At 40.0% G+C, this 57,671-nt stretch carries 60 protein-coding genes, 2 tRNA genes and 1 pseudogene (1 of these 63 running past the window's edge); 34 read left to right on the forward strand and 29 right to left on the reverse strand.

Annotated features, from left to right (window positions below; genetic code table 11):
* The first annotated feature begins 98 nt into the window (after positions 1-98).
* The 10 genes from BP549_RS13310 to BP549_RS13355 all read left to right on the forward strand — a co-directional run bounded on the left by BP549_RS13310 (position 99) and on the right by BP549_RS13355 (position 9,632).
* Positions 99-305, forward strand: coding sequence for a hypothetical protein (locus tag BP549_RS13310; protein WP_292372988.1), 207 nt, complete (start codon positions 99-101; stop codon positions 303-305).
* Entirely contained in the window at positions 292-453 is a 162-nt protein-coding gene (locus tag BP549_RS13315; RefSeq protein WP_292372987.1) for a hypothetical protein, read from the forward strand. The genes BP549_RS13310 and BP549_RS13315 overlap by 14 nt, the downstream gene beginning before the upstream one ends.
* Positions 454-610: 157 nt before the next feature.
* The gene (locus tag BP549_RS13320) at positions 611-1,195 is read left to right on the forward strand and encodes a YbhB/YbcL family Raf kinase inhibitor-like protein (protein WP_292381381.1); all 585 of its coding nucleotides are present in this window, start codon (positions 611-613) and stop codon (positions 1,193-1,195) included.
* A 32-nt stretch (positions 1,196-1,227) separates the two neighbouring features.
* Complete coding sequence (gene msrA, locus BP549_RS13325) at positions 1,228-1,758, forward strand: peptide-methionine (S)-S-oxide reductase MsrA (RefSeq protein WP_292381382.1); 531 nt, start codon at positions 1,228-1,230, stop codon at positions 1,756-1,758.
* Positions 1,759-1,959: 201 nt separating this feature from the next.
* Positions 1,960-2,793: a hypothetical protein gene (locus BP549_RS13330; protein WP_292381384.1), complete on the forward strand. Its 834-nt coding sequence runs from the start codon at positions 1,960-1,962 to the stop codon at positions 2,791-2,793.
* Between the two features lie 115 nt (positions 2,794-2,908).
* Positions 2,909-4,006 carry an NADH:flavin oxidoreductase gene (locus BP549_RS13335; RefSeq protein WP_292381388.1) on the forward strand — a complete coding sequence of 366 codons (1,098 nt, stop codon included), beginning with the start codon at positions 2,909-2,911 and terminating at the stop codon, positions 4,004-4,006.
* A gap of 340 nt (positions 4,007-4,346) precedes the next feature.
* Positions 4,347-4,925 carry a helix-turn-helix domain-containing protein gene (locus BP549_RS13340; protein ID WP_292372977.1) on the forward strand — a complete coding sequence of 193 codons (579 nt, stop codon included), beginning with the start codon at positions 4,347-4,349 and terminating at the stop codon, positions 4,923-4,925.
* Positions 4,926-5,029: 104 nt separating this feature from the next.
* Complete coding sequence (locus BP549_RS13345) at positions 5,030-5,458, forward strand: acyl-CoA thioesterase (RefSeq protein ID WP_292373294.1); 429 nt, start codon at positions 5,030-5,032, stop codon at positions 5,456-5,458.
* Between the two features lie 127 nt (positions 5,459-5,585).
* Positions 5,586-7,238 carry an AMP-binding protein gene (locus BP549_RS13350; RefSeq protein WP_292381391.1) on the forward strand — a complete coding sequence of 551 codons (1,653 nt, stop codon included), beginning with the start codon at positions 5,586-5,588 and terminating at the stop codon, positions 7,236-7,238.
* Between the two features lie 1,608 nt (positions 7,239-8,846).
* Complete coding sequence (locus BP549_RS13355; RefSeq protein WP_292381393.1) at positions 8,847-9,632, forward strand: hypothetical protein; 786 nt, start codon at positions 8,847-8,849, stop codon at positions 9,630-9,632.
* 243 nt (positions 9,633-9,875) lie between these two features.
* On the opposite strand, the gene BP549_RS13360 is transcribed toward BP549_RS13355, so the two are convergent.
* The 8 genes from BP549_RS13360 to BP549_RS13395 all read right to left on the reverse strand — a co-directional run bounded on the left by BP549_RS13360 (position 9,876) and on the right by BP549_RS13395 (position 17,435).
* A tRNA-Glu gene (locus BP549_RS13360) sits at positions 9,876-9,953 on the reverse strand.
* 414 nt (positions 9,954-10,367) lie between these two features.
* A tRNA-Glu gene (locus BP549_RS13365) sits at positions 10,368-10,445 on the reverse strand.
* Between the two features lie 120 nt (positions 10,446-10,565).
* Positions 10,566-10,964 (reverse strand): helix-turn-helix transcriptional regulator, encoded by a 399-nt coding sequence (locus BP549_RS13370; protein WP_292381395.1) that lies wholly within the window; start codon positions 10,962-10,964, stop codon positions 10,566-10,568.
* A 31-nt stretch (positions 10,965-10,995) separates the two neighbouring features.
* Positions 10,996-11,220: an LSM domain-containing protein gene (locus tag BP549_RS13375; protein ID WP_048107204.1), complete on the reverse strand. Its 225-nt coding sequence runs from the start codon at positions 11,218-11,220 to the stop codon at positions 10,996-10,998.
* Between the two features lie 449 nt (positions 11,221-11,669).
* Positions 11,670-12,068, reverse strand: a complete 399-nt coding sequence (locus BP549_RS13380) for a DUF3467 domain-containing protein (RefSeq protein WP_292381397.1) — start codon at positions 12,066-12,068, stop codon at positions 11,670-11,672.
* A 199-nt stretch (positions 12,069-12,267) separates the two neighbouring features.
* On the reverse strand, positions 12,268-14,748 hold the full coding sequence (locus BP549_RS13385; RefSeq protein WP_292381536.1) for a DEAD/DEAH box helicase: 2,481 nt from the start codon (positions 14,746-14,748) through the stop codon (positions 12,268-12,270).
* A gap of 684 nt (positions 14,749-15,432) precedes the next feature.
* Entirely contained in the window at positions 15,433-16,209 is a 777-nt protein-coding gene (gene mtnP, locus BP549_RS13390) for an S-methyl-5'-thioadenosine phosphorylase (protein WP_292381399.1), read from the reverse strand.
* A gap of 89 nt (positions 16,210-16,298) precedes the next feature.
* Complete coding sequence (locus BP549_RS13395; RefSeq protein ID WP_292372960.1) at positions 16,299-17,435, reverse strand: DUF373 family protein; 1,137 nt, start codon at positions 17,433-17,435, stop codon at positions 16,299-16,301.
* 368 nt (positions 17,436-17,803) lie between these two features.
* Between BP549_RS13395 and BP549_RS13400 the strand changes: the two genes are divergently transcribed.
* From BP549_RS13400 to BP549_RS13410, 3 genes are all read left to right on the forward strand, one after another.
* Entirely contained in the window at positions 17,804-18,148 is a 345-nt protein-coding gene (locus tag BP549_RS13400; RefSeq protein WP_292381401.1) for a hypothetical protein, read from the forward strand.
* Positions 18,149-18,367: 219 nt separating this feature from the next.
* Positions 18,368-18,760 carry an RDD family protein gene (locus BP549_RS13405; RefSeq protein WP_292381403.1) on the forward strand — a complete coding sequence of 131 codons (393 nt, stop codon included), beginning with the start codon at positions 18,368-18,370 and terminating at the stop codon, positions 18,758-18,760.
* Between the two features lie 134 nt (positions 18,761-18,894).
* Positions 18,895-19,515, forward strand: coding sequence for a hypothetical protein (locus BP549_RS13410; RefSeq protein ID WP_292372955.1), 621 nt, complete (start codon positions 18,895-18,897; stop codon positions 19,513-19,515).
* Positions 19,516-19,561: 46 nt separating this feature from the next.
* Here BP549_RS13410 and BP549_RS13415 read toward each other — a convergent pair whose 3' ends face one another.
* A complete protein-coding gene (locus tag BP549_RS13415) occupies positions 19,562-20,386 on the reverse strand; it encodes an alkaline phosphatase family protein (RefSeq protein ID WP_292381406.1) in 825 nt (274 codons plus the stop codon).
* Between the two features lie 307 nt (positions 20,387-20,693).
* Between BP549_RS13415 and BP549_RS13420 the strand changes: the two genes are divergently transcribed.
* Complete coding sequence (locus tag BP549_RS13420; protein WP_292381408.1) at positions 20,694-21,545, forward strand: nicotianamine synthase family protein; 852 nt, start codon at positions 20,694-20,696, stop codon at positions 21,543-21,545.
* Between the two features lie 523 nt (positions 21,546-22,068).
* On the opposite strand, the gene BP549_RS13425 is transcribed toward BP549_RS13420, so the two are convergent.
* Positions 22,069-22,269 carry a hypothetical protein gene (locus tag BP549_RS13425; RefSeq protein ID WP_292372949.1) on the reverse strand — a complete coding sequence of 67 codons (201 nt, stop codon included), beginning with the start codon at positions 22,267-22,269 and terminating at the stop codon, positions 22,069-22,071.
* A 152-nt stretch (positions 22,270-22,421) separates the two neighbouring features.
* On the opposite strand from BP549_RS13425, the gene BP549_RS15905 reads away from it, so the two are divergent.
* On the forward strand, positions 22,422-22,643 hold the full coding sequence (locus BP549_RS15905; protein ID WP_394339083.1) for a DUF5652 family protein: 222 nt from the start codon (positions 22,422-22,424) through the stop codon (positions 22,641-22,643).
* Positions 22,644-23,178: 535 nt separating this feature from the next.
* Here the strand turns inward: BP549_RS15905 and BP549_RS13430 are convergent.
* Entirely contained in the window at positions 23,179-25,560 is a 2,382-nt protein-coding gene (locus BP549_RS13430) for a hypothetical protein (protein WP_292381411.1), read from the reverse strand.
* Positions 25,561-26,108: 548 nt separating this feature from the next.
* On the opposite strand from BP549_RS13430, the gene BP549_RS13435 reads away from it, so the two are divergent.
* From BP549_RS13435 to BP549_RS13450, 4 genes are all read left to right on the forward strand, one after another.
* On the forward strand, positions 26,109-26,804 hold the full coding sequence (locus BP549_RS13435) for a class I SAM-dependent methyltransferase (protein WP_292381412.1): 696 nt from the start codon (positions 26,109-26,111) through the stop codon (positions 26,802-26,804).
* Positions 26,805-27,801: 997 nt separating this feature from the next.
* A complete protein-coding gene (locus BP549_RS13440) occupies positions 27,802-28,041 on the forward strand; it encodes a ferredoxin (protein ID WP_292381415.1) in 240 nt (79 codons plus the stop codon).
* A gap of 10 nt (positions 28,042-28,051) precedes the next feature.
* Entirely contained in the window at positions 28,052-29,446 is a 1,395-nt protein-coding gene (locus tag BP549_RS13445; protein WP_292381539.1) for an NAD(P)/FAD-dependent oxidoreductase, read from the forward strand.
* A 13-nt stretch (positions 29,447-29,459) separates the two neighbouring features.
* Positions 29,460-30,773, forward strand: a complete 1,314-nt coding sequence (locus BP549_RS13450; protein ID WP_292381418.1) for a cytochrome P450 — start codon at positions 29,460-29,462, stop codon at positions 30,771-30,773.
* Between the two features lie 441 nt (positions 30,774-31,214).
* Here the strand turns inward: BP549_RS13450 and BP549_RS13455 are convergent, their stop codons facing one another.
* The 3 genes from BP549_RS13455 to BP549_RS13465 all read right to left on the reverse strand — a co-directional run bounded on the left by BP549_RS13455 (position 31,215) and on the right by BP549_RS13465 (position 33,313).
* Positions 31,215-31,679: a hypothetical protein gene (locus tag BP549_RS13455; RefSeq protein ID WP_292381420.1), complete on the reverse strand. Its 465-nt coding sequence runs from the start codon at positions 31,677-31,679 to the stop codon at positions 31,215-31,217.
* Between the two features lie 277 nt (positions 31,680-31,956).
* Positions 31,957-33,018 carry an NAD(P)-dependent alcohol dehydrogenase gene (locus tag BP549_RS13460; RefSeq protein WP_292381423.1) on the reverse strand — a complete coding sequence of 354 codons (1,062 nt, stop codon included), beginning with the start codon at positions 33,016-33,018 and terminating at the stop codon, positions 31,957-31,959.
* A gap of 124 nt (positions 33,019-33,142) precedes the next feature.
* Positions 33,143-33,313 (reverse strand): hypothetical protein, encoded by a 171-nt coding sequence (locus BP549_RS13465; RefSeq protein ID WP_292381425.1) that lies wholly within the window; start codon positions 33,311-33,313, stop codon positions 33,143-33,145.
* 280 nt (positions 33,314-33,593) lie between these two features.
* Between BP549_RS13465 and BP549_RS13470 the strand changes: the two genes are divergently transcribed.
* Positions 33,594-33,797, forward strand: a complete 204-nt coding sequence (locus BP549_RS13470; RefSeq protein WP_292381427.1) for a CxxC-x17-CxxC domain-containing protein — start codon at positions 33,594-33,596, stop codon at positions 33,795-33,797.
* Between the two features lie 356 nt (positions 33,798-34,153).
* Here the strand turns inward: BP549_RS13470 and BP549_RS13475 are convergent, their stop codons facing one another.
* Positions 34,154-35,086 carry a Fic family protein gene (locus BP549_RS13475; RefSeq protein ID WP_292372934.1) on the reverse strand — a complete coding sequence of 311 codons (933 nt, stop codon included), beginning with the start codon at positions 35,084-35,086 and terminating at the stop codon, positions 34,154-34,156.
* A gap of 549 nt (positions 35,087-35,635) precedes the next feature.
* On the opposite strand from BP549_RS13475, the gene BP549_RS13480 reads away from it, so the two are divergent.
* From BP549_RS13480 to BP549_RS13505, 6 genes are all read left to right on the forward strand, one after another.
* A complete protein-coding gene (locus BP549_RS13480; protein WP_292372932.1) occupies positions 35,636-35,818 on the forward strand; it encodes a CxxC-x17-CxxC domain-containing protein in 183 nt (60 codons plus the stop codon).
* 267 nt (positions 35,819-36,085) lie between these two features.
* Complete coding sequence (eif1A, locus tag BP549_RS13485) at positions 36,086-36,418, forward strand: translation initiation factor eIF-1A (RefSeq protein WP_292373288.1); 333 nt, start codon at positions 36,086-36,088, stop codon at positions 36,416-36,418.
* A 318-nt stretch (positions 36,419-36,736) separates the two neighbouring features.
* Entirely contained in the window at positions 36,737-36,928 is a 192-nt protein-coding gene (locus BP549_RS13490; RefSeq protein ID WP_095644336.1) for a CxxC-x17-CxxC domain-containing protein, read from the forward strand.
* Between the two features lie 413 nt (positions 36,929-37,341).
* Positions 37,342-37,671 carry a HesB/IscA family protein gene (locus BP549_RS13495; protein WP_292381430.1) on the forward strand — a complete coding sequence of 110 codons (330 nt, stop codon included), beginning with the start codon at positions 37,342-37,344 and terminating at the stop codon, positions 37,669-37,671.
* 311 nt (positions 37,672-37,982) lie between these two features.
* Positions 37,983-38,201 (forward strand): type II toxin-antitoxin system HicB family antitoxin, encoded by a 219-nt coding sequence (locus BP549_RS13500; RefSeq protein ID WP_292372927.1) that lies wholly within the window; start codon positions 37,983-37,985, stop codon positions 38,199-38,201.
* Complete coding sequence (locus BP549_RS13505; protein WP_048131891.1) at positions 38,201-38,425, forward strand: type II toxin-antitoxin system HicA family toxin; 225 nt, start codon at positions 38,201-38,203, stop codon at positions 38,423-38,425. The genes BP549_RS13500 and BP549_RS13505 overlap by 1 nt, the downstream gene beginning before the upstream one ends.
* 184 nt (positions 38,426-38,609) lie before the next feature.
* Here the strand turns inward: BP549_RS13505 and BP549_RS13510 are convergent, their stop codons facing one another.
* The 5 genes and pseudogenes from BP549_RS13510 to BP549_RS13530 all read right to left on the reverse strand — a co-directional run bounded on the left by BP549_RS13510 (position 38,610) and on the right by BP549_RS13530 (position 40,737).
* Positions 38,610-38,933: a hypothetical protein gene (locus tag BP549_RS13510; protein ID WP_292372924.1), complete on the reverse strand. Its 324-nt coding sequence runs from the start codon at positions 38,931-38,933 to the stop codon at positions 38,610-38,612.
* 157 nt (positions 38,934-39,090) lie between these two features.
* Positions 39,091-39,453, reverse strand: coding sequence for a DUF86 domain-containing protein (locus tag BP549_RS13515; RefSeq protein WP_292381437.1), 363 nt, complete (start codon positions 39,451-39,453; stop codon positions 39,091-39,093).
* Positions 39,440-39,745, reverse strand: coding sequence for a nucleotidyltransferase family protein (locus tag BP549_RS13520; protein ID WP_292381441.1), 306 nt, complete (start codon positions 39,743-39,745; stop codon positions 39,440-39,442). The genes BP549_RS13515 and BP549_RS13520 overlap by 14 nt, the downstream gene beginning before the upstream one ends.
* Before the next feature lie 284 nt (positions 39,746-40,029).
* Positions 40,030-40,332: pseudogene (locus BP549_RS13525) on the reverse strand (IS21 family transposase); the annotation flags it as partial.
* Positions 40,333-40,401: 69 nt separating this feature from the next.
* Positions 40,402-40,737, reverse strand: a complete 336-nt coding sequence (locus BP549_RS13530; RefSeq protein ID WP_292381444.1) for a ribbon-helix-helix domain-containing protein — start codon at positions 40,735-40,737, stop codon at positions 40,402-40,404.
* Positions 40,738-41,069: 332 nt separating this feature from the next.
* Between BP549_RS13530 and BP549_RS13535 the strand changes: the two genes are divergently transcribed.
* Positions 41,070-42,419, forward strand: a complete 1,350-nt coding sequence (locus tag BP549_RS13535) for a sensor histidine kinase (RefSeq protein ID WP_292381446.1) — start codon at positions 41,070-41,072, stop codon at positions 42,417-42,419.
* Between the two features lie 288 nt (positions 42,420-42,707).
* Here the strand turns inward: BP549_RS13535 and BP549_RS13540 are convergent, their stop codons facing one another.
* The 3 genes from BP549_RS13540 to BP549_RS13545 form a co-directional block, all read right to left on the reverse strand.
* Positions 42,708-42,863 carry a DUF86 domain-containing protein gene (locus BP549_RS13540; RefSeq protein ID WP_292381448.1) on the reverse strand — a complete coding sequence of 52 codons (156 nt, stop codon included), beginning with the start codon at positions 42,861-42,863 and terminating at the stop codon, positions 42,708-42,710.
* Complete coding sequence (locus BP549_RS15825; RefSeq protein ID WP_349682384.1) at positions 42,860-42,979, reverse strand: DUF86 domain-containing protein; 120 nt, start codon at positions 42,977-42,979, stop codon at positions 42,860-42,862. The genes BP549_RS13540 and BP549_RS15825 overlap by 4 nt, the downstream gene beginning before the upstream one ends.
* Before the next feature lie 72 nt (positions 42,980-43,051).
* Positions 43,052-43,357: a nucleotidyltransferase family protein gene (locus tag BP549_RS13545; RefSeq protein ID WP_292381450.1), complete on the reverse strand. Its 306-nt coding sequence runs from the start codon at positions 43,355-43,357 to the stop codon at positions 43,052-43,054.
* A 382-nt stretch (positions 43,358-43,739) separates the two neighbouring features.
* Here BP549_RS13545 and BP549_RS13550 point away from each other — a divergent pair, with 382 nt between their 5' ends.
* The 3 genes from BP549_RS13550 to BP549_RS13560 all read left to right on the forward strand — a co-directional run bounded on the left by BP549_RS13550 (position 43,740) and on the right by BP549_RS13560 (position 44,431).
* The gene (locus tag BP549_RS13550) at positions 43,740-43,922 is read left to right on the forward strand and encodes a type II toxin-antitoxin system HicB family antitoxin (protein ID WP_292372915.1); all 183 of its coding nucleotides are present in this window, start codon (positions 43,740-43,742) and stop codon (positions 43,920-43,922) included.
* 68 nt (positions 43,923-43,990) lie between these two features.
* Positions 43,991-44,185, forward strand: coding sequence for a type II toxin-antitoxin system HicA family toxin (locus tag BP549_RS13555; RefSeq protein ID WP_292372914.1), 195 nt, complete (start codon positions 43,991-43,993; stop codon positions 44,183-44,185).
* Positions 44,186-44,188: 3 nt separating this feature from the next.
* Positions 44,189-44,431 (forward strand): type II toxin-antitoxin system HicB family antitoxin, encoded by a 243-nt coding sequence (locus BP549_RS13560; protein WP_292372913.1) that lies wholly within the window; start codon positions 44,189-44,191, stop codon positions 44,429-44,431.
* Positions 44,432-44,497: 66 nt separating this feature from the next.
* On the opposite strand, the gene BP549_RS13565 is transcribed toward BP549_RS13560, so the two are convergent.
* From BP549_RS13565 to carA, 6 genes are all read right to left on the reverse strand, one after another.
* Entirely contained in the window at positions 44,498-44,731 is a 234-nt protein-coding gene (locus BP549_RS13565) for a hypothetical protein (protein ID WP_292381453.1), read from the reverse strand.
* A gap of 873 nt (positions 44,732-45,604) precedes the next feature.
* Positions 45,605-46,912 (reverse strand): hypothetical protein, encoded by a 1,308-nt coding sequence (locus BP549_RS13570; protein WP_292381455.1) that lies wholly within the window; start codon positions 46,910-46,912, stop codon positions 45,605-45,607.
* Between the two features lie 216 nt (positions 46,913-47,128).
* Positions 47,129-47,314, reverse strand: coding sequence for a hypothetical protein (locus BP549_RS13575; protein WP_292381456.1), 186 nt, complete (start codon positions 47,312-47,314; stop codon positions 47,129-47,131).
* 94 nt (positions 47,315-47,408) lie between these two features.
* Entirely contained in the window at positions 47,409-48,596 is a 1,188-nt protein-coding gene (locus tag BP549_RS13580) for an argininosuccinate synthase (RefSeq protein WP_292381458.1), read from the reverse strand.
* Positions 48,597-48,837: 241 nt separating this feature from the next.
* Complete coding sequence (gene carB, locus BP549_RS13585) at positions 48,838-52,059, reverse strand: carbamoyl-phosphate synthase large subunit (protein WP_292381461.1); 3,222 nt, start codon at positions 52,057-52,059, stop codon at positions 48,838-48,840.
* Positions 52,059-53,165 carry a glutamine-hydrolyzing carbamoyl-phosphate synthase small subunit gene (gene carA, locus BP549_RS13590; RefSeq protein WP_292381540.1) on the reverse strand — a complete coding sequence of 369 codons (1,107 nt, stop codon included), beginning with the start codon at positions 53,163-53,165 and terminating at the stop codon, positions 52,059-52,061. Before carA ends, carB begins: the two co-directional genes overlap by 1 nt.
* A gap of 660 nt (positions 53,166-53,825) precedes the next feature.
* On the opposite strand from carA, the gene BP549_RS13595 reads away from it, so the two are divergent.
* The 4 genes from BP549_RS13595 to BP549_RS13610 form a co-directional block, all read left to right on the forward strand.
* Positions 53,826-55,298, forward strand: a complete 1,473-nt coding sequence (locus BP549_RS13595) for a quaternary amine ABC transporter ATP-binding protein (RefSeq protein ID WP_292381464.1) — start codon at positions 53,826-53,828, stop codon at positions 55,296-55,298.
* Positions 55,292-56,122 carry an ABC transporter permease gene (locus BP549_RS13600; RefSeq protein WP_292381467.1) on the forward strand — a complete coding sequence of 277 codons (831 nt, stop codon included), beginning with the start codon at positions 55,292-55,294 and terminating at the stop codon, positions 56,120-56,122. The genes BP549_RS13595 and BP549_RS13600 overlap by 7 nt, the downstream gene beginning before the upstream one ends.
* Positions 56,123-56,325: 203 nt before the next feature.
* Positions 56,326-57,267 carry a glycine betaine ABC transporter substrate-binding protein gene (locus BP549_RS13605; protein ID WP_292381469.1) on the forward strand — a complete coding sequence of 314 codons (942 nt, stop codon included), beginning with the start codon at positions 56,326-56,328 and terminating at the stop codon, positions 57,265-57,267.
* A gap of 400 nt (positions 57,268-57,667) precedes the next feature.
* A protein-coding gene (locus BP549_RS13610) for a hypothetical protein (protein ID WP_292381471.1) crosses the window boundary here: on the forward strand, positions 57,668-57,671 show its 5' portion. 278 nt of this gene lie beyond the right edge of the window; only the first 4 of its 282 coding nucleotides appear in the window; it begins with the start codon at positions 57,668-57,670; its stop codon lies off the right edge, out of view.

Raw genomic sequence — 57,671 nt, forward strand, 5'->3', positions numbered from 1 at the left:
CTTTTTATATTCCCTTTTTCAATACTGTGAAAATATGCTCACATACCACCATAATTTATTTATTGTCGACTTTCCCATAGGATTATGAGGGGTTTTCAATGAAATGTGAAAGCTGTGGAGCAGAGAGTGAAGGAAGGTATTGCAAGACATGTGGCGACATAATGGACGAAGTTGTAAGACGGGTAGGAGAAGCACGCTGGGCTGCAATCGATGATTGTTCATTTATCTATCCGCTTGTTCAGCGCGTGGCTAAAGGAGAACTTACAGTCCACGATATTATCCAATCTTTTGATGTGGAAGACTGAACTTGCTTTTTTCTTTCAGGATTTCAGTCTGAGGCTTCTGAAAACGGCTGTAAGGGCCTTTTCTTCTAATGTTTCGGCAGGCAAACAGGTTAGCGAAGGAGTTTGTCTGTTGCCTGCCGGATATCCAGTTGGGGGTAAATGTATCTGAGTTAAACCTTAAGTCAAATCTCTAAGTGCGTTATAAGGCTCAGTCTTTTAGGATTAATTTTAGTACATACCATAACCAAGGCCTTAAGGTTATATCTCTTTAACTTTAATATTACATTGTTGGGCAGTTTTCCTGCTGTCACGAGGTGGTGCTGTACATGAACAGACAGGCCGGTGGAGTTGTTTTGATATTCTTACTTGCAGGAATACTTTTGATTTCGGGATGTTTTGAAAAAGAGAATACAGGGACACCTGTAAGTAACGAATCTCCCGAAGCCGGCAAAGGGGATGAAAACATGAATATTCAGAATATAAAGGTTTTTAGCAGCGCATTTGCAGCAAACGGCAGTATTCCAGTAAAGTATACATGTAACGGAACGAATGTAAACCCGCCTCTGGAATTCGAAGGGATTCCTGAAGAGGCCGAAAGTTTAGTGCTAATTGTAGACGACCCTGACGCTCCAATGAAAACTTTTACTCACTGGATTGTCTGGAACATAGAGCCTGTAGCGAAAATAGAAGAAGACAGTATACCCGGGGTCGAGGGAATGAACGATTTCAAAAAGATAGGATACGGTGGGCCATGTCCTCCCTCGGGCACACACAGATACTTCTTCCGGGTCTATGCTCTGGACAGGCAGCTCGATCTTAAAGCAGGGGCAGGACGAAAAGACCTTGAAAAGGGAATGATAGGACATATTATTGCCGAAGGGGAGTTGATGGGAAAATACAGTAAGAAATAATTTTTGAGATGTGGAGAGTGGAGGAAAATCGAATGTCTGAAATGAATCCAGATTTCTTCGAAAATCCTGGGGGCAACCTGGAAAAAGCAACCTTTGCTGCAGGTTGCTTCTGGGGCATTGAAGAAGCTTTCCGCCAAGTTAAAGGTGTGGTTGCAACTGCCGTTGGCTTCAGCGGCGGGCATTTTGAACGCCCTACATACGAGCAGGTCTGTACTCTTGATACCGGGCATGCCGAAGCAGTTCGGGTGATCTTCGACCCAAAAGTGGTGTCTTATGAAACCTTACTTGATGTCTTCTGGAAAATTCATGATCCCACTACAAAGGATAGACAGGGTTTTGATGTCGGAAAACAATACCGTTCAGTTATCTTTTACCATGACGAGAAGCAAAAAGCTGCTGCGTTATCTTCAAAAGAAAAACTTGAAAAATCAGGGGCTTTCAAAAACCCCATAGTGACCGAGATTGTGCCGGTTTCCGAGTTTTATATGGCTGAGGAGTATCACCAGCAGTATTTTGAAAAGAAGGGCTTTCTGCAGAATGTTCTCAGAAGCTTGAAGAAATAATTCCTAAAGACAAAAGCCTTATAAGAATTTAAATTGATAAAGTAATCTTTAAAAAGCCCTTTAGCGGAACAGCGCTTAACTGGTGCTCCTATTACTTTATAGCATATTTTCTGTTTTTCTAGCTCTTTTAATTTTGTTGGATAATTTGATAAACGTTCTACCTAATACAGATATTAACTTATTAATTTTTGAGGCAATGTTATGAATTTTAAAATTCTAGCCGCTGTAATACTAATTTTATTAGGGATTGCCGTTTTTTCTGTTTATTCTGGCTCCAGCAACGAAGACATTCCGGACGACAACGGTATAATTCAAAAAATAGAAGTTAACAACAGCAATTTCTTTGAGGTTTCGGAAGATTGGGATGGCTTTGAAGCAGTAGTCATAAACACTGATAAACTCAGGAAGGATGCAGATAAAGGAAATGTGACTCTTAAATTAATGGGGGAAAATTTTAAGATTAGAATACAGGATGTTTCAAGAAAAAGTGGTGAAAACGGGTACTACTATTATTATACAGGACATATTATCGGAAGTAAACAGGGAAAAGCTGACTTATATATAGACGGAGAATATTTATATGGGTCTGTTGAACCCGGGGAGCCGTGGAATGTTACATACAATATTGCCCATACTGATAAAAGATATAAAGGAAAAATAGTTCACGTTATATTTATGCAAGATTGGGAAAAAGAAAAGGAAAGACTGGAAAAAATGGGAATTGATCCTCTACAATTTTCCCTCAGAAATAGTGATTCCAAAAAGCATGTAATGTCTATTGAGATTTTTGATTTTAATAATAAGTCCGTATTCAAAGAAAAATATACAATTAACCCCGGAGATACGATCTCTTCGCCGAAAATAAATGCCGAGTTGGGGCAATATAAGTATGAAATTATTCTGGATAATAAATCTACATTTGGACAAAGAGTAACGGCAAGTTACGCTGCTAATTTAGGTGGTTCAGAAAAACTGCATATTAATATCATTGATGATCCAGATAACCCCATTGAGTTCGCAAGTGAAATTGCCTGATTAAATTCTTTTCTCCTTTCTTGTCGCAGTTGAAAAGAACTTTAAGCCTAACGCAAGATTTCCTTCATCCAGGAATCCTGGATAATTATTTACCTTCCTGATCCTATTTTTCCTCATGATTTTTGACCCTATAACTGTCTGCAACCTGGAACTCCAGAACCGCTTTGTAAGGTCCGCAACTCACGAATTTCTGGCTGAGGAAGACGGAACGCCCACTTCCCGGCTTGGAGACCTTTATGAAGAGCTTGCAAAAAACGATGTCGGGCTGATTATAACCGGCTATTCCTATGTTCTTCCGGGCGGGCAGAGTGATATCTACCAGCAGGGCATTTATGATGATCGTTTTATTGAACCCTACAGGAAGATAACTGAAAGGGTGCATAGATACAAAAGCAAAATCGTGCTCCAGATCGTGCACGGAGGGCGGCAGGCGAACATTTCGGACGAATATCCGGTTCCTATGGCTCCTTCGGAAGTAAAAGACAGTCATTCGGCAGTTGTACCGAGGGAAATGACCGAACAGGAAATTCAGGAAATAATTGAAGCTTTTACAAAGGCGGCTATTCGAGCACAAAAGGCAGGTTTTGACGGTGTGCAGCTTCACTGTGCCCATGGCTTCCTTTTAAGTAATTTCATTTCTCCCTATACTAACAGGCGGACGGATCGCTGGGGAGGCTCGATAGAAAACCGAGCAAGGATTATCACGGAAATTGTCAGGCGCATAAAAGAGGAGGCCGGAGATTCTTTTCCCGTTCTGGTCAAACTAAATTCAACCGATGGCTTCCAGCCTGGTTGTTCAAAAGCTGAAAAGGGACTTGATATTTCGCAGGCGGTAGAAATTGCAAAGTTTCTGGAAAAGGCAGGAGTATGTGCAATTGAAGTTAGCGGAGGAATAGGTGAGGCAGGTGGGGTAACTATAAGGACCGCAATCAACAGTCCTGCCAAAGAAGCGTATTTCAGAGATTGTTCTAAAGCAATAAAAAATGCAGTAAGTATTCCAGTAATTCTTGTAGGCGGTATCAGGTCGCTTTCAGTTATTAATGATCTGCTTGAAAACGGGTTTGCAGATATGATTTCTATGAGCAGGGTCTTTATTAGCGAACCTGACATTGTCTTGAAATTCAAATCCGGAGAGGTTAAAAAAGCAAGATGTGTCTCCTGTAATCTCTGTTTTGATCCTGAGGGCATAAATTGCAATTTCCAGTTTGAGTAAAGAATCGGATAAATTTTAGTTATCAGATAAATTTTAGTTTTGAGTAAAGGATTGGATTCAACTTTAGGTTTGAGTAAAATCCTGAATTTTCTTTTTCCTTTGCCATTTAAGCTCTACTATATCTCACCGGGCTGTATCTGCCTGTAGTACTGTATCTCCCCTACCTGTTTTACTGTCCTACTTTACATTTGGATTTCATGGAATATTTAAACTCAAACTTTAACGTATAATTTTTATAATAGATTGATGCAAAAGAGATAAGCCTTCAAGGCTATCAATCGGATTCCGGTTTATTTTTTACGGAGTCCGCTACCTTAAAACATTTGTGAGGAAAGTAATAATGTCAGAAGAGAACCGTGTCGGTAGTAAAATACGCCAGCTTAGAGAAGCTAGGGAAATGACTGTTGAAGAGCTGGCTGAAGCCAGTCAGAGCAGCGAGGAATTAATCCAGCAGCTAGAAAACGGAGCCCTGGTTCCGTCCTTAACACCTCTCTTAAAAATTGCCCGGGCTTTAGGCGTACGTCTCGGTACTTTTCTGGACGATATGCCTCAGAGCGGACCTGTTATTGTCAGGGCAGGACTGTCAGAGAACGTAGTCCGTTTTTCGGGGAAGACTGAGAGGCCCAAGAAGAGTGCTCTTGAGTTTTATTCCCTTGCCTCGGACAAAGCAGACCGCAACATGGAGCCTTTCATTATTGATATTCATCCTTCCCCCGAGGAAAGCCACCAGCTCTCTTCTCACGAAGGAGAGGAGTTCATTTATGTCTTGTCCGGGGAAATCGAAATCTTTTACGGAAAGGATACTCATCGGCTAAATGCTGGAGACAGCATTTACTACGACTCTATTATCCCGCATGACGTCCATGCAGCAGGAAAAGAGGACGCAAAAATTCTAGCTGTAGTCTATGCTCCTCTGTAAAGTCGCAGTCAGGTAGAGGAGAAAGTAAGAACTTAATTTTAACTGGCTGAAAACTCCAGATTTAAGAAATTAAATACAAGTACTTGAGAGTTAAGGAATCAAAAATGTTCAGTACAATCGTTAGTCCGCGCTTTGGGGACATAGATGGGCTTGGGCATGTGAATAATACTGTCCTCCCTGTCTGGTTCGAAATTGGAAGAAACTCTATATTCCGGCTTTTTTCACCGGACCTTGATCTTAGCCCTGATGTATGGCATCTGATTCTTGTCAGGACTGAGTTTGATTTTCTACGCCAGATGTATTTCAGGTCTGATGTGGAAATAAGAACTTTTATTGCAAAGATAGGAAACAGCTCCTTTACTGTCGGACACGAGGCGTGGCAGGAAGGCGAACTCAAGGTAAAGGGCCAGGCAGTGCTGGTTTATTACGATTTCAAGCTCCAGAAAGCAATGCCTCTTCCTGATTCAATCCGCAAAATTCTGACAGAGCATATGCTTCCTGTGATGGATAATGCTAAAACGGATACGGATTGATTCCCCTTGCTCTATTTGAATGTACTTGACTGACCGCCCGCAAACCGGGCTTTGGAGTATACGAGACATAGCTGCTCGCAAGCCAACAGTTTCTAAAAATATGTAATGAATGTGAGAGGCTGAAACCATGCATCTTATAGAAGACTCCCTGGGTAAATTCTTTGAAAAACAAGTGGCTATAGATCCTGACCATGAGTTTATAATTTATCCAGACCGTAACCTTCGTTTTACTTATGGGCAGTTCAATGAAAGAGTTAATAACCTTGCAAAAGGGCTGCTCGCTATCGGAATAAAAAAAGGAGACCATGTGGGGATCTGGGCAAAAAATGTCCCTGACTGGCTTACCTTCATGTTTGCAACTGCGAAAATCGGAGCAGTGCTTGTTACTGTAAATACCGCCTACAAAAGCCATGAGGTAGAATATGTATTAAAACAGTCCGATATGAGGGCCCTGGCTTTGATTGATAGCTTCAGAGACGTTGATTATCTTGAAATAATGAATGAGCTGGTTCCTGAGCTCAAGAACTCGGAAAGAGGGCGTCTGAAAAGCAAGAAGTTTCCATGTCTTAAGAGCATAATCTATGTAGGACAGGAAAAGCACAGGGGAATTTATAGCACCAACGAGCTTCTACTTCTTGGCAGCCATTACCCTGATGACGAGCTTAAAGAGATTATGGAAAGTGTCACTGGTGATGACGTGGTCAATATGCAGTATACGTCGGGAACCACTGGTTTTCCAAAAGGGGTTATGCTGACCAGCAAAAATATCCTCAACAATGGGCTCTCAATAGGCGACCGTCAGAAATTTACCTATAAGGACCGGATCTGTTTGCCTGTGCCTCTTTTCCACTGCTTTGGGACCGTGCTCGGAATTATGGCAATTTTGACTCACAGGGCAACGGTTGTTATGCTCGAAGTTTTCGATCCCCTGCTTGCGCTTGCAGCAGTCCAGAAAGAGAAATGTACGGCACTCTACGGCGTGCCTACAATGTTTATTGCAGAGTATACACACCCGATGTTTGATATGTTTGATCTTTCGTCCCTAAGGACAGGGATCATGGCTGGTTCAACCTGCCCTATCGAAGCCATGAAAAAGGTCGTAAAAGACATGCATTGTTCTCAGATTACGAGTGTTTACGGGCTTACGGAAGCATCTCCAGGCATGACCCAGACCACTGTGGATGATCCTGTAGAGCTGAGAGTTGAAACCGTAGGGAAGTCTTTCCCGGGCGTTGAAGTCAGGGTAGTTGATCCGGATACCAATGAACCCGTGCCTACGAACACCGTTGGGGAACTCTGCTGCCGCGGGTATAATGTGATGAAAGGCTACTATAAGATGTCCGAAGAAACGAAAAAGGTAATTGATGAAGATGGCTGGCTTCATAGTGGAGACCTGGGAACCTGCGATGAAAACGGCTATTACAGAATCACAGGCAGAATTAAGGACATGATTATTCGGGGAGGGGAAAACATCTATCCAAGGGAGATCGAGGAATTCCTGCTTACCATTCCCGGAGTTACAGACGTCCAGGTTGTGGGTATCCCTGACAAAAAGTATGGGGAAATCGTAGGTGCCTTTGTGATTCTTAATAAAGGTGCAGATCTTACAGAAGCCGATATCAGAGACTATGCCAAAAGAAAGATCGCCCGTTATAAGGCTCCAAAACATGTATTCATTGTAGATGAATTCCCGCTGACAGCAAGCGGTAAGATTCAAAAGTACAGGCTAAGGGAACTTGCTGTCGAACTTCTTAATAAGCAGGATGAAAACAACAATTGATTAAAACGACAGCTATTGAAAAATAGTTTATCAAATATTATTTTCCTAATTGGTAGTGCTATCGGCCATTCAGGTCGATTTTTATTTTTCATTCTGATTTAATTCCTTAATTCTTTTGCTTTAAAATTTAAAGCCATCAAAAAATTAGATGTCAGCAAATTTTAAGGATTGATCTTATTTTTGGAGCATATTGGAAATTGTTCTTCTATCCAAAAGTTTATGATACTACAAAAACGATAGGCAATTGAATATTTGACGTAATTTATTATATATACAATTTCAGCATTAGAAGGATGTAGTTGTAAGAGAAGCGCAATAGTGCACCTTTGTGCATAGCGTATGGGGAGTTTTTTGTAGGGGTTTCATCCGATTGAGAGCTCAGGGATCACATTAGGAGCTCTCAATCAATCACCACATCAATCACAACCAATTAACAACCAATTGAATGTCTGCACTGTTTCTCTTACAGCTATGAGAAGAATATTGGGGAGTATTCTTCAAGGGGGTTTCACCGATTGAGAGTTCTAGGGTCATCAAACAGAGCTCTCAATCAATTACCAACCTTTAACTTAATTTTAACTTAATTTTAACTTAATTTTAACTTAATTTTAACTTAATTTTTAACTTAATTTTTAACTTAATTTTTAACTTAATTTTTAACTTAATTTTTAACTTAATTATATTTTTAACATTTATATAAAATATACTTATGATCTTTTAGCGTCATTATAAAATAACATAGTTTATTATTCTGGAATAAATTGTATTAACAATCTAATTCTTCTAATTTTAGAAGTTCAGCTTTTGAATTATCCCCAACCCTTACCTTCAATAAATCTTTCAAACAATCTATAACTGCCCTATTCTATTTAAGTCCTTTGATGAGTCACTTTTATGAGGCACTTCTGTTTGTATGAATACTAACAAAAGTAATTTATTCTTTAATTGTATGGATTTTTGTTTCTAAAATTTTTTATACCAATCTCCGCGAAACAGACCAATTAAGGAGTTTTGGTCTCTTAATAATTTCTTTGTTAGTTAATGCTTTTATTAGTACAAAGATTACTACTATTGTTTCTTCTATAATCCGGATTTACTTCGGATAAGCTGATTAAGTTTTATACTGCTGCCTGCCAAAAATTAAATTTCTATTATTGAATCCGAAATATCAGATAGTTTATATTAGCCAGCTTATGATACATTAAGTGAGATTTTTACCTTTTTATCGCTATCCGGCGATAAAATAATCTTCTTATTTAGTAATACTGGCTTAACATCCGGATCATTAATTTTTTAGGAGCTAGATAATGAATTCCTAAGCTTTGGATAAATCAGGAATGGTTTGCTACCTAATAGGCATAAATGTGGCAGAATTCCGGATTAATATAAGAAATTTAAAGGGCAGGAGATTGATTTCTATAGGAAACCTAATCTGGAGTAAGGGGACATAGGATTAACAAGAATTATTGTGGGGTTGGTATTTCGCCATTTAATGAAAATGAGCTTGATGAAGTCAGGACTATTGAAGACGGATTCAAAAAAGCGTACAGTGGGGATCTGAGAGGAACAGTAGAAGCTCTTGAAAAACTCAAGGGTTTTGTATTCCAGTTGATTCATTTAAATGCTGATGCTGAAAACGAGTTGGATATAAAAACACTTATTGTCTCGATAGGGGATATAGCGAGGGTAACTGCTGAAATGAAAATGGAGCAGGCATGTTCAGTGTCAGGGCGTGTTCTTGGAGATATAGCACTTGAAGCTGCTGGTGAGAAAAGGGAACCACTTGCTATAAAGGCTTTGTCTATTGTCGGGAGTCTTGCCTTGGAGTTTACGGAAAAAGGCTTGGATGCAGCAGCCAGAGGTGTAGTTGAGTCGCTTGGAACTTGCGGGAAGACCTTTTCAAGACAGAATATGGAAACCCTGACAAGTCTTTCTGAGATTTACCTTATGCAGTTGTCCCTGAAATCCCTCAAAAAAAAATCTCATGGTGCTGGTATTGCTTCTATAGGCTTCCTTGGAGAGATTGGAGTTACTTCGGTAGAACAGGCAATAGAAACTAGTGCTCTGGAAGCTGCAGTTATTCTTGAAGATCTGGGCAATGCCGCTGTAAGGGGAAACAATGAACCTTATGCAAAGGCAGTGATTGAATCACTTGAAAACATGGGCACTGCGGTCTCTAAACACAGTCTGAAAAACATCCTTATCCAGATAGCATGGTCTTTGGAAACTATCCGGGTGCTCACTTTGGAACGGGGCTTGAAAGGAGCTTGCTTTGCCGCCAAGGCTGCGCTTGAATCCGTTAACACGGCAGGTCTGCTTGATGCAGAACAGAATCTGGAAAAAATCAGGGAAATTAAGGAATTTCATTCTTTTATTCTTAAAAAAGTTAAATAAGCAATTGGGGAAAGCTAGAGTTAATGAAGCAGATCTGGAGGGTTGAACACTTAAGATCTTTAACAAACCGGAAGTAGAGCCTGAAAAATATATCTTTTCTACATTTAAATAAAAATGACCAAAAGAAAGAAGTCAATATAAAAAACCATTGTAGAAAAAACATTACATAAAAGTCTCTTTAGAAAAAGTCATTATATAAAAGAAGTTTAATGTAAGAAGAAGTTTAATGTAAGAAATTGAATATGGTGCTCCGGCCGGGATTCGAACCCGAGTCTTCGGCTCGAAAGGCCGGAATGATTGGCCGGACTACACTACCGGAGCACATCGCATCTCACAGCGAAACCTTCAATAGACTTAGTATTATATAAATCTGTCCCTTACCTATCTCTTCTGGCGTAATCTATTATCCAGATAACTTTTTATGCAACGACTGTTGAAATAATTTTATGTCATATTTATATATAAAACGCAACTTACTGTAAATAATTTCTTAAGTTTCACAGGATTTTCTAAAAAAGATGGTCAATACTAAGGAATTTGGGCGGCCAGGCTATAGGTCATGAACTTTCGCGCTCAACCTCTGTATAGGCAATTGACAGCGTTAATTCTGCAAAGTTGCATGTTAAGAGAAAACCGTAATTATCTTAAGGAAGTCAAAAGAACAATTTAGCCAACGCAGTATAAAAATACGCAATGAAAAAGTACATCATGAAAAATTTATTACAAAAAAGAATATGGTGCTCCGGCCGGGATTCGAACCCGAGTCTTCGGCTCGAAAGGCCGGAATGATTGGCCGGACTACACTACCGGAGCTTTTGTTGTGTCTTATTTTCCCTTATTGAAGGGGTTCTTCAATAAGGGGTTCTTCTATATATATTTAGCGGCTGTCGGCACTTTCGAGAATGTTATTGGCTGTTGGATTCTAAATCTCTCTTAAATATCTTCATCTCCATCATCATCTTCGATATCAGCTTTAATTTCACCGGTCTCTTTCGATCTTTCAGCTTCTTCCATGAGATTGCCAATCCATTCACCGAGTCTTCCGCAATATTCGGGTTGACAATCGCCGGTGCAGCCTGTACAAGCCGAAAACAATGATCCTGCAAGCAAGAGGTCGTATTTTTCCTTAACCTCTTCCTTTGCTTTCAGTAGGTATGTTCTTGCCCCGTTTGAGACTCCAACCTCTCGTATAATTAGGTCTTTATCCAGAAGCTTTTTTATGATCCTGGAGCATTTTCTGCTATCGATATCCAGCTCTTTCCAGATAACGTTCTGGAAAACGCCTTCTTTATGTCTTCTTATTATATTATAGGCTTCTTCTTCAAGATCCATGATTCCACACTAATAAAGTTCCTTATGAAGTTTATTCTTCTACAGGAGTGATCAGTATGATGTTATTACCCCGAAGCACTACTGAACCAAGAGAACGAACTTTTTCTCCCTTTACAATCTCCATGGTATCTACAAGATGAAGGTTCATGTAGTCATCCACACTCTTAAGGGTACCTTCAAGCAGATTAAGGTCGCCTTTCATCTCTACCTGGATCCTTGATCCAACGATTTTCTGAACTTTTTTATTTGGGAACAAATTTAAACCCTCGCTGATTTATTCTCAATCTTCCCCGTACTCCCGGGTTTATGTTTTTACATCCCAAGCCGGTGCGGGACAAGCCGTATCAGAGCCACATTCACGCCTGCAGTCCGCTTGTTGCCTTTATCAGTCGCTTACTGCCAGTAACCGAAAAATTTTTCTATATCGTCACTCCACCGGCTTTTAAGAAAAACTAAAAATTACATACCCTTTACAGAGATATATAACCATCGATCTCCAGAGCTCTTAAAAGATCCCCAAGATCAACTAGATTCTTCCAGAAGCCACATCAAGCTTCCGAGTACCAGGATTTACAGGACACTTATCCTAATAACTGCTCCTAATAACTGGTTTTTGGTCAAGCTTTTTAAAAAAAGCTTGTGTGGCTTACAGGACATCTATCCGGATAAATGTAAAAGTCATATACATAAGGGCCAGAGAGAATATCAAATGTAACCCTGGAGGTCTGTACTTTCATCAACAAGCTTTGCAGATTCCTTTCTCTGCCTCGGGATTGCTCTTGCAATGGGTCCGAAAACGGATTCGTATTCATTTATATGCTGGGTCAGCCAGCGGGAAAGCTCAAGTGCAGCTACCGGAGAGAGTATTACTTCGGTTTCTATACGTCTCTGGATAACCCTTGACTCTGAGGCATCCCCGAACAGCTTTGGAGTGTCATTGTAAAAACCGATCCTAAAATCATAAGGGCTGTGCCCACCTGCAGCTCCTATAGCATATATCTGCCTGAAGTTTTCAGGTTTCACAAATTCGATTGTAATGCCTTTTTTAGCCTTTTTAGGAGCTACACTTTCGATATTTTCCCTGGATTCAATATCCTCGGTCATAGAATTACCTCTACTTTTGCTCTCAGAGCATCTGATCAGGTTAGATCTCATGTGCTGCCAGCTATTGAAAAGCCGGCGGTTCTATCATATAAACAATGCAGTCCTGCATAAGCAGGAACATCTTCAACTCATTATACAGTAAACTCATTATACAGTAAACTCATTATACAGTATTATCTGCAAAAACGTTTTTGATCTTTTAACCCTGGACTTTCTTTTTAAGTCTTTTTGCTTCTTCTGCAACTCCCTTTTTGGAGTGTACCTTTGCTATCAACTCTACGGCATCAAGGTTTCTGACTGCATTATCCAGGTATCCGAAAACGTCACCCTGGTATGCCGAGATCCCGTACTTATCTTCAAGTTTCTTTACAATCTCTGAAGGGTCAAGCGCTTCTGTACGCAGCTTAATTATTTTTTCCGAAAATTTCTGTTCTGCGCAGCCGCAGTAAGGCGAATCTTTGCATAAACATGTTAAAAAATCCGAAGCAAAGTTTAACAGGAGCTCCCGAATTTTTGCATCAAGCTGGGAAAGGGACTCCCCATCAAAGATTATATCAAGGGTAGCTCCCTGAAAAATCCTTGAAGGCATATTCACATGCAGGGAGCTTCCTATCTGGTTTGCGTACTTAAAATAAGCTGCATCGAAAAACTCCAGGTTCGTTGCAATTTTCAGGGGTTCATTCTCTCCAAGCACTGCATCCCTGATCAGAAAAGCTTTTGATACCGGAAGGAAATGAGCCGTAATAATTTTTCCAAAACGCGTAAGCGTTATTCGGTTTCCTTTTCTTTCCACAAAGCGATAACTCTGGAGGCGCAAAATTAGTTTGTCAAGGTCGTAACTTCCGAACATCAGGTTATGGATCATCCTAAGATCCTGCACCGAGGAGGTAACTGCAACTGATGCAAGTACTTCCTCAAGCTGTTCAGCTTCTCCGTAATGTACGCCTGCTGAGAGCATTTCTCCCTGGAGTAATTTAATTGCAATTTCTTCTTCTGTATCGGATTGGGAACCTGAATACGATTTTCCAGGTACGGGCATAAGCACGACAATTCCTCTGTCGTGGTAATCAGGTCTTCCTGCCCTCCCGCTCATCTGCAGAAAATCCTGGACTGAAATCCAATCTATTCCCATTGCTAGGGACTCAAAAATTACCTGGGAAGCCGGAAAATCCACACCTGCCGCGAGAGCAGCCGTGGTCACAATTACTGGGAGTTCTCCTTTTGCGAAACGAGTCTCAACCCTCTTTCTTTCATACTGGGAAAGCCCGGCATGATAGGGCGCCGCCTGAATCGAAAGAGCCCCTGCAAGCTTGTGACAGTTTCGGCGAGAGTTTGTAAAGACAATTGTCTGTCCTCTATGCTTTTTGGAAGAGAACATTGAGTATTCTTCTTTCGCAAGATGGGAAATCAACTTTGACTTTTCGTTTTCCTGGCAGAATAGGAGATGCCTGTCAATAGGGACAGGTCTGTGCTCATAACGGACAAGCCTGGCTCCGAGTTTCTTTGCATAGGCTGCAGGATTTGCAACAGTTGCCGAAAGATAGATGAATTGAGCTTCGGGAGCCACGTATCTCAGCCTTCCTATAAGCCCGTCAAGTCTGTGACCTCTTTCCTGGTCTTCTAGAGTATGGACTTCGTCTACTACCACAGTTCCTATCTTACCCAGAAAATCGGCATTTCCCGACCTCAGCATATGGTCTATGCCCTCGTAAGTCCCTACAATGATATCCGCACTCGGGCTGGTCTGCATTTTCACGCGCTGAGATGTTTTTATGAGAATTGCCCCTATCTTTATGGAAGTGGTAAGCCCGAGTTTTGAATATCGCTCTTTGAACTGATCATACTTCTGGTTTGCAAGTGCAACTAGGGGAACGAGGTAGAGCATTTTTCCTTTTTTTTCAAGAAGGTTCTGGATGCCTGCCATCTCCCCTATAAGGGTCTTTCCAGTTGCTGTTGCCGAGACTACAAACTGGTTTTTTCCTTCCAGAAGACCGGCTTCTACCGATAACGCCTGGACAGGTAGCAGGGTCTCGGATTTCTCGAGCAGCATTTCCTTAAATTTCTTTTGGAGAGGAAGGCTCTTTACTCTAACTGTGGCACTTGTAGGATTTGTTCTTATAGTATCGTAACGTGTGAACTCAGGATCTAGCCTTTCAGGGCTCAGCATCCTGATAGTCCGTCCCAGATCTCTGGTTTTCGAGAGCACCTGCTCCAAGAAATCTATGGACTTTTCCCCATACTTAACATCAGCTGTATGTACTGCACGCAAAAGTTCTTCTTTTGCACAGTCCAGGCAGATAAGTTCATCATGGTATTTGATAGATTTACTATTTATAAAGTTGAAACGTTTCTTTATCCAGCAGTGTTTGCAGATCTTAACTTTGTCCGCGTTGAGTTGGAAACCTTTTAGCATTTCCAGAAAAGCAGCCTCATTTGCAGCATCTCCTCCTTCTGCGAGCATTATCCGGTTTGCACTGCGTAGGAGCTCTATGAACTGCTGGGGAGGAATGAATTCTTCTTTTTTCTTGCCGGTGAGAAGCCTTATTTTATGAGGACGAGGTCCTTTGTAACTATCCTTTATAAGGAGCTCAGCCATATAAATCGGCTGTTTCATCCGGTCCTTTATAGCCATAACTCTTATCTTCGATTTTTCAGCGTAGCCTAGGACCCAAAGCATGATTTTTTATCCTGATATATGAATGGTGTAAGTAAGCTTTCTCTTAAAGCCTGTAATTACCAAAGTCTTAAACTTCGAAGTTTTAAAAGTTAATGTTATGCTGTCTTTTTTTGCTTCCGGCAGCATAATTTGCGTTTACAGGTGAAAGTCTATTCAAGTCTCTTAAATTCTATGCAATTTTATAATACACTTCGAGCGATTATTTACATTTAGGTCATTTTTCGGTATGCATTGCTCTATTTTCTCTTCCTAAGCAAACCTTATGTATCTTCCTTATTTATAATTTTATCACATTTGCTACCTCACCTTATAGGCAACTATTATATAAATATTTTATTACTTATTTTTTATATAAATACAATCGTCGCCTATTGGATCTAGTATCGATAGTATTGAATAAGCTATTATAAGAAATTGTTTTAAGAAATTATTTTAAGAAATTATTTGAGAAGAAATTATCTGGAAAATAACATCAAGAAAACATTTAATGAAAATGTTTAATGGCAGTATTTAATTAAAATATTTTATGAAAATCTTAATCGAAAATACCAGAGTAGAAATTCTTTATATAAAAGCAACTTCCCTGTTGCATATTTGAATATGGTTTTACAGAACGAAGGGTAAAATCCCTGAGTCTGTAGTCCAGGGAATATTTTTGTCCAGAATATATTTTGACTCAAAGTTAGCTCACAAGCAGGCTCCTTCTTTCGCAAACCTGCACCTGCAGTTTCGAGTTTCCGGAATATTTTCTATCGTGTCCGAAATAATCTCAAAGATAGCTTCCTGAGCTTTTCCCACAACCTCGGTGACTTCATCAGCGGTCAGTTTCTGTGTGGTCATTCCACAGGCCTGATTTGTGATGATGGCAAGAGAAGCATAACAGAGACTGAGTTCTTTTGCAAGACTTACTTCAGGTACACCGGTCATGCCCACAACATCTGCAAACTGGTTCATCATGCGGATTTCGGCTCTGGTCTCAAAACGTGGGCCTTCCGTACAGGCATAAATTCCCTCGGCATAGGGAAGCCCGTGCTTTTCCAGAGCATCCCTGAGAGCTGTCCTGAGTTCAGGGCAATAAGGTTCAGACACATCGACATGTACGGTCCTGTTATCATAAAAGGTAGAAGGTCTGTTCCGGGTAAAATCTATAAAATCATCAAGAACTACAAAGCTGCCCACTGGATGTCCTCGCATAGACCCCACGGAATTCGTAGAGATTACACGCTTTGCCCCAGTGGAATGTACAGCCCAGATATTTGCCCTGTAATTTATTTTGTGAGGAGGAATATGGTTTTCTCCTGCGTGCCTGGGGATTACTGCAACTTTCTTCCCTCTTATAGTAGTGAGATATGCTGTAACTTCCCCATATGGAGTCTGTATTGACTGGCTTTCAAACTCCTGGTATGAATTAAAACCAACGCCACCGAGCACTGCAACTTCAACATTTCCATCCGCTTTTTCCATTTTTTTATCTTCCTGATGGGGTTTTTACCCTGATTTTCGATCTCTTCTAGCCTTATCATGCCTTAAATCCTTTTGCAGGCCGCCTGCGATCAGGTAAGTTTTTTCTTTCTTCTATCTCTTCCTTTATTTCCGTTTTCGGAAGCCTGGTTTGATACGCTGTATTTTATGCCTGCAAGGGCGATAAGAATTGCAACTGCGACCGAATATACAAAGTACTGGAGGGCAAGGGATGGATTATTGGCAATGCCGTCCGAAAGGGAAGCTGTCGCTAAAATATATGTGCTTGCGCCCCAGAAGAGCAGCCCGGTTGCAATCACGAACAGGGAAATCGCGACATTTCTATAAATGGGTTTATCATCCATCCTTAAATCGAAGATTTTTCCGAGATTAGCAAGCAGCAGGGCTCCTGCGTACCACCAGACTGAAGCATTGATGAATACTGAGACAAGCGTAAGGATTCCTTGATACCATATTCCTTCTGCGGAATAAAGCTTCCATACTTCCATAGCTCCGTATGAAGTTGCTACAAGGATTGTAATCAGAGCAGCCGTATAGCTGATAAAAACCATTCTCTGTTCCAGAAAAGCGTCCCAAAGCCTTTCTTTTTCAAGAGCGACAAGGTCGTCCAGCCCAAAACCCCTATACAGCATGTAAAGCCCTACAGCTGCAAGAATTCCTATAATTGCACCTTCTGGATAGTGGGCAAGCAGGAATATTGCATAAATGAGAAAAGCAAGCCCTAAAGGTACAAAGAAAGTCTGTGAAATCTTTGGGTCGCTAAAGACATGTTTCAGGATATAATAGGTACTTTCCAGATTTTCACTCTGCATTACTACGATTCTTTTTACGGAGTCAATTTTCATGCGTGATTGGACAATAGGCACAAGCGTTTCGTCCTCTGCCCCATCCGAGACAAATATCGCTCTCTTCACATCATTCGTATTGAGAAATATTTCGAGCTGCTCGGCAATTTTCTGGTCTGAGATAACTCCAACGTTTTTGTCTCCTGCAAAAGAAACTATTTCAGCGTCGGCTCCTTTTGCCCGCAATTCATCAAGAATTTTGATCCCACCGAAAATCGTATTGGTATCAGAATCCTCCGGGTCTGCGATCCCAAGTGCGACAGCAGCGTGAACATTTGCCTCCCGTCCTATTATTGGGGTTTCGAGTTTTGCTTTTTCGCCTAGATCGTTATCTCTATCTATGCATATAACTAAGGTCTGCATATCTCCTCTATAACCTTCAATGGCTTACTCTATCGCAGAGAGCTGATTTTTCCTGAATACGATATCCTGATTCGGCTGCTACATCTTTCCTGCCGGAGTTTTACATAAACTCTTTTAATCAGTTAAGTTGCTTTACTTTTTACAAGCATACTATTTTAATTTATACTTTATAAGCTTGTAACGTAACAGTGTTTGTTTCAACAGTGGTTTTGACAGTGAGGAGTTTTACGGTATTTTAAAATAGAATTTACTCTTTACCTTTAAAGATAATTTTATAATTTGGAAATTCCATAAGTAAATATCTACAAAAATAGTCTCTCTTTTTGAGAGAAATTCATTATTTATATCAAAAATAAACAGGGGTTTATATGGCACAAACAATGGAAAATGAAAGTAAAGGAACCGAAGCTGAAAAAAAGAGTTCCAAAATACAGGAAAAAGTTGGAAAGCTTGGAAATGACATTGACACTCTTGCAAAGAAGACAGGGGATGAAGCCTCTAAACTTGCAAAGGGTATAAACACAGAAATAAAATCCCTATCAGAGGAAATAAAATCAATTGACGTAAAGAATGAGGTAAAGAGTATCACTGCTAGAGTTGACAAACTTGTTGATACAACAGGCGATAGTGCAAAAAAACTTGCCTCCGAGATCAAGGCTGATGTAAAGAAACTCGTAGATAAGATCGAAATCCCGATCTCAAAGAAAAAATGAAAGCTATAAATTGACAGATAAGAAGATAGGAATCTTCCAGATTAGAAGGTAAATCTCTTCTCTACCTTCTCTTTTATTATCGGTTTTGCTTCCCAATGTACATTCATTGAATCATTTATGACTCCATATTTTCAATGTTTTTCGTTTTTGTATTTTATTTAAAGAGTTAACTTTATTATTCAGCACTGCATCTGTATAAATTAAATTGGAGAGAACAGAATGCAATCATACTCCGGAATTTCCAGAAGGCTTATAGCCTCGATAATCGATATTTTTGTAATTATTTTCCTTTTTATGTTTCTAGAGCTAATTACAGAAACCATGAATAAGACCCTTTTTTGTGTCCTGTTCTTCCTCTCGACGTGGGTTTATTTTGTCTTTCAGGAGAGTTCAACCCTAAAGTCAACAGTGGGCAAGCAAGCTATGAACATTATTGTTACTGACCTCAACGGAAACAGGATTTCCTTCATTCAGGCAACAAAGCGCTTTATTATGAAAATTCTCGCTGCAATTCCTTTATTTACAGGATTTTTGCTGATTCTTTTTACTTCAAAAAAGCAGGCTTTTCACGATATCATGGCAAAGACCGTGGTATTTGTTCAGGAGGACTGATTTATTACTTTTTACTTTTTTCGTCTCACTTTCCTTTGTATCAGTTTTTTTACAACGAGTACGTTTTTTTATTATGATATCTTTATGATAAATGGGAAGTCATTTGCTGCCAGAGCAGTTAAGGGAAGTTTATTATGCCTATTTCTTTCAATCAGCACAATTTGATCCAGAACAATCCGGTAAGCTTTCAGAGATCTATCTCAAATCATTCGCTTGATATCTCTTTTTCTCCAAAACCCGTGGAAGAAATAAAACTCTTTCTTGATATGGATGGAGTCCTTACGGATTTCACTGCCGCCTGCGAAAAGCTCGGTGGCAATATGATGTTCTTGTACAGCAACGATAGAGAACTCTTCTGGAAAAAGATCACATCTGCAGGAATCGAGTTCTGGTCTGAGATGTCCTGGATGCCCGGAGGGCAGGAGCTACACAGTTTCCTTAGAAGCTCGGGACTTTGTCCAACAATTCTTTCTGCGCTTCCCGGGCCTGAGAGGAAAAAAGCCTTATTCAATGCGAGAGAGGGAAAAATCAAATGGCTCAGGAAAGAACTCGGGTCATCTTATGCAGAGGCCGCAATTCTCTGTTACCGCCCGGAAAAAGCTTTACAATCAGGGATTTCAAGGGTTCTTATTGATGATAACTCCGAAAACATTCGCGAGTGGAAAGAAGCAGGAGGTATCGGAATTCTGCATAAGAACACCAGCCGGACAATTCGGTGTTTCAGCAAAGTGCTTGAAGTCGAGCAAAAGTTCTGATCTGCTAATTATACAGGAAATAATTTTATAGGGAAAAACAGAAAAATTAGGTTTCCTTATTGCAGGCTACAATAAGAGCCACAAAATTTTGCCTATAGTTTTTGATATGTTCTCCTTCCGCACTCTTTAACCACTTTTTCCCACCGTGAATTGTGTGATCTCCACAGATGAAGAAAGTCGTTCCTTTTTCCGCATGCCTGTAAATCTCGCCAAGGTTTTCATCCACGAATTTTGCAGCCTTTTCCAGTTCTTTCCAGCTTTCTGCCCTGTGGGAAAAACGGTCAAGGGTTCTGAGGTGAACTGCCAGGATATCAGGATTTTCTTCAAGAGCACGTAGTGCATAATTCGTGATATGAAGGTCATAATCCAGGATATCTTCGGAATCCGGCACCCCATAAAAATCTTTTATTCTCCCCCTGAAACTTTCCGCACCTTCTGACTCTATGACTGCGGATGCTTTCATGCCTGATCTGTAAGCCCATTCCATGATGCTTTTCAGTTTCGGATTTTCCGAGTCTTTTGTCCTTTCGGTATAAATGTCCGCAGTTGAGTAAATATTATGCTCTTCTGGCAGATATCCTGTAAATATTGAAGCAATCGCAGGGGATGTTATAGTTGCCGGGGATTTGCATCTAAAGAGGAGTCCTTTTTCGGCAATTTTAGTCAAGTTTTTCATTATCGGAGAAAAATATTTATAAAGAGAATAACCCAGACTGTCTACGACAATAATTACTGCTCTTTTGCAGCCTCTTTCCTTAGCGTAGCTCTCTACTTCAGGAATTGGCCTGCCAGTGGGCGGAACCATAGGGATTTTCAGCAGTCTCGAGATCGTAGGGGCAATATCAATGGTGTTGCACTCTAAAATTTTCATATTCTCTCCAATATATATCTGGCAAGCCGGCTTATATGTGTTTCCTGTATTGCTTATACTCAGATATCTGTAAATAATTATACTAATCGAGTTTGAATATCCAAGGGCAGAATAAATGCCGGAAAATGAAGAGTTCTCTGAAGTACGATTTCCTGAAGAAGAAGGATTTTCAGAATTTCCATTCCTTGGATAATCAGTCTTGTTAACCAAATAGCCGGAGTCGACTTTTGCGGAGTTGAGAGTTTCTACATTGGGTTTTTCAACAGAAATATATTCGTGTGCACCATAATACTCTTCGGGGATTGGTGTGGTTAATGTGATTAATGAGAATCTGAAATTCTCGGAATCTATTCTTAAAGAAATTTTCAGTTTGTATCAAGAAATAAAGGCTCTTTCTGATGACGAGATCCTTTCCTGCTCTTCAGAAAGGCCCAAAAAATTATTTCTGAAACTGGATGCTTTAATTACACAAAATTTAGAAAGTGATGTAGTTTCTATTCTCCTGGACAAAAAGGGTCTGGAACCAATTTTCGCTCACATTAACCGATTCAGGAACTTATATACAGTGAGACTGGAAACCATGTACTCAAATGAAATCCTTGCAAGCCAATCACCCTGGAATGTGCTTGAAAATTATCCCTTTTACAAAAATTATCTCAGGCTAATCAGGACAGAATATGAAGGTTTCGGATTAAAATCCGGAGACAGGATTTTTTTCCTCGGGAGCGGGCCACTTCCCCTTACCCTTATTGTTTTCTTCAAATATCATGCGGTAAAAGGTACAGGGATAGAGCAAAACCCTGAAAGGACAAGGCTTTCAATAGAAACGCTTGACAAGCTCGGGCTTTCGAAAGACATCACTATTATTAACGGAAGCCATCTCTCCATGAATCCAATTGATTTCCTGGATCCTGATGCCGGGTCAAAGGCTCTCATAATAGCTGCCCAGGCTGAGCCTAAAAGAGAAATTCTCGATCATTTATTAAAAGTAATACCTCCAGGGTGCAGGATTTCTTATAGGATCTACGAGAAAGGCTTGATGAGGCTGGTAAACCGGGACTTTTTGCTTGATTTGCCCGAAGGTTACAGAGAATATAAGCGAATCAAACCCGAACCTCCTGCATACAATACAGTTGTATTTGTTGAGAAAAAAGAATAGTCACTCTGAAAATCTGGAGCATCACAGGAGCTTTTCCGTTACTCGTTATCGGTGCAGACATTTATTATAGGGCTTTGTAGAAATTCTATTCAAATCAACAGAAACGGATCAGATTCAATTATAAAAATCCAGTTCACGCCTTGTCAAAGGTATTTGAGATTCTTCCAGCTACAGGATTTCTACAGAGCCAAATATGCCCACAATTATAAGAACCAAAAGTATAGGAATGAACAGAGGATTTCTTTTTATCATATTTATTCCGCCTCGTATTTTTAAGTAGCTGGATGACATATGTTCTTCATGTAGTTCATACATAAGGATTTGTTTGCATTACTAAGCCTGTCGACAGTCTGTCTACTTACCGATATTCGATCTGTCAGTGTAACATGCAAATGTTTTATTCAGTATAGTCTCACCTCGCATATCAACACCATAAAATTAGGGATATATAGCTAAAATTAAACTATGTAGAATATATCCAATAAATATATAATAAACTTGTTTTATTTATAATTTTGAGGTATCAGATGATCGATTCAAAAAATGTTCCCCGATACGCACAATCTCTTATTTTCCGCAAAAGGGCATCATCTCTCAAAAAAGTAACCTCTTTCTCAATCGAGAACTGATACCCCAGACAGATCTTATACGGGCTGCAGGCATCTCTTCTCCTGCAGTTCACAAGATCAAAAAATAGCACGTCAACAAATCCGGCTGAGGCCACCGATTATCCAGCATCTTTTACGCTAGTGACCTCTAGCCATACTTCAGATATTTTACTTTCCTTTTATCTCAAGTTTCACATATCATACTTTATGGTAATGTTAATAAGTGCAAAGCTATTTAAATTTAAACAACGTGTATTCAAAGAGGAAAATGGTAGACACTTCTTTCTCATTGCTTCAAACAAATCCACAACTTTCAGTCCTGATTTTAATTCTGGTACTATGGGAGTTTTTCTGGAAGGGTATAGCTCTATGGAAGGCAGCACGAGAATCTCAGAGATACTGGTTTATCGCTATACTCATTTTAAATACAGCTGGTATTTTACCTATCCTTTATATTTTCTTATTTAAGAAAGGGAGAAAGGGAATATAAATCAAGAATATCAATCTACACATCTTTTAAATTTCTTTAATGTACTGCTATGCTTTACCCCCAACTTTTTTGCTTCTTCAAGGGGTTAATGCCAATATTTTCTGCTTAATCTCTTCTTTACTAAAGAAAACGTGTGGCTTAATAATGATAAACTTTCATTGTTCTATGTTAAAGACACTATACTCAAGATATTATCAGGAAGACTAGATAATATTTAGACTAATATAATAATAGGACAACAAGCGGGAGTAACCAAGCGGTCAACGGTTCGTGGGTTCGAATCCAACCTCTCGCACCAATTCCTTTTTCCTGTAAGCAATAAAAAATTGTACTCTCTATTTTTCTCTTTGTTTCTTTTATTATTTAGCCTTCTCGACTTAGTTCTCATCTCAAATCGTGGAACTCATAAAAATAGAAATTGGATGTCTTAAATATTAGATAGTTTATAGATTAGATCTCAACAATGACTATGAGGCCAAGCCGTCTATTCTTTATTTCAACATCTATCGCCTAACTCGTAATAAATATGAATGTCTTAAATTTTATCCAAAAGATCAATAGACTCAGTTCCATTAATATGAAGTTCCAGTTGGTCCTTAGGGGGTAAAGAAGCTTTTTGCCAAGACTTGTACTTTCCAAGCACACTCATATCTATTATCGCTTCCATTGAACGTGCTCCATGTTTATATTCTGGAACTGTCAGGAGAATTGTTAATAATTTGGGATCAATTATCGCCGTCCCATTTACCCTGTATTTAGGTCCCTTCTCACATTTTACAATTATATTTGGGGCCTTTTCTTCAATTAAAGAGCGCAATATAATTGCTCGACGAATTATGTACGCACCGTCACTTTCATCTATTTTATTAGGTCCAAGAATATTCACGTAACCTCTTAAACGACTTACAAAATCAGGGCACTTTTCTGCAGAAGATTTTTCTGTTGCAAAAGTTAGATTTTCTCTTGGATCGTTTTGTTTATTAGAACGAATACCTATGTTCTCGCAGAACTGCTGAAAATCTTTATAAATTCCTCCTGCAAAAACAAATATCGATCTCCCAATAGGATGCATACTTCCTTGGTCCATGAATTCTCCATCTTGCATAGGTACTAAAAAATATCTTAACCATCCAAGAGGCCTATTTTCAAATGTGCAATCAAATTCATCAAAAAATACAAGTGGAATTTTTCCATTTAGTGAAATATCTCTAACTCTATGAAAAGCACTTGCTAAGTCTGCTGTAGACGTAAACTGTGAAACATTAAAACCTATAATCTGTATGTTTTCAGAATCAATAATTTTTGAAACTTCTGTTATTCCAAAGGATTTTCCAGATCCAGGATACCCAAAAACAGCAATTGATAAAGGCCTTGACTTTTTTTCAGAGTAAATATATTCTTTCATTATACTCATTATACTTCGAAAACTTTCTATTTCTGCTCTATCTACAGCAGTTAGCTTCCCAAAAAATCCTACAGGGAAATGTTTAAGAGCAGATGATCCGTCTATTACAATTCTTTCAGCTACATTTAATAAATTTTGTTCTTTATCTTTTGTTTTCTCTTCCAAAATACTCCAAAAAATAGGATGTCTCTCTTCAAAATAATCCATATTCGGTAACTCAATACATTCGAAACGATTATCAAGTTCTCTTCCATTTTTTTGACTAGAGCCAAATAATTTTTCAATAGTTTGATCAAATATATTAGGGGGTTCTAGCTGTTCAGAGCAATCGTTTCCTTTACTTTTATTCTTTTGATTAGAGTCGTTTTCATTATCAACTGATCTTGCTTCATACGTGTTTTCATTACTCTCAGAAATTACTTTTTTAAGGTTCTTCTTGACACTCCCATGCCCGTTCTTTATAAATTCTTGCGAGTTAAACAAACCTTCTCCTATACCTTTTTTTATACCTTCCTTTAGAGCTTCATCAGAAAGATTATCTTCACTAATCAATTTAGAAATTAGGTTAGAGGTCAATGAGGAAATGAAAATTGCCGAACTTCCTCTCATCGAACCAAACTTTTTAGTATCCCAAGATTCTTCAATTGAAGATACATCGAAATACAAATTTGAACTCTCGATCCCTCGTCTACAATTATTCTGCACATGATTACCAGAATAATGAATAACTCCTTCAGTACCAAAGCGAACAATTACATTTGGTAAATTCTTAATGCACTTTAGCTTTTCGTTTGTATTTACTTCCCATACAAATTCAAGAGCAGTTTTTTCCCATGAAATAGAGCGACTTATATTTGCTCCCAATTTTCTTAAGTCCTCTGCATTTAAAACTAAGATTAATCTTTTATTTTTATGTACTTTCTTCCATAATTCCCCTTCAAAAAGAGGAATGTTCATATAGTAGATAATTATTGGGTTTTTATCCTTTTTTATCGCATCTGGCCATACTTTCTCTGTATCACGAAATCCATTTCCAATATCATGAATCACAACTAATTTAGCATCTTCGTCATCGTTTTGTATAACAAAAGCAGGCGGATATAGTTGATAAGGAGGAGTTATAACTCCTCCATAATTCCTAACTCTATATACTTTATTTTCCAAATCCGATTCCGAAATTGGGAACTGATCTAGTTTTATATTCACATGAAGAACTTCATTAGGAAATTGTAACGAACACCAATATTCGGATTTTGAATCATCAAAAAGCTTGGGCTTTTGATCAAATATTGAAACAACTTCACGATCTGGGTAGCATTTACTTAACATTCTAGATATGAGAATTGGACCTGTAATTTTAGGGCAAACGTTCAATCCATCATACAATTTCCAGTTTATAGTTTCATCTTCAATTTTTGAATTAGAAACTCTTGGCCAATAATACCAATCAACAGTAACGTCGCCAGCAACAATGATCTTTAGAGTATTGGAAGAAAGCATATTCAGTCCCACATAATATCATTTCTTTTAATTTACTAACACCATCTTTTAATTTATACTGTTCGATGGATAAGCAGCCATAAACACATACCTGTCTAATCTTAATAATTCTGATAATGATACACGTTATCGGTACATCTGATCCCAAAAAGCTGAAATTTTATAATAATTCAGTATATAAAAACCGTTGATTTTAGTTCTCACTATTCAGAGTATAACATAGAGGATTATATTTTTAGAAGTAGATTAACCAACATGCGAGAGTTGCCCAGCTAGGTCAAACGCGCCAAGTTTAGACCTGTCTTTTATTTTCGTCTTTGCTCAATTATTCTAACTCGTTTGCTTTTTATGGAGTTGCGGCAAGAAGATACGTAAAGGATCTGAACTCAAGATCTGGTATCGAAAAGGATTTCCTGGGTTCGAATCCTACCCTCGCACTAAACTTTGGGTTTATGGGTAACCTAAAAAACGCAACGCTATTGTAGATAAAATCTATCTAAATTATATATTTAAAATCTCTGTTAGTTATAGTATTTTAAATCTAAAAGGAAGTAAATCAAATGAAAGGTGGAAATAGGGATATTACTGAGACCGAAGCTGGTGTGGAAAAAAACGTAATTAATATGCAACAACCTCACTGGGAGAAGGTGTTTGGAAGTACATGTTCTAGGTTTGGAGATGAACCGAGTTATCCTGCTAGAAAAGCAGCAGCTATTCTTGAGAAAGAAGGAAAGAATAAAATCCTCGAATTGGGATGTGGTCAGGGCAGAGATACTTGTTTTTTTGTCAGTAAAGGCTTTCATATATATTCTCTTGATTACACTGAAGGTGGACTAAAGACAGTAGAGGAAAAAGTCAGGAACATGGGGCTTTCAGATTCTATAGTTACTCTAAAGCATGATGTCAGAAATCCTCTCCCATTCGAAAATGAAACTTTTGACGCTTGTTATTCCCATATGCTCTACTGCATGGCACTGACGACATCTGAACTGGAATTCCTCACTAGTGAAATAAAAAGAGTGCTAAAGCCAGGAGGGCTTAATATTTACACAGCCAGGCATACTGGAGATGCACAATATAAGACTGGAATTCATAGAGGAGAAGATCTGTACGAGATTGCTGGCGGTTTTATAGTGCACTTCTTCAGTAGAGAAAAGGTTGAGCGCCTAGCAAAAGGGTACAAGGGGCTTGAAGTCGAAGAATTCGAAGAAGGAGAGCTTCCAAGAAAACTGTATCTGGTAATGATGCAAAAATAAGCGAAAATACAGACTTAATAAGGACGAAGATACAGACTCGGGTTAAATCGATGCTTATTACACAAAAAACTAAACGAAGATAAAAGTTGGCTTTAAACCTTTGCAGCAACATCACAGTTATCTTCTATTACGTTTCTCAAATATTTCCTTACCCATACCTTATTTTTAGTCAACGCTATTTGTGATCCAGCACTAACACACATTGCAACTGCAAGAGCTTCTGATATTTCTTCCCTTCTTTCTGTGACTTCGCATGTACATGATCGTTGAGACGCGGGTCACAGGTAACAGATTAAAACGTATTGCCTACATTCTACCTCTAAAAATAATAATGATAAAAATATCTTACCCAAAAGCTCTAATACCTACCAGCATTGCTCAATCCAATAATTGTCCTTTAATTAGATAAACAGTCTTACTTTTCCCCAAAGAAGATTTCCAAGTTAATATTTGAACTAAATAGCAGGATATATTTTGCTTATTTTAGCCTTTTGAAAATGATCTAGATAGATTTTTAACAAGCCAAATGCTTAAATATATAAAAATTCCCTAATTATTATCGTACAAGTTTTTTCCCGGGCTCTTCTTTAGTTTATCAGGGTTACATTGAAAGCGTTGTACAATTAGAATGATTCCAAACGCTGAAATGATAAATTTTTGATTATTACGGGGTTATGAAGTCGCTTACTAGAGGGTGTTGCAGAAGACGATTTGTTTAACTATAAATGGATCGATAGCAGGCTAAATAAACAAAAAAGAGTCCTGTTTTTGCAGATTTATGCAGTTGGCAATTATAATTCTTGAATGAACCTTGGGGGGGAAGAAGGCGAAGAAAGCTCCAATTGCGTTAATGACAGTGGGAGACATACACTGTAGGCTCATGATCAGTCTGATCATTCTATTTTCGCCGTACGAAACAATCTGGAGGCATAGCATGCTCCGAAGATCGAAAAGATCTGAAGCTGCTCTTTAAGTTTCTGGAACTGGAGGTTTCGCAATGCTTCGAATCGTGGTCGACCTAAACCGATGTGAGAGCTACGCTCAGTGCGTGTTTGCCGCACCGACAGTGTTCTGGATGAAGGATGAAGAATCGCTAGAATATGATTATGCGCCAGATGATTCACTACGAGTGCAGGTAGAGAGGGCCGCTGCAGCTTGCCCGGTACAGGCGATCACTATTTGCTGGTTGGATAAACAATTGGGGCAGCAGGGAGAAAGTCACGATGAGCAGCAGTGATACCGAGAAGATGGTCTCCTCTATACAAAGAATAGTCATCGTCGGTGCCTCGCTGGCTGGCTTGAGTGCTGCAGAGGCACTACGTTCCGAGGGATTTTCAGGAACACTAACTGTGATAGGCGATGAACCGTACGTTCCCTATGATCGCCCTCCTCTGTCTAAAACTGTCCTCACAGGCTGGCTACCAGTAGACCATACAACCCTGCCACAGAGGGCTGATCTCCATGCCGAGTGGTTGCTTGATGTGCCCGCCATAGGGCTTGATCTGAGAAACCATAAAGTCGAGCTTGCCGACGGAATGCGGTTTAGTTTTGACCGTCTGTTGATCGCCACCGGGACTCGCGCTCGGCCGTGGCCAGATTCGGCACAGGCTTCCCTTGATGGGGTATACCTGCTGCGCACCCGCAATGATGCTGCCCAGCTACGAGCTCGGTTAGCCGATAGACCAAAGCGGGTGCTTGTGATTGGCGGCGGTTTCACCGGCTCCGAGGTTGCTTCAGTCTGCAGAGAGCTGGATCTGGTTGTCACGGTCACAGAACGCAGCGCTACACCTCTCATCGGCGCTATCGGTTCGGCCGTGGGTACGCTTGCTGGCCAGCTCCAGCGCGCTTATGGAGTCGACCTACGCTGCAACGTCACGGTTATGGCGCTGGAGGGAGATGAGAACGGGAGGCTGCGCCGTGCCTACCTCTCAGATGGTGATATACTCGACATCGATGTGGCTGTGGTCGCTCTTGGAGCAGTACGAAACGTCGAATGGTTGCGTGATTCCGGGCTGGTATTTGACTCTCGTGGGATAGTTTGTGATGCCGCTTGTCGTGCTTTCGATACCAATGGAATGGTTACAGACAATATTTTTGTCGCCGGAGACGTAGCCCGCTGGCCTCACCCGCTTTATGAGGGGGAACTTCTGGCAGTCGAGCACTGGGGGAACGCTGTTGAGCAGGCTAGGACGGCAGCACACAACATGGTATGTAATCCGGCAGATCGCTGGGCATACAAAACTCTGCCTGCCTTCTGGTCCCGTCAGTTTGGCGTCAACCTGAAGACAGTCGGCCTTCCAAGCTTTGCCGATGAGGTTGTGTTCACACAGGGCTCGATCGCAGAGCGCAGGTTAGTTGCGGTTTATGGCTACAAGGGTAGAATTGTCGCAGCGCTCACCGTAAATATGGCCCGCTGGCTGCCTGCTTACAAAGCAATGATCGAAGCCCGTGCACCGTTTCCGCCTGTAATTCATGCTCTTTATGGGCTAGCCGAGCATGGGCCAGTTCCTGCTGGATTTCCGCCTCGCACCCATAGCTCTACTCAGGCCGGTTCTGGCCCGAGTACACTTCGTCCTAAGGAATCGTCTACAAGCACCAGAGTGAAGGATCCGCATGTGCCGCCAGGATTTCAGCCTAAATGACAGGAGGCAGATTATGATACAGCAATCCTTGTATGAGCAAGTTCTTGACTACGCCAACCGTGCCAACCCCTATCCGCTCTATGCTCAGCTACGCCAGACACCAATCACACGACAGACAGATGGTAGCTACGTTGTCAGCACCTACCGGGAGATCGTCTCATTACTCCATGATCCTCGGATCGGTTCGGATTTCCGCAAGCGTTCCGTGCGCGAGCGTAATCCCGCAGGCAGTCAGATCAATCAGGAGCCTGTTTCTGAAAATCAAGCACAAGAAGCAGGGGCGGAAGTATCCTCACCCAACCAAGGTTCAGAAACGGAAGTAGTTCCAAGCTTCATCGGTCTAGATCCGCCTGAGCACGATCGACTGCGCCGGCAGGCTACATGGCCTTTTGGCCCTCCGCACACGCCGGGAAGAGTGGCTGAGATGGAACCCCAGCTGATCCGTCTTGCAAATCAGCAGATAGATACTATGAAAGGCAAGGCGTCGATTGACATCGTTGAGGACTTCGCCTATCCAATCCCGGTGACGATGATCAGTGAGCTGCTTGGGGTACCATACGAGGATCAGCCACACCTTCATGCTTTATCAGAAGCTATTATCGAAGGAATTGACCTGGATCCTCAGGAAAGCCCGGAGGAACGGAAGCGGCGACAAGAACAGTCTGGTCAGACCTTTAAGGAGCTCGAAAATTATATGGAGACATTGATCGAGCGCCATCGAAAGAAGCCTGGTTCCGATCTGCTTTCTGGACTAGTTATAGACTACGGTCCCGATGGGCCGATGTCCCAGGCAGACATTGTGAGCACTGCAAGCTTGTTGCTTATTGCCGGCCATGAGACCACAGTGAATCTGATCACCAACGGGATGCTCACACTTTTGAGGCACCCTGATGTCCTTGAGCGGTTGCAGCACGAACCAAATCTGGTTATTCGCCTGGTAGAGGAGTTGCTACGTTACGAGCCTCCCGTCCAAATTCTGCCAAACCGCGTGGCTCTCGCCGATATTAATATTGGAGGTACTACAATTTTGAAAGGCTCGCCTGTGATCCTGCTGCTTGCTTCTGGAAACCGTGATTCTGCCCGCTTTCCCGACCCCGATAAATTTGACCCTGATCGGAGGGATAATATGCACCTTGGCTTTGGCAGCGGCATCCATTATTGTTACGGTGCCCCACTTGCAAGGTTGGAAACGCAGATCGCACTAACAGAACTTGTAAGACGTCTCGAAAACCCTAGGCTTATGAATGAACCGCCTACATATCGGCAAAGTGCCACTCTACGCGGACCACGACATCTCTTTGTTGAGATCGACGGCGTGAGGGACTGAGAGTTCCAGTCACGATTTAACCGAACACGGAAGATCTGTAATTCTAGGTTCCCGTAGAGCCAAGGAGTCTAGACTATATTCTGTTTTCTGTTCAAGCCGGACAGTGCATGATTTATAAAAACTACCCTCTTAGTCTAAAACTTTCAGTCTAAAATTTTGTTTTATGAAATGCAGCTATAAAATTAAAATTCACATTATCCTTATACGAGTTACAAAAGAGCAAAAAACCCGCAATTTTTCCAGATTTAAAAGGTAAAGATTTAAAAGGAGTCCTTCTAAGAGCCTTTTTGCTCGAAGTGATCTTTACTGTTGGAGGGCTGTCTTCTGATTAACGTTATAATTTGTTAACCAAACACTATTGCCACCACTTTACGATATTTTCAAATTCTATACAGGCTGAAACCAGGCCAGGCTGAAACCAGGCTGAGACAATTTTAAAACTTAGTGTTGATGATAGTCAAAATATATCCAATCTGACTGAGCTAATACTTTGTTCTTAATCCATATTATTAAATTGAATTTTAAACTGTAATCACCCTGGGCCATATGTAATTCGTCGTATGGCAAAAATAGGGTAACGTCTCTAAAGTTTGTGCTCTCGTACATTGGGGTAAACTCATGGCCTGTGGAAACTTCACCGCTAACTGTACAGTATTTCTGGTTAAAATCCCTTAATGGTTCACCAGATCCATAGTGGAAATATGCAGCAATTTCACAACTTTTGTCCTTAAGATTGTATGTATTAAACCCAATATGGATTCTCATTCCAAGTAAATCTTCCCAAACATTGTGCTCAACCCAAACTTGTTCAATTGCCGCAAACGTTTGCTGGTAGTAACCTATGTTTCCACTTATAGTTCCAACATCATCCTGTATCATATAATCAAGATCTCTGAAAGCCTGCATAATTGAGCTCCTTTTAGATTTTACATTTCTGCTCAAAAAATGAATTTACTCAGAAGATAAAACCTCATTATTATTAATATAAATATATAATAATTAAACAATATTGAAACATATTTCCTTAATATATATCCTAAAAAAAGATCGCAAAATCGGCTGATATCTTTATATTCCTATAATTTAGGAACTTTAACTCTAACTTTTATCCCATGAGTTGAAAATACCCCTTCCTCAAAACTCTAAGCTTTGCGAAGAGTTTAGGGAGAGGTATTTGACTCGCTTATTCATCCAGAAGAACAACAGGTTTGATCAGATCTCTTGGTTTTTCTTTCATGAGCATGAGAGCCTCTTCAATTTTATCGAATCCTTCGAATATGTGGGTGGCCATTTTTTCTGGTTTTATTCTTCCGTAGATACATAGGTCTGCCATTCTTTCCATTCTCAGACGACCTCCGTTTGTCAGACCACCACGTATGTCTTTTTGAGACATACCCATCCCCCATGCAATACGTGGAATGGGAAGTATGTCTCCTGTTCCGTAATAGCTGATGTTTGACACCGTGCCTCCAGGTTTTGCAATTTTTACTGCATCTGAAATTGTGTTTTCATTTCCTCCTGCTATGATTACAGAATCCACACCTTTTCCATCCGTCTTTTCAAGAATCTGTTCAACAAGTCCACCAGTCCTGTAATTAATAATTTCAGATGCTCCGTATTCCAGAGCAAGATCAACAGAGGCTTTCCGACTTCCTACTGCAAAGAGCCTACCAGCACCAAGAATAGATGCACCTGCCACTGCCATCAGACCAACAGGACCGATTCCTATGACTGCAACTGTGGAGCCCGTTTTAATTTTTGCCATTTCTGCACCCTGTATTCCAGTAGTTGCCATATCTGATAGCATGACAGCTTGTTCGCGGGGCATTCCTTTTGGAAGATGAGCTAAATTCATGTCTGCATCATTTACATGGAAAAATTCTGCAAAGACTCCATTTTTGGAGTTTGAAAATTTCCATCCACCAAGCATTCCATTTGAGTGCATAGGTACTCCATCCTGTGCCGCCATGGATCGCCAGTCAGGTGTAATTGCAGGGACAATTACTTTATCGCCTGGTTTGAAGTCTTTGACCTCTGATCCGATTTCATCTATGACACCTACAGCTTCGTGTCCCAAAATCAAGTTTTTACGGTCTCCAAGCGCACCTTCCCAGACAGTATGAACATCTGATGTACACGGCGCGACCGCAAGAGGCCTCACGATTGCATCATATGGTCCTGCTGAAGGTCTTTCAGCATCAATCCAGCCCACTTTTCCAATTCCAAGCATTGCAAATCCTTTCATATTATTACCCCAACATTTCCAAAATAATTATTTTTTCAATGCTTTTTATAGTAACCCGCATATTAATCTGCTGTAGTGGTATTTATAATTACTAAGGATGGAAACTTGAATTTTTACTTTTAATTCAGCCAAAATATATTTTTCCTGCCGGCGGTCTGCTGAAATCTTTCTCGAATCTTTTTGTAAAAACAGAGAACTGAGAATCTTTGAAGCTCCCTTCGCCTGAGAAGTAATACTTTGCAGAGCTTGTTAGTTTTTTATCGATTTCATTCTGCGACTGTTTTAGAGTTATCAATAAGATTTCTTCCTGTAGTGATCATTCCCGAATTATAGTAGTAGGTTTTTCAGGCGACGTATATTTTTAGAAGCTTCAGAAGTGTTGTCACCTAATCTAATAAAACGTGACTCCATTAATATAGTCAAATTTATATATTTCAAACGCAATACTATGTATTGAAAATAAAGAGACGTATAATCATCTGTTGTTAAAAACCAATTTGTGTTTTTAACTAAAGAGTCTTATACAATCTTATTTTTTCAGCAATAACTAACAACCAAAATCAGGGTGAAACAAAATGGCTTTTAATGACAGAGGAAGGTCCTCCAGGGGAAAAGACAGCAGCCGTGGAGGCTTTGGCGCTCCCAGGGAAATGTACAAGACAAGATGTTCGGATTGCGGTGTTGAAACCGAAGTACCTTTCAAACCTGACCCGGACAGACCTGTTTACTGCAGAGAATGTCTTCCTAAGCACAGAAAACCCAGAGAAGACAGATACTAAGTGTTATTTGTTTAACTGAGTTACATCAACACTTATTTCTTTTCTACTTTTTAAAATCAATCTAATTCGGGGTACATCTTTTTCTTAACCCGTTACCTTTTACATTTAAAAGGAGCCCTTCGCAGGGCCTTTTTTGCTGAAAGTGATCTTTCCCTTTGGGGATGGATTTTTCTGATTCAAGCAATATTTTTCAAGCGATATTTTTCAAGCGAATTCTTGATCAAGGGAAAACATCAGGAATTGGACTACAGAATAAAAACAAAAAAATCTTCTGCATGGTCAAGTCAGTTTAAATATATTTTCCCTGCCGGCAATCTGCTTAAATCTTCCCCGAATACATTTATTAAAAACAAAAATCAAACATCCTTTTTTCCGTGCTCAGATAGATAGTTCTTAACTGCACGTTTTGAGCTATACCATGTTTTCCCTATTTTTACTGCATCTAGAAACCCCTGTCTAGCTCGTAGGCTGAGATATTCTTGAGAATAAGGAGTTTCGATGGCAAGCTCTTTTAGAGGCAGCAGTTCGTCATTTCCTCCTGAAATGGAAAGATATAGGGTCAGGTTTTCATCCACGGCTTTTGCAATGAAATTGGCAAATGGTCCCAAGTTTCCAGAATCTGCGGCTCTAAGGGATTTGTAATATTTTCCTCTATCCTCTTTTTTGAGTACGACAGGAGGATAATATCTTGCCATCAAATACAGATTTGTGAGAAGCCGGGCCACTCGGCCGTTTCCGTCACTGAAGGGATGAATTTCAACAAACCTGTGATGCAGGAAAGAAGCTGTTTCAATTGGATGTTTTTTGCTTTCAGCTACCTTTTCAATAAGTTCATCCATCAGTTTAACTATCTTCGACCAATCAGGTGGAGTCTTTACAGCACCTGCTATTCTAACGTTTCTTGTGCGGTACTTTCCGGCATCCTCTAGTATGCTTCTAGTTACAATTTCATGGATTTCCTGAATTGTAACATGATCTATTGCATGTTTTTTCTTTGCCAGTTCTTCCATCCGGTCAAAAGCTTTTGCGTTGTTGCTTGCTTCAAGATGTTCTCTAAGCGATTTTCCGCCAATAGTCAGCCCTTCCTCCAGAATAAGTTTTGTTTCCTGGAGCGTCAGTGTATTTCCCTCTATTGCATTGGAGTGATAGGTATGAACCAGCCTCATTTCTTCATGTAGCCTTGATAAAGCATCTGCAGGGATGGGCCGCATGAAGTTTAGCTGTTTCATTTTTTCATTTATTCGTGCAAGAAGTTCTTCTTGAATCAGGGATGTATCGGTATGTGTCATAATTTAATATCTCCGATATATATCCTCTGATATATATCGGTATCGGCAATTTTCATAGTTATCCGATATAGATATTTTTTATTTATTTCACTTCAGTTAAAGTATATTTTTCCTGCTGACTGTCTACTGGAATCTTCCCCGAATACGTTTTATAAGAATAGATAAATTGAAAACTACTATTGAAAACTACTTTTTGTGGATTTGTAAAGAGTACTTTGCAGGGCCTTTTTTCATCAAACTGATCTTTTCCTTTGGAGGGCTGCTTTCAAATTAGAGCGAAAGTTTTTAAGTAATCCTGCTTTCAGAAACTATTAATAAAATATCTGGTTATTTCTCTGGGAACTACGTCTAAAAATCATCTCTCATTTGAAAGAGTATGCTCCTTTTTGTATAGATGCATTTATATAATTTGACCATGTAATGTAGTTACTGAAAATAAAGAGACGTATAATCTGTTATTAAAAACCAATTTTTGTTTTTTAATGTAAGGGTCTATACAATCTTGTTTTTAAACTAACGATTATCCGCTAAAGCGGAGGTGAAACGAAAATGGCTTTTAATAACAGAAATTTCAGGGGAAATTCCGGAGGTTTCCGCGGTAACAGTGGACCAAGGGAAATGACAAAAGTGACCTGTTCTGACTGCGGTGTTGAAACCGAAGTACCATTCAAACCTACTGAAGGCAGGCCAGTATACTGCAGGGAATGTCTTCCAAATCACAGGAAGTTCTAAAGATAATCTACATCAGATGTTAATTTTGCAATTAAGCTTCATTAACGTCTGATTCATCTTTTCTTTTTGTTTATTTTGGTTTATTCTCTTTGTTTTCTTTACCTATTTCCACTAGTGAAGCAAGAAAAAGAAGGAACAAAACAGCATCGAGAATAATAATTGGTGCTAATTATTTAATTTTCAACTTATCAGTTTTTAACTCAACTTATATAGAAATCAATCAAAGATTATCGAGGAGGAATTAACCTGGCTAATTACAGAAGCACTATTAGAAAAAAGAGATTTGGATCCGCAAAATCAGTAAACTCAGGAGATACACCTGAAGTATCCAGGGTACGAACCCCTCGCAAGGACAGAAACGAAGTCCTGGCAAAGGTTGCGAGTTTACTTGGTTCGAAAAGAGTAACACTTCAGTGTATGGACGGAGTTGTACGAATGGGTAGGATCCCGGGTTCTAAACATAAAAAAATGTGGATTCGTGAAGGCGATATTGTTATCGCTAACCCATGGGAAATTCAGGATTCCAAAGCCGATATTGCCTGGAAATATACAAGGCCACAGGTCGAATGGCTTGAACGGAAAGGCTACATTAAGTACTGATTTGAATTATCGAATAAAGATGCCTAGTATAGATAGGTAACTGAAATAAAGGTGTCTGCAAAAGACGCCTTAAATCCATATCTTGGTCACTTTTATCTGTCTCATAAGCCCTGGACATAAGGTATTTTCTCATTTGAGGAAGCGTGACCTCATTTTTATAGATACATTTATATGTTATAATCCTCTTGTACATACGTTGATAAATAAAGATCCGTATAATCATCTGTTGTTAAAAACCAATTTTTGATTTTAAACAAAGAGTTCTATACAATCTTATTTTAAACAATTAACAAAAACTAAAACAAAGGTGAAACAAAAATGGCTTTTAACGACAGAAATATGTTCAGAGGAAATTCTAATTTCGGCGCTCCCAGAGAAATGCACAAGACAACCTGTTCTGATTGCGGTGCTGAAACCGAAGTGCCTTTCAAACCTGATCCAGAAAGACCAGTTTACTGTAGAGAATGTCTTCCTAACCACAGGACGCCAAGGGAAAACCGTAGATACTAAGCCCGAATTTCGCTTCGGGAACACGATATTCGTTTCGGTCGAGTTGCGGCTCGACGATACGTGGTCCGTTTCGCTTCTCTCAAGCGGACTTACGTTTTTGCTTTTTTTGAATATTTTATTATTAAAAACTAGTTTTTTTATCCCCATAGATATTACAGATTTATAAGGAGCCCTCCGCAGGGCCTTATGATAAAAGTGATCTTTCCCTTTTGGGGACTGTTTTTCTGATTGAAAGTGACTAATTTCAAGTCAATTATGGATCATGTAACGATGTAGTAGTAAAACTGGTTTTGGATAACTCAATTAGAAAACAAGGCATTTATATATCAGCTTCAATAAATAATGCTATATAAATTGTCAATTTACATCTGGAAAGAAATGGACAATTATATATGGAAATTGGGGGTACATAAATGATAGAAATTACAAACAGAGCTGCTGCAGAGCTTAAATCATTATTCGAGAAAGAAGGGATCGAGCAACCAGCGATACGGATCTATATAACTGAGTCAAGTGCAGATGTTCACTATGGATTAGCACTTGCTGATGATATAAATGAATTTGATGTAATCACGGAGAATAATGGTATCAAGATTGTCATGGCACCGAAAGTGGCGGTTGGTTTTCCTGACGGTAGCATTGATTTCAAAGCTGACAGTGCAGGTAAAACTTTCATAATACAAAACACATTCACTGGCAACTGTGACAACTGCGAAGAATGTTACATATGCGATGCAGAGTAAAATTTTGAACAAACTCAATAATTGATTTTAGGATCAGTTCTAAATATATTTTTCCTGCTGGCGGTTTACTTAAACCTTCCCCGAACACGTTTGTCACTAAAAGAGAAATCAAAAATTTGTAAATTTCCAAAATTTAAAAGAGTTTATAAGGAACCCTTCGAAGGGCCTTTTTGATAAAAGTGATCTTTTCCTTTGGAGGGCTTTGTCTGATTGCCGTGAAAAACTGTTAACCTATTATGTACTCTAAATAAATCAGAAAGCAAACCCTTTTACCCATAGTAATTTAAGCAAAAAGCCTATAACTGATATTTATGCGGTTCAAAATTATCCTTGAGGAAGATGAAGAAGTGGGAGGCTTTATTGCCAGTTGTCCGGCCTTAACAGGTTGTTTTTCGCAGGGAGATACGGTAGAAGAAGCTATTGAAAATATTAAAGAAGCAATCCAGGCTTGTTTGGAATCCCTGGCAGAAGACGAACTGCAGGAATGTATTGGGAAATCTTCCTGCAGAGTCGTTGATGTGGTTGCTTAATGTCTGGACTTCCTGTAATTTCCGGAATGCAGGCGATTAAGGCCTTTTCTAAAGCTGGCTGGCTCCCTCATCGGCAGGTAGGAAGTCATGTTGTCCTGAGAAAAGAAGGCTCAAAAGTTACGCTGACTGTTCCGAAGCACAAAGAACTGAAACCAGGCCTCTTAAGAAATTTGATAAAAGCTTCAGGACTGACAGTGGAAGAATTTGAAGCTCTTTTGAAATAAAATCTTTGTGGGTTCAGCCATTTTTTCGTGTGTATCCTGAAGTCAGGAGATATATCCGAAAACGGACTCTTAAATACAAAATGGCAATATTTTCCCGCTTTAATTCAGTTTTAATAAATTTTGGGAAGTCTGCTGAAATCTTGCCCGAGTACATCTGTTATGAAAAGATAAAAACTTGAGTTTATTACTTTGCTTTTCTTGCTAGAAAAGTAGAGCTGTCTCCGCGATGAAATCTAAACTCGCCTTCCAGTATGTCTTTTTCTTTTATCCTGACCCAGCCACTACCAAAGACATGGTCGCACTCATCATTTCCTTCCCAGGTGAATTCAAACCTTTTGCCACCAGCATAATCAACGATCCTTCCGTCTATATCACCAGAAACTAAATCAAATTGAAAATGTCCCATATTGTCTGGCTCTATCACAATATAAGCCTGAACTTCCATATTGAAATAGTCTTCATCCCATAATTCCATCTCATAAATGTACCATGGCCCTGTGAAGTCCATACTCTTGATTCTCTTTTCTTGAATAAAAACACCGCTATATAATATATGAATTTGAAACCCTAGGAGACTATTAATTCAGTAAAATTGCATATTTATAAGGAGCCCTCCACATGGCCTTTTTAATAAAATGATCTTTTCCTTTGGAAAGGCTATTTTATCACATTTCATTCAGTATTCGTTTGATATCCGGTTTTGCTTCGGGAATACCTTCTTTAACAGATAGCCAGACTACTTTAAGGTTCACTCCGAAGTAAGCATGAATCAATTTGTCCCGTATCCCTGCCAGATCTTTCCACGGAACGGAAGGGTATTTTTCACGTATTTCAAATGGGACATTCTTTGTTGCTTCGCCAATGATCTCCAGAGCCCTAACGACTGCAAACTGGGTTTTACGATCTTCGGTAAACTCTTCAAATGTCCAGCCGTTGATAAATTCTTCTGCTGCTTCCATTGCGTCATAGATATCCTGGATACAGTCTTTTACTTCACGAATTTTTAATCCCTCTTCAGACAGCCTCAACTTCACTCAGGATGTGTTTGCCTATGTTCGGCTTCAAGGCATCTTTCATAACAAGGTCTACCTTAACGCCCAAAACATCCGAAAGGTAATTTTCAAGGTTGACAAATTTAAAAATAGTAGGGGTCTTGCTGAACTCGACGAGTATGTCAAGATCGCTTCCGGATCTCTGCTCTCCCCTTATGTAAGACCCAAAAATCCCCAGGTAGCTGACATGGTACTTTTCTTTAAGCTCAGGGAGCATTTCATGGAGTTTTCGAATATAAGTGTCAGCTTCTTTTCGGTTTTCCGACATTATTTCAGGCTCTATTTGGTTCATTTTTGAGATAACATAGTATTTTGCAGTTGTAGTATTTATAATTACTAAAGAAGGAGAGTAAAATCTTCTTCACGCTTAATTCAGTTTTAATATTTCTCCAGCGGGCTACTAAAATCTTCTCCTAAAATTGTTGTAAAATTGAAACGAAGTTGAAAAAACGTTTTTTATGTTTAAAGAGATCAGAGTTAGAAGGAACCCTTTAAAAGCTTAAAAAGTTATATTTTAGCTCTTAGAGAAGTAATTCAGGGATTTTCATCTAATTTTGCTTCTTTTACAAAATCCTTTACTATAGTTTCTCCTCCATCAAAGCTCATATTCTGGATTTCACAATAGAGACAAGCAGAGGCACAGGAATCGTCATTAATCCTTTTTAGTATGTAAGGTTTATATGAGTCAAGTTTACTGGGTCTTGTTAGACGTTTGTAAGATTCGGGTTGCGTCTTCAGATTTAGATCTTTCCTCACAGTTTTCCTATCGTGATCTATTTGTCTGGCGATTTCACTGATACAGAAGCCTTTTGAATGCAACACTTGTATCAATAACCATTCTTCCTTTTTCAGCATTATTTATGATCCTCAATCTTTTCTCGAGGATTAGAAATTGGGAAATTTAAATCCGGCTAAAATGAGGAATTATTTACTGGCATTGACATCTTTTTCTAATCCTGTATTTTTACTTATGTTCTCTAACTCTTTATACAAAAGAATACCCAGCGTATCTTCGGGACTGAGGTTTAATTCTTCAGATATTTTGGTAAGTATTTGAGCGTTTTTTTTCGATAAAAAAACAGGTTCTACCTCTGTTTTACCCCAGTGTAAAAGTACAACTTTCTCGATATTCATTTTTTTTATTTGTTTAACACAAAATTCAATCCCGTGACTTCGGCTGCTGAATATTTTTTCGTCACATAATTTATCAAGCCATTGTGCAAGATCATTGTCCATCGAAATAGTAAATCGTTCTTTCATTACTAAATCATACTGTTGCCTCTAATATAAACAATTCTATGATTTTAAGCCCAATACAAAACTATTTAAGTGAATTATTCATCATATAGTATGAATTATTCACCAAATGCGACGAACTAAATTATAATAAATATCAATATGGTTTAGATTTTCCGATCTAAAAAGAATCATCAATCTAAAAAGAATCATAATAGAAAATTAACCTCAATTGATTTCCAAAATATTTTTTTTCGTTTTATGGAGTAATTGCTATATAGTGTAGTAAAAACTTCACTACATTATATATACATTTTTAAAGAACTATATATCGAGTTAATAAACGGAGATTATAAATGGCCAAAGTCGTAAAGAAAAAAGAACAAATTAATGCCACAGTATCTCCGTGGATCAAAAAACAGTGTCTGGAACTAGCTAAAACTCCCGAATTTTCTAGCGTTTCCGATGTAGTATCTCTAGCATTATCTGAATTTTTTGGAAAATACGAGTATATAAAGACCAAGGAATTAAAGGAACATGAGACTAGAATTCCTGATTTGCTTGAAGTCCTAATGAAAACTAAAGAAGGTCAAGAATGGCTTAAATCTGTTTATGAGATCGAAACTAAAAAAATCAATTATTCAAGAGAAAAAAATTGTCTTTTAGAACAAAATATTGAAGGTCTTATAGGATTCAGAGTAAAAGAAAACTTTATACCAATATTCATAGATGGAGATCTAGAAGGCGTCACAGGTTACAATAAAGAAGATTTTCTTTCAGGTAAAATTAAGTGGGTAGAAATAATTACACCTGAAGATCGTTTATTAGCTTGTGAAAATTTAAAAAAAGCTCTGTATACGTCAGATGTCTCTACCGAAATAGAGTACAGAATATTAAGAAAGGACGGGGAAACAAGATGGGTTCTGCAAATTCTCCAGAAACTTCCAGCAGGCTCCAGATCACAAGGATGTGTACAAGGTTTAATTCGCGATATTACAAAAAGAAAAGCTGCAGACTTTACTCTTAAAAAAACGTATGAAGCTCGTATAAAAGAGACCCACCACAGGATAAAAAATAACTTGCAAGTAATCTCGTCTCTTCTCAGCCTCGAAGCTGACAGATCTACCGATGCAAAAATGCTTGAAGCATTTCGGGAAAGCCAGAATCGGGTTACTTCCATGGCTCTGATTCATGAAGAACTCTACAAAGGAGATGAAGTAAATAATCTTGACTTTGCAGATTATCTCCGAAAACTCACGAATAATCTTTTTCATTCATACAGATTAAGAAATGAGGAAATCAGCCTGAAGCTTGAACTTGAAAAGATATACTTGGACATGAATACCGCAATCCCACTCGGAATTATTGTCAATGAACTGATCTCAAATGCTCTGAAGCATGCTTTTCCAGCCCAAAAAGGCGGAAAAATCCATGTAAGCCTTCATAAAACAGAAAAATGCGAAAAAAGATATAAAAGTGTCAGAAACTCAGGAACAGAACAAAACTGTATAAATAAAGAAAAATTTCAGTTTATTTTGATAGTATCCGATAATGGTAATGGATTTCCGGAGGAGATCGATCATCAGAATACGAATTCTCTCGGTCTCCAGATTGTGAACATTCTTGTTGAACAAATAGAAGGTTATATTGAACTTAAAAGGAATAATGGGACTGAATTCAGCATTTACTTTAACAAATTGGTATAGAGATCTTTTTATTTACTTTAGCTAATTATACCTTAAATAGTTTATATACGGAAGATTTAAGATATTTTATAACTCAAAAATAAGTAAGGGAACTTATCTATTCACAATGAATCCATCTTCTGTGGGGGCGCAGAGTATTGGATGAAGTTTTCCCCGAATACGGTTATTAAGAAAAGAGAATTGAAAAACCGCGATTTTTGCAGATTTAAAGGAGTTTAAAAGGAGCCCTCCGCAGGGCCTTTTTGCTCAAAGTGATCTTTCCCTTTTTGGGACGGTTTTTATGATCATTTACATCTCGTCCAGTATTTGTTTGAGATCCGGTTTTGCTTCGGGAATACCTTCTTTAACAGATAGCCATACTACTTTAAGGTTCACTCCGAAGTAAGCATGAATCAATTTGTCCCGTATCCCTGCCAGATCCTTCCACGGAACGGTATTTTTCACGTATTTTCAAATGGGACATTCTTTGTTGCTTCACCAATGATCTCTAGAGCCCTAACTACTGCAAACTGCGTTTTACGATCTTCGGTAAATTCTTCAAATGTCCAGCCGTTGATAATTCTTCTGCGGCTTCCATTGCGTCATAGATATCCTGGATACAGTCTTTTACTTCACGAATTTTTAATCCCTCTTCAGACAGCCTCAACTTCACTCAGGATGTGTTTGCCTATGTTCGGCTTCAAGGCATCTTTCATAACAAGGTCTACCTTAATACCCAGAACATCCGAAAGGTAATTTTCGAGATTGACAAATTTAAAAATAGTAGGGGTCTTGCTGAACTCAACGAGTATGTCAAGATCACTTTCTGATTTTTGCTCTCCCCTTATGTAAGACCCAAAAATCCCCAGGTAGCTGACATGGTACTTTTCTTTAAGCTCAGGGAACATTTCATGGAGTTTCCGAATGTAAATGTCAGCTTCTTTTTGGTTTTCCGGCATTTTTTCAGGCTCTATTTGGTTTCTTTTTGAGATATCATAGTATTTTGCGGTTGTAGTATTTATAATTACTAAAGGAGGAGGGTTAAATCTTCTTCATATTCAATTCAGTTGAAATATATTTCTCTCGCCGGCTGTTTGCTGGAATCTTCCCCGAGTACGGTTGTTAAGATAAGTGAAGAAAAGCGAAATTGAAGAACCCATGATTTTTGCAGCTTTATAAAGAGCACTTTGCAGGGCTTCTTTAGATTAAGCGATTCTTTTCCTGTGAGGGAGGTTTTTTATGATTCAAGTGGAATTTTTCAGGTGTTATATTTATTGAATAAACCAAATGTCAAATCTTTTCACCAATACAAATTTAAGTAAAAACCTCATAATCGGTTTTATGCGGTTCAAAATTATCCTTGAAGAAGACGAAGAAGTAGGGGGATTTATTGCCAGCTGCTCCGGTTTACCGGGCTGTTTTTCACAGGGAGATACTGTAGAAGAAGCTATTGAGAATATTAAAGAAGCGATTCAGGTTTGTCTGGAATCTCTCGCAGAAGATGAACTGCATAACCCTTTTTGAAATAAGCTTCCTGTTAGAAAAAGCTGAGTTTTCGAATTACATTTAAATATACATGAAGACAGATTGAAATGAAAGTACGTGAGGTCATAAAACTTCTTGAAGCCGATGACTGGTATCTGGTTGCAACAAAAGGTAGCCACCGGCAATATAAGCATCCAACTAAACCAGGCAGGGTAACAATTGCAGGGCATAGTGGAGATGATCTTGCTCCAGGAACATTGAACAGCATATTAAAACAGGCTCAATTAAAAATAGAGGACTGAATCATGCACCGTTTCCTCGTTGTAATCGAAAAAGCAAATAATAACTACTCGGCATATTCTCCTGACCTACCGGGCTGTGTAGCTACCGGTTCCACCAGAGAAGAGGTAGAGAAAAACATCTATGAAGCCATTGAAATGCACGTGCAGGGACTTCTTGAGGACAATTTGCCTATTCCTGAATCAGAGTCCTTTGCCGAGTACGTGGCTATTGCCGAAAAACCTTCTACAAGTTCTGAAGTTGTATAATTTTATTTTTTACTTCAAACCTCTTTTAAGTCACATTAAATATATTTTTCCTGCCGGCGGTCTGCTTTAATCTTCCCCGAATACGTTTGTAGATATTGAAAACCTAATACCTGTGAGTTTTCTAAATTTAAAAGAGTTTATTAAGAGCCCTTCACAGGCCTTTTTGATAAAAGTGATCTTTTCCTTTTGGGGAGAACTTTCCAATTTAAGTAATCTTCTCTTCATTTTTATTTCAATTGAAATATATTTCCCCGGCCGGAGAGTCTGCTCAATCTTCCCAAAATATGTTTGTAAAATCAAAGTGAGATTGAAAAACCACGAGTTTTCTGGATTTAAAGGAGTTTAGAAGGAGCCCTTCGCAGGGCCTTTTTGCTCAAAGTGATCTTTCCCTTTGGGGAAGGGATTTTCTGATTGAAAGTGACATTTTTCAGGTGAATTATGATCAAGGAAAGCTGCCTGAAAGTGTTTAACCCTTAACAACTTTAAGTGAGCCACCACCAAATTGTGGATAAGTGACCATCCAAAGGTTATTTGCTAAGGAAACTATGGCGCAATCTTTAGCGTCATTAATATACCACTTACATTGCTCATCACATTCTGACTGTAACAGTGGACACATATTGCCTGTCATATGTTAAACCTCCTATAAGAATTAGCTACACTGATATAAAAAATTTAGTTTGTTTTAGGTAAAATAATATCAGAAAACTAAATCACTTTTTTTCTTTAGAGCTACTTGAGACAATTAATAAAAGCAGTAATTCATGTCTTTCAATTCAATTAAAATATATTTCTCCGGCCGGCGGACACTGGAATCTTCCCCTATAACCAGTTCATTTTAAATATATTTTTCCTGCCGGTGGTCTGCTTAAATCTTCCACGAATACGTCTGTTAAGGAGCTCATCCCAAAACCATTTTTATCTTCACATTAAAAAGTGGTTTCATGATTATTTCCATAATTGGAAACTCTATTGGTTTATTTGGAATTCAAAGTTTAGAGAAGTAATTTTGAGTTTCAGGATAGCCTCATTGTGTATTCCAGCATCAATTCTTCACTTGAGTCTATGAAAACATATCCTGTAGCACTATAATTTTTGAGTTCTTCACTAAAGAACTGAGAAAGACAACCAGAATACCATTCTAAAAACGGCAAAAAAATCGTTTTAGTAGCTTTATTTTGTCAAATAAAAGCTACTAAATGTTTTTTTCTTAAAAGGTAACAATTTTATCCCCCCTCGAATATCTTCAGAGAACGATAATTCATAATACCCTTGCGTCAAGTTTGTAGTTTCTATAAATATCCTATATTTTCCATAGTCTAAAGAACTACTTTGCAAATACTTGCCAAAAACATGATTTGAGCTAAATGTAGGATTTACTACAATGGAATCTAGAAGAGACGAATTGCCGTTAACGTTTATTTGGGTTAGGTTAATTGTCATATTACCACAATTTCCTGCTGTAACTACCTGAATTGGAAAATGTGTAATAGAGTAGTCTCTTACATCGTCCATTGTAACTGTAATGTCCCCTAAAGTAAAATAAGGAAATATAAAACTACTAAGAGCTATTATTAAAGTTATTCCAAAATATAAGTGCCAATTATCTAATATATCAGTATTTAACGATTTTTCAAATAATTTGGGTCTCAATTTTCTCCAAGCATAAAAGCTTAGAAATATCAAATATATAAATTCAATTAATAAAACAAAGTAAAAAAAGGTATCTGGGATATTAAGGTTTTGTTTTTTTCCAATAAAAGCTAGCAACAGTGATACAGGTATAATAAATAAAACTAACGATGGTAATGAGTATAGAAACACAATTTTAATTAGCGTGAAGAACTTCTTCGAAGTACTCACATCTATTTTATTTAACTTCTCTTTTAATTTAATTAATGTTGTAAAATGCGTAGAAAGTTTTATACTGACTAAAACAATACGTAAATATTTTGGAAAAAGAATGATCCAAGTAACTAGTAAGAAAATAGAATACAAAGATAATAGTAACAAATCTATATCATTAACTGAAGTATAAGGTGCTAAATGAAAGAAATTGAGTAAAAACCGCGTTGGACCATATATACAAAAAAGAAACAATCCCACTTCAAACGTACAAATATATACTAAACAAGACGATTTATCTAATTTATCTTTACTAAAGGAGTTATTAGTTTCCAAGGACACCCCCTTTATAATCATGTAAATTATCAAGCCCACAGCAACAAACGATAGGGGCATAAAAAAAATCCAGAGTAAATCAGTCCAAAATTCACTCATTGGATTATTTTGCATGTATTCATAAATATTATATCCAGCAGTCGAGAAAGCAACAATTATCGTCACGGCAAACTTAAATCCATCACCTTTATTTGCTTTTAAATCACTTCCTGAATTCGCAGTTCCATTATCCACAGATTCCTGCTTATCAGATGACTTTTCATTTACGCCGTTTTCTAATTTTATTGCATCCTGACTCATAAGAGTAAAAGTGGCTCAGTATATATTATAATTTTCTATTTTATTTCACAAAGTAAGCAAATCACGCAGTGGTCGAAAAAAATATCAAAGGGATTTAAAAACGAATTCATACTACTCATCAAATTAGTTACAACTTTTTATCTCGTATATCTCACCATAATCCTATGTTTTTGAATTTATCTATTGATTAGCGAATTTCCCCATTAAATAAGGGATTTATTTTGGAATCGATACGCTAGTATCGATTTTGATAGGGGAATTTAGGATTTTCCTTCTTGCATTCTCATGGAAAGTCCCATGTTGCGCACGGTGATAGGAACGATCTGAGACGCCTATTCCTGCAACTCCGGAAAAGCTACATCTATCAGTTACTCCGGAACCTTGGGATATAAAAGCAGTCAAAAATCCGAAACCAGCCCGAAAAAAAATCAAAAAAGAGAAAGGTCATCCTGCCTTCTTCAAAAAGCAAAAGGCAGGGAAGAAATTACTAACAAATTCACTGCTTATCCATAACTTTCCTGTACATCCTTGCCTGGAACCCGTGGTACTTCGCAAACCCTTCTGCATCCTTCTGGTCAATGGTCTGGCTGTCAAACGAAACCAGGTCCTCGGAATAGAGTGCATTCGGTGAGCTGCGGGCAAGGATTGTGAGAGCGCCTTTGTAGAGCCTGACTTTTACTGTACCTGTAACCCTTTCCTGAGACTTGTCAATAAAAGCATTCAGGTCGGCATAAAGCGGCTCGTCAACAAGCCCGTAGTAGGCAAGTTCGGACCACTGGTCGTCCACGATCTTCTTGAACTTGAGTTCGCTGCGGGTCAGGACGAGTTTCTCAAGGTCGGCGTGGACTGCCAAAAGAACGGTTGCAGCCGGGTGCTCGTAGTTCTCACGGGCTTTTAAGCCGAGCACGCGGTCTTCGATCATGTCGGTTCGGCCGACGCCGTTTTCGCCTGCGATTTCATTCATTTTCTTCACAAGGGCATAGCCGCTGAGTTTTTCGCCGTCAAGGGAGACAGGGACTCCTGCTTCAAAACCGATGTCAACAATCCTGGGTTGGTCAGGGGCTTTTTCAGGTGAAGTTGTCCACTCGTAGATCTCTTCCGGTGGGACAAATGAAGGGTCTTCAAGCCTGCCGCCTTCGATGCTGCGGCTCCAGATATTTTCGTCAACGCTCCAGGGCTTGGATTTTGTGGCTTCCACCGGGATTCCGTGCTCTTTTGCGTACTCGATTTCCCACTCGCGGGTCAGGTTCATTTCCCGCATAGGGGCAATAACGTCCATGTCGGTCTGGCGGAAAACGGCTTCGAAACGGAGCTGGTCATTACCTTTTCCTGTGCAACCGTGCGCAAGGGCTACTGCTCCTTCTTTCTTGGCAGCCTCGACCACTTTTTTCGCGATCAGGGGACGGGCAATCGAAGTTCCCATTACATAGCCTTCATAACTTCCATTGGCTTTGATCAGGGGGAAGATGTAATCTTTAACGAACTCTTCCTTTGCATCGATCGTGTAATGCTTGTCGCTGATCTTTTCGGCTTTTACGTCAGCCCGCTTGATTTCCTCTTCAGGTTGGCCTACATCGACCGAGATTGTAATTACTTCGTCGTACCCGTACTTTTCCTTGAGGATGGGGATGCACACTGATGTGTCAAGCCCTCCTGAATATGCAAGTGCAACTTTCTTTGCCATGCTTTTACTACCCCTTTAACTTTGGATTAAAACAAATAAGAGTCATGTTTGACTTGAAATAGATCTAATTTGAAATAGATCTAATTTGAAATAGATCTAACTTGAAACAGATAAGAGAATTGAATATGATTGATAGTCTAAAAATATATAAAGATGGCAGACAGGCCATCTTTTTCGATTCAGTGTATTTAAGTAGAACTTCGAGCCGGAACTTTCTGGCTTTTATCCGGGTTTAGCCGGCTCATTTGCTTTCCTGTTCCATCTCTTTATGATATTCGTTGATTGATTTTATGGTAAGGCCCTGTCCTTTCTTCATAGTTTCTATGGCATCGGCTGCGGCTATTGCTGCCTGCATTGTGGTTATGTACGGGACCTTGAAATCCACGGCTGCACGCCTGATCTTTGAGCCGTCCCTGCGAGACTGTTTGCTTGTCGGGGTGTTGATGATAAGGTCAACCTCATCCCTGCGCATCATATCTATGACATTCGGGCTTCCGTCACGAACCTTCTTCACGACGTCCATAAATACCCCGTTTTGTGCAAGATAGTTTACAGTGCCTTCAGTGCCCATAAGTTCGAGGCCTGCTGCCTGGAGTTTCCTTGCAACGTCCACAAGTTTGGTTTTGTCTGCATTCCTTATGGAAAGGAAAACTTTTCCCGTAAGGGGCAGCACATTGTCGGCTGCAAGCTCGGCTTTATAGTATGCCCTTCCGAAGTCGTAGTCAACACCCATGACCTCGCCGGTGCTTTTCATTTCCGGGCCAAGTACAGGATCTGCGCCTGGTAATTTATCAAAAGGCAGGAGTACTTCCTTAATCGAAACATGCTTGGGCTTTGGTTCTTCCATGCATCCCAGGCTTTTTAAGCTGTGCCCGACAATAACTTTAGCTGCGATCTTTGCAAGTGAGACTCCAACAGCTTTTGAAACAAAGGGAATTGTCCTGCTTGAACGTGGGTTTGCCTCAAGCACATAGACCTTTCCACCTTTTTCTGCCATCTGGATGTTGATTAGCCCTTTGACCTTAAGTCCAAGCGCTATCTTGCGGGTATAATCCCTTACCTGGGAAAGTACTTCAGGCGAGAGAGTCTGGGGTGGAATCACACATGCTGAATCTCCTGAATGAACACCCGCTTCCTCTATGTGTTCCATGATTGCGCCGATAAGTACGTCCTTCTGGTCACAGACTGCATCCACATCGATTTCCGCGGCTGCTTCCAGGAAATCGTCGATAAGGATCGGGTGCTCGGGAGAAACCCTGACCGCTTCTTTCATGTAACGTTCAAGGTCGATTTCATCATATACTATTTCCATTGCCCTTCCACCGAGCACATAGGAGGGGCGCACAAGTACAGGGAAGCCGATCCGCTTTGCAACCTCGATTGCTTCCTTCTGGGAAGTTGCATACCCACCTTCAGGCTGCGGAATGCCAAGCTCCTGCATAAGAAGATAGAACTTTTCCCTATCTTCGGCAAGGTCCATATCATCAGGGTCAGTTCCAAGAATCACGGTATTAAGGTCAGTCCTGTGCTCCAGTTCCTGCTTGAGAGGAATAGCAAGGTTCACTGAGGTCTGCCCTCCGAACTGCACCAGGACTCCATCAGGCCTTTCGCGCTCGATTACATTCATCACATATTCTAGGGTCAGAGGTTCAAAAAAGAGCTTGTCCGAAGTATCGAAGTCTGTAGATACGGTTTCTGGGTTATTATTGATAATATGAGTCTCGATGCCTTCTTCCCGAAGCGCAGTGACTGCATGGACAGTACAGTAATCGAACTCGATTCCCTGTCCTATCCTTATTGGGCCTGCTCCAAGGATGAGAATCTTCTTTCTGTCTGTGGGATTTGTCTCACAGGAATCTTCATAGGTTGAATAATAATAAGGAGTAGCTGCTTCAAACTCGGCTGCACAGGTATCGACCATCTTGAAAGTGGCTAAAATTCCGGCTTTGTGCCTGAGGTCGCTTATTTCCTGCCTTGTCCTGCCAGTCAGTTCGGCAAGGCGGGTGTCCGGGAAGCCCATCCTTTTTGCTTCGCGCAGAAGTTCAGGAGTAAGCTCTTCTTTCCTGATGCGCTTTTCCATGTCCACGATCCTCTTTATCTTTGAGATGAAGAAAGGATTGATACTTGAAAGTTCGGCAATTTCCTTTACCGACATTCCCCGCTCAAGGGCATTGAAGATCACAAAAAGGCGTTCGCTTGTAGGGGTCTTGAGGAGAGTTTTAATTTCAGGCTCTTCCCATTTTTTTATTCCTAACTGGCTGTCGATATCCAAGGATTTGAAAGCCTTTAGCAAAGATTCTTCAACGGTCCTGCCAATTGCCATGACCTCTCCCGTACTTTTCATGGCTGTGGTCAGGGTCTTGTCTGCGGTTGTAAACTTGTCAAAAGGCCACCTGGGAATTTTCGTAATTACGTAGTCCAGAGCAGGTTCAAAAGAAGCTGGCGTGTTTTTGGTAACACTGTTTATGATCTCATCAAGTGTCATTCCGATTGCGATCTTTGCGGTTACGCGGGCAATTGGGTAGCCTGTAGCCTTTGATGCAAGGGCTGATGACCTCGAAACCCTGGGATTTACCTCGACAATACGGTAATCGCCTTCTTTCAAGGCGTACTGAATATTACACCCGCCTTCGATCTTTAGGGCACGGATGATCTTAATTGAGGCACTCCTTAGCATCTGGTGTTCGGCATCACTTAAGGTCTGGGAAGGGGCAACAACTGCCGATTCACCTGTGTGTACACCCATGGGGTCAATATTTTCCATGTTACAGATAACGATGCAGGTATCGTTTTCATCTCTCATGACCTCGTACTCGACTTCTGCCCAGCCAAGCACGCTTTCTTCTATGAGTACCTGGTTGATGCGGCTGCGCCTGAGCCCGCGCTCTGTGATTTCAAGCAGTTCCTCTTTTGTGCGGGCAATTCCGCCTCCTGCTCCGCCGAGGGTGTAAGCCGGACGGACGATGAGAGGAAGGCCAAGTTCTTCGACAACGTCTTCGGCTTCTTTTAAAGTATTAACTGCCCGGCTTAAAGGAACCTTCTCCCCTATCCTGAGCATGGTCTCTTTAAAGAGTTCCCTATCTTCGGTGTTTTTAATGGCTTCAACAGGGGTTCCGAGAATCTGAACTCCATATTTCTCAAAGACGCCCTTTTCTGCAAGTTCACTGGTAATATTAAGGCCCGTTTGCCCTCCAATTCCTGCAATAATCCCATCAGGGCGCTCTTTTTCAATAATCCTTTCTACAACTCTGGCATCAAGGGGCTCGATATAAACCGAATCTGCCATTTCAGGATCGGTCATTATGGTTGCAGGGTTTGAGTTTACAAGTACTACCTTTACCCCTTCTTCTTTTAAGGACCTGCAGGCCTGGCTGCCTGAGAAGTCAAATTCTGCAGCTTGTCCGATAGTGATTGGCCCTGAGCCTATAAGCAACACTTTCTTTATGTCCTCGCGTTTAGGCATTAAATCTCACCTCCGAGGACTTTTACAATCCTGTCAAAGAACATTTCCTCGGTATCCATCGGCCCTGCTTGGGCTTCAGGATGGAACTGCACACTGAAAATATCCAAGTCCTTGTGGGAAACCCCTTCTACGGTTTTGTCGTTTGCATTCAGGTACTTCACATATAACCCTGTGCCATCAAGAGAGTCCGCATCAACGGCATACCCGTGATTCTGGGAGGTTATGAAAATCTTGTTTTCAATGAGATCCTTTACTGGTTGGTTTCCTCCCCTATGCCCGAATTTCAACTTATAGGTCTTTGCTCCCATAGCAAGAGAGATAATCTGGTGACCGAAACAAATCCCGCAGACCGGAATTGTGCCTGCAAAAGCCTTTACGGCATTGATCGCATCCTTTGCTTTTTCAGGGTCTCCTGGCCCGTTTGAGATAAAAAGGAGATCCGGTTCGTAATCTGCAATTTCCGAGGGTTTTGTGGTTGCAGGAACCAGTGTAAGGTCAATTCCACGCTTATGCAGATCATTTATTATATTCCGCTTTACACCAAGGTCAACTACAACTGCATGTTTGCGTTTGCTGCTGCCTTTCCAGGCGCCTTCTGCTCCGGGAATGAAATGTGGCTTTTTACAGGTTACAAGAGATATAAGTTCCTCGTCCGTGAGCTGTGGAGAGTTTCTTGCTACATCAACAGCCTCCTCCCCGTCGTCGCTGCCCGTGATAAGGGCTGCCCTCATGGTTCCACGCTCCCTTGCTCCTATTGTGAGCATCCGAGTATCCACGCCTTCAATTCCTGGTTTTCCTTCGTCCTCCAAAAACCTGTGGATAGAACGAGTTGATTTATAATGATAGGGTTTTTTGCAGGCTTCCCTCACAACAAGCCCCTCTGCATGCATATTATCGGACTGGACACGCTCCCCACTGACACCGTAGTTTCCGATAAGGGGGTAAGTGAACATTAAAATCTGACCCTTGTAAGAAGGATCTGTTAGAGCCTCCTCATATCCCGTGAATTGAGTGGTAAAAACAAGTTCGCCGCAAGCTGTGCCTTCGGCACCAAAACCGGTGCCCTTAATAACTGTTCCATCTTCTAAACCTAATACTGCTTTCATCATCTGAACCTGCGAGTAAATGTCATAAGACATGTATAAGTGTTACGATGACTTTCCCGATTCTCGAATTTGCCCTATTTTTTTCAGTCTTTTAATATATAAATCTTTCAATTATATAATTTTTTTCGGAAATCTGCCTTTCAAACTATAAAGTGAAACGTTATTTTTGAAAGACCAGGTATTCATTGTAATATTTTTTAACATATTAATTAAAAACCGAGTAATTGGTAAAAATTACTAATTTGTTGAAGTAGAGTAAATTTCTTTAGTACAGCAAAATAATAATCTGAAATCCATATATGCTAAAGTAAAATAAACTTTCATACTTTTTGACCGAAAAGTTATACCAATTTATATGCATTTTTTAAGGGTAGACTTTTGCTATATTATATTTTCGCAAAAAAATTATATATAAGTGGGAAAGAAATACTAGTCAGGAAAATAAGTTGTTTAAGCTGCAAAAAATAGAGAATTTTCTTAAATTAAAATCTTCAACCGGTTGAAGTAATTGTAAAAGGGCTAATTAGCTCGAATAATATTTGGTTTTTATTAACTGAATTTTTGTGGCAATTTTTTACAACGTTTTTACCTTTTGTAAAGATTATTGGTTATTTTTTAAAAGCCACTTAGTCAAACCGTGGTATTACATGGACAAGTCATATGGATAAAAATATAAAACTCGAATTACGAAACATTACAAAGATTTTTGGTAAAAATCCCCCGAAAGTGATTTCCCTTCTAAATGAAGGGTTATCCAAAAGTGAAATTTTTAAAAAAACAAAACAGACTGTCGGGCTTAACAACGTCAATTTCAAAGTCTACGATGGAGAGATCTTCGTCATAATGGGGCTTTCTGGTTCAGGGAAATCCACTCTTTTACGCTGTCTAAATCGCCTAATCGAGCCAACTGCTGGAAAAATCCTGATAGATGGGCAGGATATCACGCAGATGAATGCGAAAGAACTGCGAGATATACGCAGGACCAAAATCGGGATGGTGTTCCAGAACTTTGCCCTGCTTCCCCACAGGACTGTACTTGATAATGTGGCTTATGGGCTTGAGATCCAGGGGATTCCTAAAGAAAAACGTTATTCTAAGGCTCTCGCAGCTATAGAATCCGTAGGGCTCAAAGGCTATGAGCACAGCAAGATAACCCAGCTGAGCGGAGGCATGAAGCAGAGGGTAGGACTTGCAAGGGCGCTTGCCAATAACCCTGATATCCTTCTCATGGACGAGGCTTTCAGTGCCCTTGATCCTCTTATCAGGAGCGATATGCAGGACGAGCTGCTTGCCCTTGAGGACAGGGTGCAAAAGACAATTATCTTTGTCTCCCATGATCTGGACGAAGCTCTGAAACTCGGGGACCGCATTGCCCTCATGAAAGACGGGGAAGTAGTCCAAATAGGGACCCCTGAAGAGATCCTGACCGAACCTGCAGATTCCTATGTCTCAAAGTTCGTTGAAGGTGTTGATAGATCTAAAGTCCTCACAGCTGAATCGGTCATGAAACGGCCTGAACCGCTCGTATCCATCAATTCAGGACCCAGGGTAGCTATCCAGTTAATGAAAAATCATGGGATCTCATCGATTTATGTAGTTGAGGGAAAGAACAGGCACCTGAAAGGCATACTTATGATAGGCGATGCCCTTGAAGCCCTTAAAACTGGAAAGAGCCTTGAGGTAGCAATGTTTCCGGATTCGCCCCGTGTGGCTCCAGATTTGCCTCTTAACGAGGTGATCCCGCTGATTGCGGAAAGCCAGTACCCCCTTGCTGTGGTCAATGATTCCGGGAAATTGCTCGGAATTATAGTCCGGGGCACTGTACTTGGCGCCCTTGCAGTGTCTGGAGAGAACGGGCGGACTGAGACTCCCGAAGAAAAGAATCCAGAAGAAAAGACTTCAGAAGAAAGAAAATCTGCAGGGAAATTTTTTGAATATAAGCCTCCCGAGAAAATTGTCTTCATTGGCAAAAATAAAGGAGAAGTCGGACACTCTTCTGAAGACTCAGGTGTTACGGATGGCAAGGGTGATATAATTAATGATGGAATTGACAGCGGGGCTCCTGCCAAGGCGACTGCCAAAGTACCTTTAAGGTCTGACTCCGGGTCTGGTCAAGAGGCGAAAACATGCTGATCCCCCGGATCCCTGTCGGAGACACAGTTGAATTTGCTGTGGACTGGATCGAAGGCAATTTCGGTCTGTTTCTTGACCTCACAAGCAAGCAGCTTGATCTCCTTATTTCGGGTTTAAAAGATGCGCTTCTTTTCCTGCCTCCTGAATTCTTTATCCCTGGAATTTCTCTACTCTCATACTTTGCAGGAAAGCGCAACATCAAACTTGCAGCAGGGACTGCGTTTGGTTTTTTCCTTATCGAGAACATGGAACTCTGGGAGCTCTCAATGGAGACGCTTGCCCTTGTACTTTCGTCTGCTCTGCTTGCTCTTATTATTGGGATTCCACTTGGGATCCTTTCTGCAAAAAATAATATACTTTTCCATGTTGTAAAGCCTGCACTCGACTTCATGCAGACTATGCCATCTTTTGTGTACTTAATTCCTGCTCTCATATTCTTTGGGCTCGGAAATGTTCCTGGCATGATCGCAACTGTTGTTTTTGCAATGCCTCCTGCAATAAGACTCACAAACCTCGGGATAAGACAGGTCCCAAAAGAGCTTACTGAGGTTGCAGACGCCTTTGGTTCCACGGGCTGGCAGAAACTTTCCAAGGTTGAACTGCCTGTGGCACTCCCTACTATAATGGCCGGGGTCAACCAGTGCATTATGCTCTCCCTTTCGATGGTTGTAGTTGCAGCCATGATAGGAGTCCGAGGGCTTGGATATCAGGTTCTTTTCGGGATACAGCGTGTGGACATTGGCATGGGCTTTGAAGCAGGACTTGCTATTGTCATAATCGCGATCTTCTTGGACCGGATTACTCAGTACCTTAGCCCCAGATAAAAGCCCTAGATAAAAGCGCTATTTCCAGATCTTTCCTTAAAAGGGTGTTCTGAATAGGATATTCACTTTACAGGGCAGCCTTATGCATCCCCAAAAGAAGGCGCTCACTTATTTTCAACTCTTGAAAAACTAGGGATAAGAGAAAAGAAAGACTCAAAAAAGACTGGATAAGTTGAAAAAAATTTAAACAGGTAGTAGATATTTTGATTGATACAAAATTTAATTCGAATGTAAAAAAACTTGGATCAGTTCTGGCAATTGGCCTGGTCATAGGCCTTACCCTGTTTTCAGCAGGCTGTGCGGAAAAAGAAGATGAAGTCGTAGAAGGCATAGAAGCTGCTTCCCCAGCGGCAGGGACATCGGAGTTCAGCGAACCTGTGAAGATAGGATACGTCTTATGGGACGGTGAGATTGCAAGCACCAATGTGATACAACAAGTTCTTAAACAGGCAGGGTATGAAGATGTGGAGATCACTGCAGTTGATGTAGGCCCCCTTTACCAGGGACTTGCTAGCGGGCAGTTTGATTTCACCACTACCGCCTGGCTACCCCATACCCAACAGAACTACTGGAAAGCTTACGGTGACCAGATCGACTCTGTCCAGACAAACCTGGAAGACTGCAAAATTGGGCTTGTTGTGCCAGCTTATGTAACTATCGATTCGATCGAGGAGCTAAATTCCGAAAAGGAAAAATTTAACGGCAGAATAATCGGGATCGACCCCGGATCAGGCACTATGCAGATATCAGAATCTGCAATTTCCGAGTATGACCTGGAAATGGAGCTTGTCCCAGGCAGCGGCGCAGCAATGACTACCTCCCTAAAAAAAGCCATTGACTCCAAAGAATGGGCAGTTGTGACCCTCTGGTCCCCTCACTGGGCTTTCAACCGCTGGGACCTAAAGTACCTCAGCGACACAAAGGGTGTGTTCGGCGAGGCTGACCATGTTGAAACCCTGGCAAAGCTCGGCCTTAAAGAAGAAAAGCCAAATCTCTACGGCATCCTGACCCGCTTCAAGTGGACCCATGATGATATCCAGACTGTCATGATGGATATTGAAAACGGAATGACGCCTGAAGCAGCCGCAGCAAAATGGGTTAAAAACAACCCGGAAAAAGTTAACGAGTGGATAGGGCAAAAGTAAGTTTCTTCTTCCCTAATTTTTTACACAGTTTTTAATTTTCGTCTTTCTCTTTTTATATTTTTTCATCATTTTTTCTTTACTTTCTGGTCTTTGTTTTATTTTCACTCAATATGTATAATCTTTCAACATGTATAACCTTAGTACCACTGTGCCTTTCAACATGTATAACCTTAATACCACGGTGCCTCAGTACGGTATAAAATCGCCATTCGTATTATCTTCTGCTGCCGGGCGAGTTTAAAACATTATATATTATAAATATCAATTCTTTATCATAATTATTTTTCAGGTCTAGAGATAGTTGTTTTAGAATACTACTTCAGAATGCGGGTCATGTCAGTTAAAATTCTGAATATGAGAATTTTGGTTATTCTTACTGTATAAGAGGCAGATGACAAAAATGG

The sequence above is a fragment of the Methanosarcina sp. UBA289 genome, assembly GCA_002496565.1.
Taxonomy (GTDB): domain Archaea; phylum Halobacteriota; class Methanosarcinia; order Methanosarcinales; family Methanosarcinaceae; genus Methanosarcina.

Bases quoted from the DNA above. Each gene is read 5' to 3' on its own strand.
- BP549_RS13435 (WP_292381412.1), top strand. From the start codon at position 26,109: ATGAAAGGTGGAAATAGGGATATTACTGAGACCGAAGCTGGTGTGGAA.
- BP549_RS15905 (WP_394339083.1), top strand. From the start codon at position 22,422: ATGGTAGACACTTCTTTCTCATTGCTTCAAACAAATCCACAACTTTCA.
- BP549_RS13495 (WP_292381430.1), top strand. From the start codon at position 37,342: ATGATAGAAATTACAAACAGAGCTGCTGCAGAGCTTAAATCATTATTC.
- BP549_RS13455 (WP_292381420.1), bottom strand. From the start codon at position 31,679: ATGCAGGCTTTCAGAGATCTTGATTATATGATACAGGATGATGTTGGA.
- BP549_RS13570 (WP_292381455.1), bottom strand. From the start codon at position 46,912: ATGAGTCAGGATGCAATAAAATTAGAAAACGGCGTAAATGAAAAGTCA.
- BP549_RS13520 (WP_292381441.1), bottom strand. From the start codon at position 39,745: ATGTCGGAAAACCGAAAAGAAGCTGACACTTATATTCGAAAACTCCAT.
- BP549_RS13500 (WP_292372927.1), top strand. From the start codon at position 37,983: ATGCGGTTCAAAATTATCCTTGAGGAAGATGAAGAAGTGGGAGGCTTT.
- BP549_RS13555 (WP_292372914.1), top strand. From the start codon at position 43,991: ATGAAAGTACGTGAGGTCATAAAACTTCTTGAAGCCGATGACTGGTAT.
- BP549_RS13380 (WP_292381397.1), bottom strand. From the start codon at position 12,068: ATGACCGAGGATATTGAATCCAGGGAAAATATCGAAAGTGTAGCTCCT.
- BP549_RS13315 (WP_292372987.1), top strand. From the start codon at position 292: ATGTGGAAGACTGAACTTGCTTTTTTCTTTCAGGATTTCAGTCTGAGG.
- BP549_RS13505 (WP_048131891.1), top strand. From the start codon at position 38,201: ATGTCTGGACTTCCTGTAATTTCCGGAATGCAGGCGATTAAGGCCTTT.
- BP549_RS13350 (WP_292381391.1), top strand. From the start codon at position 5,586: ATGCATCTTATAGAAGACTCCCTGGGTAAATTCTTTGAAAAACAAGTG.
- BP549_RS13410 (WP_292372955.1), top strand. From the start codon at position 18,895: ATGCCTATTTCTTTCAATCAGCACAATTTGATCCAGAACAATCCGGTA.
- BP549_RS13600 (WP_292381467.1), top strand. From the start codon at position 55,292: ATGCTGATCCCCCGGATCCCTGTCGGAGACACAGTTGAATTTGCTGTG.
- BP549_RS13445 (WP_292381539.1), top strand. From the start codon at position 28,052: ATGGTCTCCTCTATACAAAGAATAGTCATCGTCGGTGCCTCGCTGGCT.
- BP549_RS13335 (WP_292381388.1), top strand. From the start codon at position 2,909: ATGATTTTTGACCCTATAACTGTCTGCAACCTGGAACTCCAGAACCGC.
- BP549_RS13340 (WP_292372977.1), top strand. From the start codon at position 4,347: ATGTCAGAAGAGAACCGTGTCGGTAGTAAAATACGCCAGCTTAGAGAA.
- BP549_RS13475 (WP_292372934.1), bottom strand. From the start codon at position 35,086: ATGACACATACCGATACATCCCTGATTCAAGAAGAACTTCTTGCACGA.
- BP549_RS13395 (WP_292372960.1), bottom strand. From the start codon at position 17,435: ATGCAGACCTTAGTTATATGCATAGATAGAGATAACGATCTAGGCGAA.
- BP549_RS13415 (WP_292381406.1), bottom strand. From the start codon at position 20,386: ATGAAAATTTTAGAGTGCAACACCATTGATATTGCCCCTACGATCTCG.
- BP549_RS13310 (WP_292372988.1), top strand. From the start codon at position 99: ATGAAATGTGAAAGCTGTGGAGCAGAGAGTGAAGGAAGGTATTGCAAG.
- BP549_RS13535 (WP_292381446.1), top strand. From the start codon at position 41,070: ATGGCCAAAGTCGTAAAGAAAAAAGAACAAATTAATGCCACAGTATCT.
- BP549_RS13530 (WP_292381444.1), bottom strand. From the start codon at position 40,737: ATGAAAGAACGATTTACTATTTCGATGGACAATGATCTTGCACAATGG.
- BP549_RS13510 (WP_292372924.1), bottom strand. From the start codon at position 38,933: ATGGACTTCACAGGGCCATGGTACATTTATGAGATGGAATTATGGGAT.
- BP549_RS13490 (WP_095644336.1), top strand. From the start codon at position 36,737: ATGGCTTTTAACGACAGAAATATGTTCAGAGGAAATTCTAATTTCGGC.
- BP549_RS13370 (WP_292381395.1), bottom strand. From the start codon at position 10,964: ATGGATCTTGAAGAAGAAGCCTATAATATAATAAGAAGACATAAAGAA.
- BP549_RS13320 (WP_292381381.1), top strand. From the start codon at position 611: ATGAACAGACAGGCCGGTGGAGTTGTTTTGATATTCTTACTTGCAGGA.
- BP549_RS13470 (WP_292381427.1), top strand. From the start codon at position 33,594: ATGGCTTTTAATGACAGAGGAAGGTCCTCCAGGGGAAAAGACAGCAGC.
- carA (WP_292381540.1), bottom strand. From the start codon at position 53,165: ATGAAAGCAGTATTAGGTTTAGAAGATGGAACAGTTATTAAGGGCACC.
- BP549_RS13345 (WP_292373294.1), top strand. From the start codon at position 5,030: ATGTTCAGTACAATCGTTAGTCCGCGCTTTGGGGACATAGATGGGCTT.
- BP549_RS13545 (WP_292381450.1), bottom strand. From the start codon at position 43,357: ATGCCGGAAAACCAAAAAGAAGCTGACATTTACATTCGGAAACTCCAT.
- BP549_RS13440 (WP_292381415.1), top strand. From the start codon at position 27,802: ATGCTTCGAATCGTGGTCGACCTAAACCGATGTGAGAGCTACGCTCAG.
- BP549_RS13480 (WP_292372932.1), top strand. From the start codon at position 35,636: ATGGCTTTTAATAACAGAAATTTCAGGGGAAATTCCGGAGGTTTCCGC.
- BP549_RS13460 (WP_292381423.1), bottom strand. From the start codon at position 33,018: ATGAAAGGATTTGCAATGCTTGGAATTGGAAAAGTGGGCTGGATTGAT.
- BP549_RS13405 (WP_292381403.1), top strand. From the start codon at position 18,368: ATGCAATCATACTCCGGAATTTCCAGAAGGCTTATAGCCTCGATAATC.
- BP549_RS13550 (WP_292372915.1), top strand. From the start codon at position 43,740: ATGCGGTTCAAAATTATCCTTGAAGAAGACGAAGAAGTAGGGGGATTT.
- BP549_RS13400 (WP_292381401.1), top strand. From the start codon at position 17,804: ATGGCACAAACAATGGAAAATGAAAGTAAAGGAACCGAAGCTGAAAAA.
- carB (WP_292381461.1), bottom strand. From the start codon at position 52,059: ATGCCTAAACGCGAGGACATAAAGAAAGTGTTGCTTATAGGCTCAGGG.
- mtnP (WP_292381399.1), bottom strand. From the start codon at position 16,209: ATGGAAAAAGCGGATGGAAATGTTGAAGTTGCAGTGCTCGGTGGCGTT.
- BP549_RS13580 (WP_292381458.1), bottom strand. From the start codon at position 48,596: ATGGCAAAGAAAGTTGCACTTGCATATTCAGGAGGGCTTGACACATCA.
- msrA (WP_292381382.1), top strand. From the start codon at position 1,228: ATGTCTGAAATGAATCCAGATTTCTTCGAAAATCCTGGGGGCAACCTG.
- BP549_RS13595 (WP_292381464.1), top strand. From the start codon at position 53,826: ATGGATAAAAATATAAAACTCGAATTACGAAACATTACAAAGATTTTT.
- BP549_RS13450 (WP_292381418.1), top strand. From the start codon at position 29,460: ATGATACAGCAATCCTTGTATGAGCAAGTTCTTGACTACGCCAACCGT.
- BP549_RS13330 (WP_292381384.1), top strand. From the start codon at position 1,960: ATGAATTTTAAAATTCTAGCCGCTGTAATACTAATTTTATTAGGGATT.
- BP549_RS13560 (WP_292372913.1), top strand. From the start codon at position 44,189: ATGCACCGTTTCCTCGTTGTAATCGAAAAAGCAAATAATAACTACTCG.